The following is a 56,995-nucleotide window of genomic DNA, read 5'->3' on the forward strand; positions in this document are numbered from 1 at the left end:
TGCCACGGTCGGCCACCCGGACCTGAACGTGCCGGTCGCCGCGGTGGATCGCGACCTCGGCCCGGGTGGGGCCGGCGTGGCGCAGGACGTTGGTCAACGCCTCCTGCACCACCCGGTACACCGTGGCGCCCAGCTGCTCGGGCAGCTCGGCGGGACCGTCGGTGCTCACCTCCACCGGCAGGCCGCCGGCCCGGACCTGCTGGATGAGCCCGGCGAGGCCGGCGACGCCGGCCGGGTCGCCGGGCCCCGGCGAACGGGGGTGGAAGGTGTCCAGCATCCGGCGCAGGTCGGCGAGCGCGGCGATGCTGGTCTCCTGGATCGCCTCCAGCGAGAGCCGGGCCTGGTCCCGCTGCTCGTCGAACACGAGTAACGCGACTCCGGCCTGCATGGTGACCAGCGCGAAGCCGTGGCCGGCGATGTCGTGCACTTCGCCGGCGAGCCGCATCCGCTCCTCGAGGGCGGTGCGGGCGATCAGGTCCCGGCGGGCGCGCCGGCGAGCCGCGTCCCGCACGTGGAGCAGCGCGCCGAGCGACCACGGCAGCACGATCCAGCCGGTCCAGGCCAATGCCAGCAGCGCCGGGGAATGCCCGTCGCCGATCAGCCTGAGCAAGAGGGTTGCCGACGAGATCACCGCCGCCAGCCCGCCGGCCGCCGCCGACACGGCGAGCGGACGCTGCCGGGCCACCTCGAACACCGTGATCACCAGGCACAGCAACACCGGCCCGTAGGGATATCCGGCCAGCAGGTACGCGTTGACCAGCAGTACCGCGCCGGCCAACGCACCGAGCGGCATGGTCCGCCGCGGCACCGCCGTCACGGCCGCGGCCGCCACCAGCAGCACCAGCCCGACCGCGTCCACGGGGCGGGACCGGTCGGCCTGCCCGACCGAGGACGCCACCGTGCCGGCGACCACGGCCACCGCGAGCGCGGCGCCGAGCACCACGTCCGACCACGCCGGACGCGCCAGCCGATCGCCGAGCACCGCCACCATGCCGCCCAGCCTGCCCGCCCGCGTGTGGCCGCACATCAGCGTCGTGCCGACACCTGCCTACGTCAGTTGACGTAGTTCCCCGACGCGAACGCCGCTCTCCGTCCGACGCGGTCGCCGGCCCGCCGAGCCGACCATGGTTGTCGTTCGATCCGGCCCATCGAAGGAGGTCTGCCATGACAGCGCCAACCCGGGTGGCGTGGACGGCGATCGGCCGGGCCACCGGCCCGCACCGCTCGCTGCTGATCGCCACCTGCGCCGCACTGGCACTGGCCGCCATCGCCGATGAAGCCACCGGTTACGACGGGCCCGGCCCGTTCATCTACCTGGGGGTCGCCCTGGTCGTGGCGGTGGTCCGAGGGCGGTACACCCCGCTCCTGGCCGCCGTCATGAGTGCCTTCTTCCTCTACGGCGGGTTCGCGTCTTCCCAGTCCAGGTCCACCTTGACCCACCCGGCGGCGGTGTTCGGCTTCACCGCCGGCTGGGTGCAGGTGCTCAGTTTCGTCGCCGCCGGGGCCTTCGCGGTGGCCTCGGTCATCCGCGCCACCCGTTGATCCCACTTCTGAAGGAGTTCGCCATGTTCCGCCGTCTCGACCGAAACACCCTCATCTCGTTCGCCGGGCTGCTCGTCGGCATTCTCGGGCTGCTGATCCAGTGGGCCGCCGACCCGGCGAAGTTCGCGAACGGGGAGAAGTCCGTCGGCTTTTCCGCGTTCCCGCCGGGCATTCTGTTCATCCTCGGGGCCGGGCTGCTGATGCTGGCCACCGCCCGCTGGTGGTGGCATCCGGTCTTCGGCGTGCTCATCGCGTTCTGGATCGTCGTGGTCGGCGGGCTGTCCAATCAGCTGACGCCCAACCTGTTCTCGTCCAACCCGGGCACGGTCGCGGGCAACGTCGTCATGGTCGTCGGGCTCGCCACCGCCGGGATCGCCGGGGTGATCGGCATGGTCAAGACGCGGCGGGCGAAGCCGGTTGCGTCGGCCAGGTGAGAGCGAAGTGGGCAGAACCACGTCGCGTCCGCCGTTTATCGGCTTGACACCCTTTACACTTGAGGCGGCCTGACCACGTCTTCCTGGGAGCACCTCGGTGGTTTCCGACCCGTCCAGCACTGTTCAGCCCGACCCGGAACCCCGCGAGGAGTGTGGCGTCTTCGGCGTCTGGGCTCCCGGGGAAGAGGTCGCGAAGCTGACCTACTACGGCCTCTACGCCCTGCAGCACCGCGGGCAGGAGGCGGCGGGCATCTCGGTGTCCGACGGCTCGCAGATCGTGGTCTTCAAAGACCTCGGCCTGGTCAGCCAGGTGTTCGACGAACAGGTGCTGCAGTCGCTGCAGGGCCACATCGCCGTCGGGCACTGCCGCTACTCCACCACCGGCGCGACGATCTGGGAGAACGCGCAGCCGATCTTCCGGACCACCGCCACCGGCAGCGGGCTTTCCTTCGCGCACAACGGCAATCTGGTCAACACCTCGGAGCTGCGCGAGCGCACCATCGCCGCGGGCCTGAAGCCGCACGCCGGGCTCACCGGCTCGTCGAGCGACTCGGACCTGATCTGCGGGCTGCTCGCCGCGAACGCCGCCGACAAGGGCATCGAGGCCGCGGCGATGGAGCTGCTGCCGACCCTCGTCGGCGCGTTCTGCCTGGTCTTCTCCGACGAGAACACGCTGTACGCGGCGCGCGACCCGCACGGGGTGCACCCGCTGGTGCTCGGCCGGCTGGAGCGCGGCTGGGTCGTGGCGAGCGAGACGGCGGCGCTGGACATCTGCGGCGCCTCCTTCGTCCGCGAGGTCGAGCCCGGCGAGCTGATCGCGATCGACGCCTCGGGCCTGCGCTCCTCGCGGTTCGCCAACCCCGACCCCAAGGGCTGCGTCTTCGAGTACGTCTACCTGGCCCGCCCGGACACCTCGATCGCCGGCCGCAGCGTGCACGCCACCCGCGTGGAGATCGGGCGCCGGCTCGCCCTGGAGCACCCGGCCGACGGCGACCTGGTGATGCCGGTGCCGGAGTCCGGCACCCCCGCCGCGATCGGCTACGCGCAGGGCTCGGGCATCCCGTACGGCACCGGCCTGGTGAAGAACGCCTACGTCGGGCGCACGTTCATCCAGCCGTCGCAGACCATCCGCCAGCTGGGCATCCGGCTCAAGCTGAACCCGTTGCGCGACGTCATCCGCGGCAAGCGGCTGGTGGTGGTCGACGACTCCATCGTCCGCGGCAACACCCAGCGCGCGCTCGTGCGCATGCTGCGGGAGGCGGGCGCGCTGGAGGTGCACGTCCGGATCGCGTCGCCGCCCGTGCGGTGGCCGTGCTTCTACGGCATCGACTTCGCCTCGCGCGCCGAGCTGGTGGCCAACGGCGTCGACCTCGACGGCATCCGCCGCTCCATCGGGGCCGACTCGCTGGGCTACATCTCGCTCGACGGCCTCGTCGCGGCTTCGGAGCAGCCGAAAACGCGCCTGTGCACGGCCTGCTTCTCCGGCGAGTACCCGATCGCGCTGCCCGACGACGCCCTCATCGGCAAGCACCTGCTGGAGAGCATGAATTCTGCGGATGGCGCGACGGTGTCTCCGCTCCCGGTCAGCCCCGCGGGGTACGGTGCCGAAGACGCCGTCCGGCGTCCCTAGTCATCAGCTTGTCCAAGAGGGAGTCCGCTTCCGTGAGCGAGTCCACGAGCGCCACGTACGCCGCCGCCGGGGTCAGTATCGACGCCGGTGACCAAGCCGTCGAGCTGCTCAAGCCACACGCCGAGCGCGCCACGCGACCAGAGGTCCGCGGCGGGGTCGGCGGCTTCGCCGGGCTCTTCTCGCTCAAGCTCGACCGGTGGAAGGAGCCGGTGCTCGCCTCGTCCACCGACGGCGTCGGCACCAAGATCGCCGTCGCGCAGGCGCTGGACAAACACGACACCGTGGGCATCGACCTGGTCGCCATGGTGGTCGACGACCTGGTGGTCACCGGGGCCGAGCCGCTGTTCCTGCAGGACTACATCGCCGTCGGCAAGGTGGTGCCGGAGAAGATCGCGGCGCTGGTCGGCGGCATCGCGGAGGGCTGCGTGCAGGCCGGCTGCGCGCTGCTCGGCGGCGAGACGGCCGAGCACCCCGGCCTGATGGGCGAGCACGACTACGACATGTCGGCCACCGGCGTCGGCGTCGTCGAGGCGTCCGCGCTGCTCGGCCCGGAGCGGGTGCGCCCCGGCGACGTGGTGCTGGCCATGGGCGCGTCCGGCCTGCACTCGAACGGCTACTCGCTGGCCCGGCACGTGCTGCTCGACATCGCGCGCATGCCCCTGGACGGGCACGTCGAGGAGTTCGGCCACACGCTCGGCGAGGAACTGCTGGTGCCGACCCGGATCTACGCCAAGGACTGCCTGGCGCTGGCCGCCGAGACCGAGGTGCGCACGTTCGCGCACATCACCGGCGGTGGCCTGGAAGCCAACCTCGCGCGCGTGATGCCGCGTGGCCTCGTCGCCCGGCTCGAGCGCGGGAGCTGGACGCCGGCGCCGGTGTTCGCCGTGATCGGGCAACGCGGCAAGGTCGAGCGGGCGGAGCTGGAGAAGACGTTCAACATGGGCGTCGGCATGGTCGCGATCGTCTCGGCCGAGGACGTCGACCGGGCGCTGGCCGTGCTGACCGCTCGGCACGTGCCGGCCTGGATCCTCGGCGACGTGCAGCCGGCCGAGGACCCGGACGGCGCGCGCGCCGTGCTCTCGGGCGACCACCCGCGCTTCTAGAAACGCGGTTGCCGCAGCCTGACAGACTGGACGGGTGGCAGAGGACGTGGTGATCGGCTCCCGGTTCGTGGTACCCGGGGCCGAGTTGAGCGAGCGCTTCTCCCGGTCGTCCGGACCGGGCGGGCAGGGCGTGAACACCACGGACTCCCGGGTCGAGCTGTCGTTCGACGTGGCCGGCTCGGCGGTGATCCCGCCGCTGCTGAAGGAGCGCATCCTGGCGCGGCTCTCGGGACGGCTGGTCGACGGCGTGCTGACCATCGCCGCCAGCGAGCACCGCTCCCAGCTGATGAACCGGGACGCGGCACGGGAGCGGCTCGCTTCGATGCTGCTGGCAGCCTCCGCGCCGCCGCCGGCCAAACGGCGTCCCACCAAGCCTTCCCGTGGCTCGAAGGAACGCCGTCTGGCCGCGAAGAAGCGCCGTGGCGACGTGAAACGCGGCCGCGGCGGGCGCTTCGACGACTAGCTCAGCGAGAGGTGCACGCACTCGCCCGCCGGCTGGTAGCCGACGCGGCGGTACACCGTGGCGATGCCCTCGTCGCCCGGGGTGAGGAAGGCCGTGTGCCCGCCTCGCGCGTGCACGACGCGCGTGAGGCGCGCAGCGATGGCCGAAGCGATCCCGCGGTGCCGGTAAGCGGTGGCGACGGCGATGCCCGCGATCTCGGCGGTGCCGTCCTCGACCTCCAGCGCCACGCCGCCGCCGATGATCTCGCCGGTGGCCGTGTCCTCGGCGAGCACGGCCCGCCCGCCGTACGCCAGCGTGGCGGCCAGGTCGGCGTCGGACACGTCCGGGGATTCGCCGTACGCCACGTTCTGCGCCGAACGCAGGCCGCGCGCGTCGGCCTCGGTCGACGGCGAGCGCAACCCGATGCCGTCGGGCGCCGGGCGGTCGAGGAAGTCACCGGGCGTGCAGGTCATGAGCGGGATCCGCCGCTCCAGCGCGTAACCCTGCTTGACCAGGAGTTCTTCGAGGTCCGGGGCGGCCTCGGTGAAGAACTCGAACCGCGGCAGCAGGCCGCGGCGGCGGTAGGCCGCGGTCAGTTCGGCGATCTCGGCGGGTGACGCCGTGGCGCCGTCGTCGGGGATCGCGTAGTTGAGCATGGGGTGGTCGGTGTCCCGCGCGAAGGTGGCGAGGAACGGGCCGACGCGTTCGGTGTCACGGCCGCGGGGCGCGGTCGTGCGGACATAAGCCTGAAGAGCTGACGACATGACTGGGAGAACCCTTTCGGGGTCGAAGAAGGAGCGCGTGAAACACGCGCTGGGGGCGACGCTGAGGAGCTCGCGTCAGGCCTGACCTCGGCCGACGCGGGCGGCGGCGGCAAACATAGGCGTTCCTTCGTCCGAAACGGGTTTGACTCGAGTCTGGCACCTGGGGCAAGCGAGTTTTCAGCGCCGTTCGGGATGGCCGACGCCGGCGTAGCGCGTGTCCCAGACCGAGCGCGGCACCCGCAGCCGCAGCGTCGGCGCCTCGCAGACGGTCCGCCGCACCTGCCGCGGGATCGGCGGCGGCGCCGTCGGCAGATCGAACCGGCGCCAGCCGCGCCGGGTCAGCGCCGCGCCGATCGTGGCGCCGAGGGTGTTGAGCAGGACGTCGTCGGTGGAGCTGACGCGGCCGGAGTGGATCACGAACTGCATGGCCTCCACCAGCACGGACGCGGTCATCGCGGTGAGCGCGAGCCGGGCGAGCGAGCGCAGCCGCCGCACCCGGATCGGGAGCAGCGCGCCCAGTGGGCACAGCATCAGGAGGTTGCCGATGACCTGCCAGAGCGAGCCGTCGTCGGACAGCGCGTCGGACAGGTCGGCGCCGGGGATCAGGTCGAGGGTGCTCGTGTCGGCGTCGCCGACGGGCATCAGCACCAGGAAGCCCACCAGCACGCCGAGGGTCACGATGGAGACGTCGACGGCGGCGGTCTGGGAGGCGTGGCGGATGCCGGTTCTTCGCCGCCTCCTCGCCGTGAGCAGTGGCCAGCTGATCAGCGCGTAGGGCAGCGCGATGGCCGTCAACGGGATCATCCCCCAGAAAGCGCGCAGCAGAGCACCCATGCGCTTCCCTTCTCAGAGCCCCTCTGAACTGCTTCTTCCCGCCCTCCCAAGATCAACCTTCGCATCGCAAGATCCACTTGGCACTCCCAGTGGCCCGCACTATTCGGTGATCTTCCGGTGGCGCGAAACGGCTTCCCGTGGTTCGGTCGAGGCGCGGACCGTCCACAGTGGATGCTGTGGACAACCCTGTGGAAGGATTTCGGGTGCTTAGGCGAAAGCCTTATTTCACAACAGAAATTAGCAAAGGCGGCCTGTGTACTACTCGGCCAGCTCGCGGGCCCGTTCGATGATCGACGACAGGTGCAGGCCCCGCCGGACGTCGCACGGGTGAGTGGTGGTGCCGCTCGCGATCATCGCCGCGAAGTCGTCCAGTAGGGCGGTGTAGGACTCCCCGGCCGTGCCCGCTTTGCGTCCGAGCGTCCGGTATCCGTGCTCGCCGTACACGGCGATCTCGACCACGGTGGGCTGAACCGGCAGGTGCATTGAGAGCGTCGCGGTGCTCGTCGCGCCGCCCTCGTGGGCCAGCAGCAGCTGCCAGAGGCCGTCCTCGCCGCGGTGGGCCGCGAGCACGTCGGTGATCCGGCCGAGTGCGGCGTCGAGCAGGTCGAACGCGTGCGGGCCGATGTCCGCGAGCGCGCCGCCGGAGGCGTCCTGGCGCCAGGCCGAAGTCGCGTACCGGCCGCCGAGCAGCGCGCCCGAGAGCCAGCGGGCGCCGCCGCCGTGCCAGCCGCCGGCGCGGGTGATGCCTTCGAGCCACTCGCGGGTCTGCGTGGAGAACCGCAGGGTGAGCATGACCAGCGACGCGACGTCGTTCGCGGCGACGGCGTCGGCGAGCCGCTGCGCGCCGGCCAGGTCGGCGGCGATCGGCTTCTCCAGGATCAGGTGCTTGCCCGCTTCGGCCGCCTTGACCGCCAGCTCGGCCTGCACGGCCGGCGGGACGGCGAACGCCAGCGCGTCGACCTGCGAGAACAGCTCGTCGAGCTGATCGGTGCCGATCGCCCCGTGGGCGTCGGCCAGCTCCTTCGCGGCGTCGGCACGACGGGCCCAGACGGCGGCGAGCGTCGTCCCGGGATGGTCGGCCAGGCCGGGCGCGTGCACCGTGGTCGCCCACGGACCGGTTCCGACGAGCCCGACGCGCAGCTGTCCGTCTCCCACGCCCGGAAGTGTAGGTGTGTCCGGTCTCGCTTCCTGCGGGTCCCTCCCGTGGGTTAACGTCGGTGGCTTCTACACCACGAACGGGGGAAGCCGGTGCGAGTCCGGCGCTGACCCGCAACCGTGATCGGCCTGGTCAAGGCCGTGAGCCGGATCGCCCGCCGTGGTCCGACTCGATGCGAGGTTCATCAACCGATGTCTGTTCCTTCGCTCGCCTGGGGGCGAGTCCTCTCCGCGTGTGCGCTGCTCTTCACCGCCGGCCTGGCCGGGGCCGGTCCGGCCGCCGCGACCGTGCCCGGGAAGGGCACCGCGGGTTATTGCCCGGACGCCACCGGGGTCACCGTGATCGTCGACTACCAGGACCTCGGCGGTGACACGCTCATCCGCTGCGCGCCCGGACCGCAGGAGAACGGCGTCACGACCATGCAGAACGCGGGCCTGGACCTGGCCGGCGCCGGCAAGTACGGCCTGGCCCTGATCTGCAGGATCGAGGGCAAGCCGGCCGACCAGTCGTGCACCGGGATGCCGCCGGAGAGCGCGTCGTGGAGCTTCTGGACCGCCACGAACGGCGGCAAGTGGGAGTCGAGCCAGGTCGGCGTGCAGGGCTGGAAGCCGCCGGCGGGCAGTTTCGAGGGCTGGTCGTTCGCCCGCAACAAGGCCTTCGCGGACTACCCGCCGCCGCGGACCGCGCCCGTCCGGCAGGCGAACGCGCCGGCTCAGGCGCCGGCTGGTCAGTCCACCTCGGACAGTGGTTTCCCGTGGGGGCTGGTGATCGGCATCGTGGTGATCGTGCTGATCGCGGCCGCCGGGGTGGTGACGGGGCTGCGGCGCAGGCGTGGTGCGGACCGCTCGTGAGCCGCGCGGCCGGTCGCGAGCCCCGCTGACCGGTAGCCCCCGCGCGCTGCACCCCGGTGCGTGGTGGGTGTGGGCGCTCGCGCTCGCCGTCGCCGCGAGCCGCACCACGAACCCGTTGCTGCTCGGCCTGGTGATCGCGGTGGCCGGGTTCGTGGTCGCCCACCGCCGCACGGACGCGCCGTGGGCGCTGGCCTTCCGGCTGTACGCGTACATCGGCGCGGTGATCGTGGCTTCCCGCGTGCTGTTCCGGATCCTCATCGGCGGCGAGGACGGCGGGCACGTGCTGTTCACGCTGCCGACCATCCCGCTGCCCGCGGCCGCCGCGGGGATCACGCTGCTCGGGCCGACGTCGGCGGAGGAGCTGCTGGGCGGGTTCTACGACGGGCTGCGGCTGGCCGCGATCGTGCTCTGCGTCGGCGCCGCGAACGCGCTGGCGAACCCGAAACGCCTGCTCAAGGCCGTTCCCGGGGCGCTGTACGAGCTGGGCACGGCGGTCACGGTCGCGCTCTCGGTGGCCCCGCAGCTGGTGGAAAGCGTGCAGCGGGTGCGGCGCGCGCGGCGGTTGCGAGCGGGACACTCGCGCGGCTTCCGCTTCGTGAAGGGGATTTTCGTGCCGGTGCTCGCCGACGCGATGGACCGCTCGCTCCTGCTCGCCGCGGCGATGGACTCGCGGGGCTACGGGCGGCGGGGCTCCCTCGCGCCGCGGGTGCGCGTGCTGATCGCGGTGTGTGTGCTGGTCGGGATGATCGGTGTCGCCGTCGGGGTGTACGGCGTGCTCGACGGGACGTCGACCTGGCTCGGCCTGCCGATGCTGGCGGCCGGGCTGGTGGTGGCGGGGTCGGGGTTCGTGCTCGGCGGCCGTCGCGTCCGGCGCACGGCGTACCGGCCCGACCTGTGGCGGCTGCCCGAAACGCTGGTGGTCCTGTGCGGCGTCGGGGCGTGCGCGCTGCTGTTCGCGGCCGGGCCCGCCGGGCTGTACCCGACCGGGCTGGAGTGGCCGTCGTTGCCGGTCCTGCCGGTGTTGTCCGTGCTGATCGGGGCGCTGCCGGCCTGGCTGGCGCCGCGTCCCGTGTCGTTGCTGGAGGTCGCCCGGTGATCGAGTTCTCCCACGTCGGGGTCACTTACGATGGGGCCGCGCGGCCCGTTCTGTCCGATGTGGACCTCGTGGTGGAGGAGGGCGAGCTGTGCCTCGTCGCGGGGCGGACCGGTGTCGGCAAGTCGACTTTCCTCGGCGCGATCAACGGGCTCGTCCCGCACTTCACCGGCGGCCGGCTGACCGGCCGCGTGCGGGTGGCCGGGCTGGACACCGAGACGCACCCGCCGCGTGAGCTGGCGTCCGTGGTCGGGGTGGTCGGGCAGGACCCGCTGGCCGGGTTCGTCACGGACACCGTCGAGGAGGAGCTGGCGTACGGCATGGAGCAGCTGGCCGTGGCGCCGGACGTGATGCGCAAGCGCGTCGAGGAGACCCTGGACCTGCTGGGCGTCGCGGACCTGCGGCACCGTCCACTTCGGACGCTTTCCGGCGGGCAGCAGCAACGCGTGGCGATCGGCTCCGTGCTCACGGCGCACCCGCGGGTGCTGGTGCTGGACGAGCCGACGTCCGCGCTCGACCCGACGGCGGCCGAGGAGGTGCTGGCCGCGATCACGCGGCTGGTGCACGACCTGGGGACCACGGTGGTCGTCGCGGAGCACCGGATGGAGCGCGTCGCGCAGTACGCCGACCGCGTGCTGTACCTGCCCGGCGACGGCTCGGTGGTCTCCGGCCCGCCCGCGGAGGTGTTCGCCTTCGCGGACGTCGCGCCGCCGATCGTCGAGCTGGGCCGGCTGGCTGGCTGGTCGCCGCTGCCGCTCTCGGTGCGTGACGCACGGCGGACGGCGGGCCCGTTGCGTGCCCGGCTGGCTCCGTTTTCGCGTCCTTCCGACCCGGGCTCTGCTTCCGGGGAAACGGTGGTGCGGGCTTCGGCGGTGCAGGTCCGGTACGGCGACGTCCTGGCGGTGCGCGGAGTGGACCTGCGGCTCGGGCGGGGTGAGGTCGTGGCGCTGATGGGGCGCAACGGATCGGGGAAGTCCTCGCTGCTGTGGGCTTTGCAGGGCAGCGGCCCGCGGTCCGGCGGGACGGTCGACGTCCTGGGCGAGGACCCGGCCCGGCTGAAGCCGCGCGCGGCGCGGACGCGCGTCGGCCTCGTCCCGCAGAGCCCGGCGGACCTGCTGTACCTGGAGACGGTGGACGCCGAATGCGCCCAGGCGGACCAGGAATCGGGGACGGCGCCGGGCACGGCGCGGTCGCTGCTGGACCGGCTCGTCTCTGGCGTCGACGGCGCGCTGAACCCGCGTGACCTGTCCGAGGGCCAGCGGCTGGCGCTGGTGCTGGCGGTGCAGCTGGCGGCCGCGCCTCCGGCGTTGCTGCTCGACGAGCCCACGCGAGGCCTCGATTACCCGGCGAAGCGGCACTTCGCGTCGGTGCTCGCTTCGCTCGCTTCAGAGGGCCACGCCATTCTCCTGGCCACCCACGACGTGGAATTCGTCGCGACCGCCGCGCACCGCGTGGTGGTCATGGCCGAGGGCGAGGTCGTCGCGGACGGCCCGACCGCGGAGGTGGTCGTGTCCTCACCGGCGTTCGCGCCCCAGGTCGCGAAGATCCTGGCCCCGGCGGAATGGCTGACGGTGGACGAGGTCGCGAAGGCGCTGGGCACATGAGCGAGCCTGCGAGTGAATCATTCAGCACTGCGCCTTCGGCTCAGGCCGCACCGAGCGTCAGCGAGGTGGGCGCATGAGCGGGCGCGCGATCGAGGGCCGGGCGAGATGACCGATTTCCTGCGACCCGCCATCCGGGTCCGGTGGCGGAGCGCGTTGGTGCTCGGGGTGGCGGTGGTGCTGGGGCTGCTGATGTTCTGCTGGCCCCTGTTGGTCAACACCACTCCGGGGGCCGGACACGGGGTCGACGCGCCGTTTGTCTTCATGGCCACCCTGCCCGTGCTGATCCTGATCGTGCTGGCCGAGTTGTCGAGCGGCGGGCTGGATTCGAAGGCGCTGGCGCTGCTGGGCGTGCTGTCGGCCGTCGACGCGGCGTTGCGGCCGCTCGGCGCCGGGACGGGCGGGATCGAGCTGGTGTTCTTCCTGCTCGTGCTGGCCGGACGGGTGTTCGGGCCGGGGTTCGGGTTCGTGCTGGGGGCGACGTCGTTGTTCGCCTCGGCGCTGCTCACCGGCGGGGTCGGGCCCTGGCTGCCGTTCCAGATGCTGGCGTCGTCGATGGTGGGGATGGGGGCGGGGCTGCTGCCGTCGCGGGTGAAGGGCCGTTGGGAGATCGCCATGCTCGCGGGGTACGGCGTGCTCGCGGCGTACTTCTACGGGCTGGCAATGAGCATGTTCACCTGGCCGTTCTTGGCGGGTTCGTCCGCGCTGGACTTCGTGCCCGGCGCGCCGCTGGCGGACAACCTGCACCGGTTCCTGGTCTTCACCGTCCTGACCTCGACGATCGGCTGGGACACCGGCCGCGCGCTGACCAACCTCGCCGCCATCCTGCTGCTCGGGCCCGCCATCCTGCTGGTCCTGCGCCGCGCCGCCCGGCGGGCCGCGTTCGGCCCGGCCAGCTGAGGTGTCCACCAGCCGAAGAACTATCCGGCCGTGGCCATCAGGAGTACGAGTAGAACCCGCGGCCGGTCTTCTTGCCCAGCAGGCCAGCGTCCACCATGCGCAGCAGCAGCGGCGGCGACGAGTACAGCGGCTCCTTGAACTCCGCGTACATCGAGTCCGCGATGGCCTTGATGGTGTCCAGCCCGATCAGGTCGGACAGCCGCAGCGGGCCCATCGGGTGCGCGGTGCCCAGCTCCATGCCGCGGTCGATGTCCTCGGCGGAGGCGAAGCCGGATTCGATCATGCGGATCGCGGACAGCAGGTACGGCACCAGCAGCGAGTTCACGATGAACCCGGCGCGGTCCTGCGACCGGATCACGGTCTTGCTCAACGCCTTCGTGGCGTGCTCCTCGGCACGGCGCGTGGTTTCGTCGCTGGTCAGCAGCGACGGGACCAGCTCCACCAGCGGCAGCACGGGCACCGGGTTGAAGAAGTGGATGCCGACCACCTGCTGCGGGCGAGCCGTGGCCATGCCGAGCTTCATGATCGGGATCGACGAGGTGTTGGACGCGAACAGCGCGTCCTCCCGCTCCACGATCTTGTCCAGCTGGCGGAAGACCTCGACCTTGGCCTGCTCCTGCTCGAGGATCGCCTCGATCACCAGGTCACGGTCGGCGAACTCGCCGATCTCGGTGGTGAACCGCAGCCGGCCGCGCGCCGCTTCGGCGTCCTCGGTGGACAGCTTGCCGCTTTTCACCCCGCGCTGCAGCGACTTCTCGATGCGAGCCCGGCCGGCGTCCAGCGCGGGCTGGTTCACCTCGGTGACGATCACGTCGATGCCGGACCTGGCGTGCACCTCGGCGATGCCGGACCCCATCAGGCCCGCGCCGATCACTCCGACACGCTGTACGTCGCTCACCGGCTCGCTCCTTCACACCTTCGTGGGCACGAAAAATTGGGCAGCACGCGACGCGCGAGGGTGTGCCCGGGTTCGCACCCGGAACCACCCTCGCGCGTCACGCCTGCTCAACGACGGTATTCGTCGTACCCGTCGTCGTACGGGTCTTCGTACCCATTGTTGTCGTCCTCGGGGCTGTTTTCCGAGGAACTACTCGACAGCTCGCGCTGCAAAGCATCGAAATCGGTTTCGTGAGAGCTGTACTTGAGCTCGCGCGCCACCTTCGTCTGCTTGGCCTTAGCCCGGCCGCGCCCCATGGCTCGACCCCCTCGCACAGGGGCGGGGCGGCCGGGGGAATCGGCGGCCCCGCATCGTCTCGACAGTTCTTTCCTGGTCACACCGTACCGTGTCCAGGGGGGTGGATGCGACGTGGCACGGTGTGCCGGTCGCGACAGTGTCCGCCGGACGCCGGTTACCGGCCTGTCGGTGGGGATCGGCGCAGGTGGGCGTGCCACGATGCACTGGTGCTCCGTCCCTTCGCCGCCTATCTCCGGGTGTACGAACCCCTGCTCGCCTTGGGTGACCCGCCGGACGAGCGGCTGCGCGAAGCCGTGGCCGCGGCGAAGCTGCGCCGTGCCGCCATCGGCGAACGAGAGCAGTACATGTGGCTCAAGTCACAGGTTGCCGCGCCGTCCCGCTTGCTGCCCGCCGAGCTGTCCGACGGGCGTCCCTCACCCAGCCTGGTCAACGACGTGCTGGTGCTCGGCCCCGAGGAGCTGCCGTCCGGGCATCCGGTGGAGGGCCCGTTCGTCTGCCCGCTCGAGCTGCGGGCCCGCTCGGCCGCCGCGCTGGTGACGTTCCTCGGCGACGCGCACCCGGCGTTGAAGAACGCGGTGCTCGACGCCGGCGGGGTCTCCGCCGACCGCGCCCGGTCCCGCACGAAGGCCGCGATGGCCGACCTGACCACGATGGCGGCGCACACCCTGACCACGACCTGGACGGTGCCGTTGCCGTGGTTCGTCCTGGTCGACCCGGACGAGCGGCGGCTGGTACTCGGCTCCGGCCCGGACGACCCGACGCGCGAGCTGTCCTGGCGCGTGTCGATGTCCGACGCGCTGGAGCGCGCGGGCGAGGCGAGTGAGCTGATCGAGGCCGCGTTCGGCGAGTCCGGTCCCGCGCGGGTGCTTTCGCAGACCCGGCAGTGGCTGGAGAGCTTCAACCCGTCTTCGGTCGTCGAACTCGACTACGGCGGCCTCGTCCAGCTGTTCGCCGATTCGATCCTCGACTCCGACACCACGGCCGAAGAGGTGCACGACATCCTGGACGCCCTGCGCACCGGCAACGTCGAGGAGCTGGCCGAGCTGTTCTCGGAGCTGCGCGAGTTCTGGGGCGATCTGGCGGCTAGGGAGCACTCCAACTGACCCTGAGCCGGCCGACTTCCCGGCCGCCGCCCAGCACGGCGGGGGCCGCCAGGTCGGCCAGCTCGGAGACGTCCACACCGAGGTGACGCAGCACGGCCACGCCCAGCGGGGCGCAACCGCGTTTGGTGCCGTCGTCCAGTTTCAGGGCGAGCGCCGTGCCGTCCGGCAGCGACATGGCCCAGACCGCCTCCGCGCCGACCTTCGACAGCAGGCCGGGCACGGTCTTCATCACGCGGGTGTCTTCTCGGTCCGTGCCGGCGACCAGCCACGGGTGCGCGCGCATCGCGTCGGCCACCCGGCGCTCGTCCGAGCCCGGGGCGGCCTGCGTCAGGCGGCCGAACGAGCGGGCCAGGCCGGTCAGGGAGAAGGCGAACAGCGGGGCGCCGCAGCCGTCGACTCCGGTGGCCGCGATCGGCTCGCCGGTGAGCGACACGACGGCGTTCGCGATCGCCTTCTGCAGCGGGTGCGCGGGGTCCTCGTAGCCGTCCGTCGGCCAGCCCGCCGCGACGCAGGTGGCGAGCATCGCCGCGTGCTTGCCGGAGCAGTTCATCGTGACGCGCAGCGGGCCGGCCGCCGCGTGCATCGACGTTTCGTCCAGCGGGTACGCGGGCGGGCAGGCCAGCGCGGACTCGTCGAGGCCCGCAGCCGCCAGCATCGCCGCGACCCGCTCGGTGTGGCCGGGCTCGCCGGAGTGGGAGCCGCAGGCCAGCGCCAGGTCGGCTCCGTCGTAGGACAGTCCGGAGTGGAGCATCCCGACGGCCTGCAGCGGTTTGTTCGACGAGCGGGGGAACATCGGGCTGGTGACGTCGCCGGTGGCCAGCCGCACCGTGCCGTCCGGGGCGGTGACCACCACGGAGCCGCGGTGCGCGCTTTCGGTGAACCCGGAGCGGACGACCTCGACCAGTACCGGGTTGGTCACTTGCCGGAGCCCGCGCCACCGGCGGAACCGGTGTCGGACCGGCCGCGCTCGGAGTCCAGCAGCTCGTCGACCGACGCCGAGCCGCGCTGGTAGCGGGCGGCGATCTCGGCGTTGAGCGCGTCCATCACCTCCTGCACCTGGCGGCGGAACGTCGAAACGGACGTCTCCTCCGTGGCGTAGGTGTCCAATGCGGAGGCCAGCTTGCTCTCGGACAGCGAGCCGACGTCGGTCAGATCGGTGTCGCCGATCAGGGCCTCGGCGTGCCGGCGGTGCTCACCGGCGCGTGAGGGCTCCAGCCCCTGGTGCCGGCCGGAGCCCTTGGCCGGGCCGATCGCGTTGTCGGCGAGGATCGTGGCGAGCTGGTCGACGATGCTGCTCTCACCGCCGGACGAACGGCGCTGCTGCTCGGCGCGCACGATGTCGATCCGGGCGTGGAGCAGCCGCCGCAGGTAGGAGAGGTCGGTTTCTTCCTGCGCGGCCTCGTCCCTGCGTTCGCGCAGCACCGGAAGCGGCAGGTCGCCGAGGCCGGTGAGGTATCCCGGGGCGAGGACGCGGTCGATCCGCCTTCGCCCGCCGGGACGAACTTCGATCACGGGCACATCCTGCTCTACATTCCCCGACAACGCTACCGTCGAGTTCACTTCAGCCCCGAAGCCTCGACGCGGCCTCTCGACCAGGGGCGGCGTGCTCGCCGGGCACCGAGTCCGGGTCGACGGTGGCCTGCACCACCCGGTCCTCGGCCCCGGCCAGCAGCTCCGCGCCCGCCGGGGTGGACCGTTTGACCAGCGCCAGCGCGATCGGCCCCAGCTCATGGTGCTGGACAACACTGCCGACGCGTCCGACCACGCGTTCGCCCAGCCGCACCGGATCACCCGTCTCGGGGGTGATCTCCGGCGAGCCGTCGAGGTGCAGCAGCGCGAGGGACCGCGGCGGGCGGCCGACGTTGTGCACCTTCGAAACGGTCTCCTGGCCGCGGTAGCAGCCCTTCGCGACGTGCGCGGCGGAGTCGACCCAGCCCATCTCGTGCGGGATCGAGCGCTCGTCGGTGTCGGTGCCGAGCCGCGGGTGCAGCGATTCCACGCGCAGCGCGTCGAAGGCCCAGCTGCCGGCCGGGCGCGCGCCCGCGTCGGTGAGCCGCTGCCACCAGTCCGCCAGCTGCTCGCGCGGCACGGCGAGGTCCACACTGGACCGTGCCGGCCACGGCATCCGGCGCGCGAAACCCCCGCCGGGCAATGCGGTCACGGTGTACGGCGCGGGCCCGACCTCGGCGCCGACCGCGCTCAGCACCCGCTCGGCGTCCGGGCCGAGCACGGTGAGCAGCGCCAGTTCCGTTGTCGCGTCGCGGATTTCGACCTTCGACCAGAACTTCATCGCCTCGAAGTACTCGAGCAGCGTCTGCTTGCCGCCCTTGGGCAGCGCGCTGGTCGCGCTCGCGCCGGGGTCGCTGTCGATCCAGACGGTGCCGTCGAGGTGCGCCAGCACGAAGTGGGTGTCGATGTGGCCGTGGCTGTCGAGCACCAGCGCCTCGGTGCCGGTGCCCTCGGCCAGCTCCGTCACGTGCTGGGAGATCACCAGATGCAGCCACGACAGGCGTTCCTCACCGGTGACGGCCAGTACCTCGCGGTGCGAGCGGTCGATCACGACCACCCCGCGGGCGGCCGTGCGCTGCTCGGCGAACGGGTCACCCCAATGCCAGGGGACGCCCGATTCCGGGTGGCCTTCGGGCGGGGCGATCGCGCGGGGGGCTTCCAGCAACGGCGAGCGATACGGCATGAGGACAAGACTAGCTCCGCCTTCCTCCCCGCCACCGCCTCAGCGGAACCCGCGCTGGTACTACGGTGTGGGCATGCGCGTTCTCGCCTTCCTCGACGGAACCCTGGCCGACCCCGACGCCGCCCACATCCGGGTCGACGACCTCGGGCTGCTGCGGGGGGACGGGGTGTTCGAAACGATCCTCGTGGCGGACAAGAACCCGCGTGAGCTGCGTCCGCACCTCGACCGCCTCGCCCGCTCCGCCGCCATGCTGGAGCTGCCCGCGCCGGACCTCGAGGGGTTCGAGCGCGCGGCGCGAAAGGTCATCGACAGCTGGATCGGCGGCCGCGAGCTGGCCCTGAAACTGGTGTACACCAGGGGAATCGACGGCGATCCGGCCGGGGTGCCGACGGCGTTCGCGATGGGCCTGGAGATCGACGAGAAGGTCCAGCGCGCCCGCACCGAGGGTGTCGCCGCTGTGCTGTTGGAGCGCGGCTTCGGCCCGGACGTCGCCGAGCGCGCGCCGTGGCTGCTGCTGGGCGCGAAGACCGTGTCGTACGCCGTGAACATGGCGGCGCTGCGCGAGGCGGGCCGCCGCGGCGCCCAGGATGTGATCTTCACCGCTGCCGACGGCTCGGTGCTGGAGGGCCCGACGTCCACGGTGGTCGTCGCGAAGGGGCGCACGCTGTACACGCCGCCGTCGACCATCGGGATTCTCCCCGGCACCACGCAGTACGCGTTGTTCCGCGGCGCGGAAAAGGCCGGCTGGACGATCAAGGTCGAGCCGATCCCGGCCGCCGAGCTGACCACGGCGGACGCGGTGATCCTCGCGTCTTCGGTCCGGCTGGTCACCCGCGTGCACACGCTCGACGGCGTGGCGCTGCCGGACTCGGCCGCCCTGCACCGTGAGCTGGTGGCGGCCTACGAGTCGGAGTACTGAGCCGGGCTGATCCGCACGACCGAGGCCGTCACGCCCTCGGCGCGGTAGGCCGCGATCTTGTGGTGCCCGTCGACGATCAGGGCGCGGGCGCCGGTCAGCACCACGGCCACCGGGCGGTGGCCGGAGCGGATGGCGGTCCGGTAGTAGGCGACTCTGGCCTCGTCGGCGGGCGGCCAGCCCGCGGTGGCGACCAGGTCGTCGCCGGGGCGCCGCTCGGGGCCGCTGACCTGGTAACGGCCGTCCACCAGCAGGTCGAGCAGCTCACGCAGCGTTTCGGCGAGCGGTCGCCGCAGCTGCCCGGTGGCGAGCGCGATCCGGAGCGACTGTGACAGCTCCCCTCGTGGGTGTTCATGCCGGTCAGAACCGTTCTCAGCACTCACGAGGGCTGTGCCGGCATCCGGCGCCAGGAAGCCCTTACCGCCTGTGACCGTTACCTGTTCCACAGCTATCAGGACGGGTGGAGCCGCACCTGGGTTCCAGGACGGGCCTGCGCGAGCGCGTCGAGTGATGCTCGTCTCACCACCGCGACCACGGGATAACCGCCAGTGGTCGGGTGATCGGCGAGGAACACGACCGGCAGGCCGTTCGGCGGCACCTGGACGGCACCGGTCAGGACGCCCTCGCTGGGCAGTTCCCCCGTGCGCTCGCGGCGCAGCGGCGGCCCGTCGAGCCGGAGTCCGACGCGGTTGGACTCCGCCGTCACCGTCCACCACACATCGAGGCCGGCGGCGTCGGCGAGCCAGTCTTCGCGCGGGCCGAGCGTGACCGGGACGATCAGCCGGTCCGGCGACGGCGGCGCGACGACCACGTCGGCTCCCGCCGGCACGCCGGTCACCGGGCCGAGCGGGACTTTCGTGCCGGGCGCGAGTGGCTCCGGGCCGATCCCGGACAGCACGTCACGCGACCGGCTGCCCAGCTCGGGCGGGATGTCGATGCCGCCGGAAACCGCCAGGTAGCAACGCAGTCCGCGGGCCGGGGTGCCGATCGTGAGCGTCTGCCCGGCGCGCAGGGCGACGGCGGCGTGGGACCCGGCGTCGCGCCCGTCCACGGTCACCGCGACCACCGGCCCGGTCACCGCGACGGTGCACGACGCGGTGGCGCGCACCGAGAGCCCGCCCAGCACCGTCTCGATCCCGGCGGCTCCCTCGGGGTTTCCGGCGAGCCGGTTCGCCAGCCGCAGCGCGCCGGCGTCCAGCGCGCCCGACGGTGGCACGCCGAGGTGCGCGTAGCCCGGCCGGCCGAGGTCCTGGACCAGGGCGAGCGCGCCCGTCGTGAGCACTTCCAGCGCCCGCATCACACGCTCCGGAACCGGACGCGGTCACCGGGTGCGAACAGCGCCGGCGGGTCCGCGGCCGGGTCGAACAGCGTTGCCGACGTGTGCCCCAGCAGCCGCCAGCCGCCGGGCGACTCGCGCGGGTACACGCCGGTGAACTCCCCGGCCACGCCCACCGCGCCGGCCGGCACGCGCGTGCGCGGCGATTCCAGGCGTGGCTGCCGCAGTGCGGCGGGAAGCCCGGTCAGGTAACCGAATCCGGGCGCGAAACCGGTGAACGCGACCGTGTAGACGGCGCCGGTGTGGAGTCCGACAACGTCCTTTTCGGACAGTCCAGCGTCGCGAGCGACCATGGTGAGGTCTTCGCCGTCGTACTGGACGTCAAGGGTCACCTCGCGCGGCGAGCCGAGCGGCGGGTGGGCCAGATCGGCTCCGTCGAGCAGCGCGCGGACGCGGTCGAGCACCGGCGGCTCGGCGACCACCAGCAGACTGCGCGCACCGGGCACCAGCTCGATGACACCCGGTATCGCGGCAGCCTCGACCGTGGCGCGCGCCGCGCTCATCTGGTCGAGCGAGTCGCAGTCGAGCAGGGCGGCCTGCTCGCCGTACCGCCGCCAGCGCACGGCGTCGCCGACCTCAGCCGGCGACGCGGTGCAGCAGCGCGGAAGCGTGCGGCTGCATTTCCTGGCCGACCATCGCGCGCTCCTCGACGTAGCCGAGGTCGCCGTTGATCAGGCCGTACAGCCGCTTCGCGCCGGTGACGTCCTTCGCGGTGGCGGTGCGGATGACCGCGTCCGTGCCCAGCTCCCAGGACGTCTGGTTCAGCGGCTTGCCGTAGTACAGCTCGACGATCCCGGAGCTGTGCGTGAGCAGCAGCTCGAGGGTGTCGTCCGCCTGCGGGCGCCAGAAACCGGTCTCGCGCGCGGCCGGGCGGAGGATCGAGCCGTCCTCGTTCAGCAGCCAGGAGCGCGCCTCGTGGTAGAGGAACGGCCGGCCGTCGTGCGCGACGGTGAGCTGCTGGGCGAACTTGCGGGGGCCGTCGATCGTCGGGTAGTCGATCTCGCCCTCGCCTCGCCACACGCCGACGAGCGGCAGCAGGGCGAGGCAGGCCTCGTTCAGGTCCGGGCCCTCACGCAGGTTCGCCGTGTCGTTCGGGATCGGCAGGTCGTCCCAGGCCGGCAGATTGCGCGTGCGGGTGCTCGCGGCCCGCTCTTCGGCGGCCGCGATGACCTCGTCGCCACTGGCAGTCATAAGTCAGCGCTGGTCGGCGTACAGCCGGTAGACGACGTAGCAGGCGAACCACACGATGGCGACGGCCGCCAAGGCCAGCAGGATCGTAAACAGGGTCTCCACGCGAAGCAGAATAGTCCCGGTCCGCTCATCCGGCCCTGCGCAGGGTCACCGCGGTGAGGACGGTCACCACCAGCAGCGTCGCGCCCGCCACGCCCATCGCGGCGTGGAGCCCGTCGCCGAGGCGATGCCCACGCGGTCGCCCGGCAGGCCCGCGAGACCGACGATGTTGGTGGGCGTCACGGAAAGCCCGACCCCGAGACCGGCCACGGCGAAGACCGGCGCGAGCAGCCAGTACGGGCTCGCCGCGTCCAGCATCAGGAACGCGAACCCGCCGAGCGCGGCGACGAAGCGGCCCACCGGCAGCACCCGGGCCGCGCCGAAGCGGGCGGCGAGGCGGCCGGAGCAGAACGCCGCGAAGACGTTGGCCAGCACGTACGGCAGCATCCGCACCCCGGCGACGGTCGCCGAGACGAACGCGGCCAGCGCCACCACCGCGACCAGCCCGGCCACGAGGTCGCCGGCGATCACCGCGTACACCAGGAAGATCGCGGACCAGCCGAACGCGTCGGTGAGCGGCCCGCCCGCCAGCGGTCCGAGCCCCAGCGCGGAGCCGACGGCCAGGCCCCACCAGCCCAGCATTCATCTTCGCGCGCTCGCGCGGGTCCGGGAACGCGTGCGCGAGCAGGGCGATCGAGAGCGGGATGACCGTCGCGGCCGCCGCGCCCTGGACCACGCGGGCGGTGACGAGCAGGCCGAGCGTCGGCGCCAGCCCGCAGGCCGCCGAGGCGAGCGTGAACACGGTCAGGTAGACGAGCTTGCGGCCGTATCGGTCGCCGAGCGTGCCGCCGGTGAGGATCGCCGCGGCGATCGCGACGGTGTAGCCGTCGACGATCCACTGGAGGTCCGTGAACCCGGTGCGCAGATCCCGCTGGATGGCGGGCAGCGCCACGCTGACCACGCTCACGTCCAGCATCGCCATGAAGCTGCCGAGGAACACCGCGACGATCAGCATGGGTCTTCCGGCAACGGTTTTCGTCGGGATCACCCGGGCAGCTTCGCTCCTCAACTCGGCTTGAGGTCAACTCCCGGGCACGGCGAAGCCCCCGTCCGGAACTGGACGGGGGCTTCGCCGGGAAAGCGTCAGGCGACCGAGATCGCCAGCTGGTGCAGGCCGGGGCCCTCCGCCGTGACGGTGGCCTCGCCGTTGCCGGTGCGGTGGAGGGCGCGGATGGTCCAGTCGCCCGGCGCCGCGTAGAAGCGGAAGTCGCCCTCGGCCGAGGAAACGACCTCGCCCGTGAAGTCGCCGCCGCCGTCGAGCAGGCGCACGAAGGCACCGCCGACCGGGCCCGCGCTGCCGGTCACCTTGCCGGCGAGCACGACCTGTCCCTTGGTGTCGAAGTCGGCGGGGGTGGCCTCCTGGGCGGGGGCGCCGCAGCCGTCGTCCGGAGTGGCTCCCATTACTTCGCTCCCAACTCGACCGGCACGCCGACCAGCGAGCCGTATTCGGTCCACGAACCGTCGTAGTTCTTGACGTCGCTGTAGCCCAGCAGCTCGTGCAGCGCGAACCACGCGATGGACGAGCGCTCGCCGATGCGGCAGTACGCGATGGTGGCCTTCGACTCGTCGATGCCCGCGTCGGCGTACAGCTCCTTGATCTCGTCCTCGGACTTGAAGGTGCCGTCCTCGTTGGCGACCTTGGCCCACGGCACGTTCAGCGCGCCCGGGATGTGGCCCGGCACCTGGGACTGCTCCTGCGGCAGGTGCGCCGGGGCGAGCAGTTTGCCGGCGAACTCGTCCGGCGACCGCACGTCGACGAAGTTCTTCGCGCCGATCGACTGGACGACCTCGTCGCGGAACGCCCGCAGCGAGTGGTCCTGGTCCTTCGCCTGGTACTCGGCGGCGTCGCGCTTGACCTCGTCGGAGTTCAGCTCGCGCCCGTCCAGCTCCCACTTCTTGCGGCCGCCGTCGAGCAGCTGCACGTTCTCGTGGCCGTAGAGCTTGAAGTACCAGTACGCGTACGCGGCGAACCAGTTGTTGTTGCCGCCGTAGAGGATCACGCGGTCGTTGCTCGAGATTCCCTTCTCCGAAAGGAGTTTCTCGAAGTCGGCCTTGCCGACGAAGTCACGGCGGACCTTGTCCTGCAGGTCGTTGCGCCAGTCGAGCTTCACCGCGCCGCGGATGTGCCCGGCGTCGTAGGCGGTGGTGTCCTCGTCGACCTCGGCGAACACCACACCGGGGGTGTCCAGGTTCTCCTCGGCCCACTGGGTGGTGACCAGGACGTCTTCACGGCTCATGGAGCGAACTCTCTTTCTGGGGTGGGTGGGTCAGGACGCGCGCGGGCTGGGGCTGAAACGCTTGATGAGCAAGAACATCTCGCAACCGAGGCAGAAGTTGAACGCGGCGTTGAGGAAGGCGGCGAACAGCGCGAACGCCGTCGCCACGATGCCGAGGGTGGTCGCGCCGGTGACGAAGCCGATCGTGCCGACGAGCGCGAACACGAACCCGACGGCCTGCGCGAACCGCAGCGGCGCCGCGTCCTCACGCTCGCTCGTCGGGCCGAGTCGCGGCGCCACCAGCGTGCGGTACAGGATCGAGTACGGCGCCGGCTTGAGCCCGACGAACGCGCCGATCGCGAACACCACCGTCTGCACGGCGAGCAGCGGCCACCACTGGGTCAGCAGCACCACGGCGAGCACCACCGTGGTCACGATCGCGGCGAAGCGCGGTCCACGCGGGTCGACAGCGGGTCCGGCGGCCATGGTTCCTCCTGCTGGGGCTGGGCGAAGGCGTGCGAACGACACGCTGCGGAGGCATTTTCCTCGGGCTGCGGCCCCGGCGCGAGACGTGCTTCAGCGCCGGGCGGGAGAACCCGGACACAAGCTGCTGCGCACGCGGCACAGGTCCACTGCGCGCCGCTGCGTCAGAAGGGTGATGGGCAGCTTGTCCACGCCGCCGAGAGTACCCACGCTCCCTCGGGGTGGGAACAACGTTCATTCCTTGGGACGCGTCTCGGAACTTGGGAATCAAGCCGTTGAACAGGGGTGGGTTCGCTGAACAGGCTGCGTCAGCGGGCGTCGATCCCGGTGAGGTGGGGCTGGAGGGCGGCCAGCAGCTCGGGGCCCTTCGGCACGCCGCCGACGCGCAGCAGCTCACGGCCGTCCGCGGCGAGTGCCAGCGTGGTCGGCGTGCGGAGCACGGAAAGGGCCTGCGCGACCTCGGGCTGCTCGGTGACGTCGAGGTCCACGTGGTGCAGCCCGTCGGTCTTCTCGGCCAGCGCGGACAGGATCACGCGCGTGTGCCGGCAGGGCGCGCAGAACGTGGTCGAGATCTGGACCAGCGTCACGGCGGACGCCGGGTCGAGCGCTTCGGCGACCGGAGCCGGGAGCGGGCGGGCGGTGGCGGCCGGTTTCGCGGCCCGGACCCGGCCGTTGCGCGCCTTCAGCAACAGGCCTGCGGCGACCGCGACCACCAGCGTCCCCAGCAGTACCCAGACTCCGGTCACCGGGTGCTCACCCCTTGTTCGTCGTCAGGTCCGCGAAGCTCACGTTGTCGGCTTCGCCCTTGATGGTCACCGAGCCGCTGTCCACGCGCACCGCGGTCGGCGTCACCGACAGCGGCAGCTGCGAGGTGTCGATCGAGGCGCGGAAGTTCGGCAGCAGGGCCTTCTGCACTGCGGCTGGAACGACGGTGGTGTCGTGGTCATTCCCGAACTGCAGCCGGTTGGGCACGATCGAGATCGTCTTGCCCTTCAGCTCGATCAGCGCGAAGCAGAACAGCTCCACCTTCTGGCCGGCGATCTGGACGTTGGCGGACAGCCGGATCCCGGCCGTGTCGCCGTCCTGCTGCTCGCCGTTCGCGTTGGTCGTCGTCGGGTCGGGCTGCTTGCCCTGGTCGGTGTCGCCGTACTTGACGTAGTTCAGGGTGGACTGGTCGATCTTGAGGTTCTGCACCTTGTCCAGCGGCGAGATGTGCGCGATGTCGGACGCCTTGATGGTCACGGCGCCGGTGAGCTTGCCGATCTTGACCGCGCTCATGTTGCCGGCGGTGAGGTCGGACAGCGGCGCGGTGACGTCCTCGAGCTCCGCGCTCACGCCGAGGTCGCGCAGCTCGTTCCCGACCGGCACCCCGTCGGCCGAGACGCTGATGTGACTGTAGTCACCGGCCAGCGCCTGGGTCAGGAACGGGAACCCGTGGATGTTCACCGACGGGTCGTCGGTCAGGCCGAGCTGGTCGCGGGCCTTCTGGGAGATCGTGTGCTCGGCGAACGCGGCCGCACCGAAATCCGCTCCGACCAGCACGATCACGATGACGCCGAGCACGATCACCCAGCGGCGGACGCGCCGTCCACGACGCCGGTTGTCCGGCCGCTGAGCCGGTCGGTCGTCCCGCGTCACGGGCCTGCTCACCATCGCGTCGGTTCTCCTGTCGGTCGGGGGTCGGGACGCACCCCGGTTGTTTGCCCAGGTGTGATCGATCCAGCACGGGCTAGGTGCCGGGGTGTTCACCCGCTATTCTCACTTAGCACCGACCGAAGCCACGTTCGAGGCGACGACTTTGTGAAGGCGGTGCGGCTCATGAGCCTGGACCTTCTCGTACTGACTGCGGAAGCCGACCCCACCTCGGTACTGCCCGCGCTGGACTTGCTTCCCCACACCGTACGCGTCCGCGCACCCGAGGTGACCGCCTTGCTGGACGCCGGGCACCGGGACGTCATCCTGCTCGACGCGCGCACCGACCTGGCGTCCGCGAAGAGCCTTTGCCGGCTGCTCAAGGGCGCGGGCGAGGACGAGGCGACCACCCCGATCATCGCCGTGGTGGGCGAGGGCGGGCTGGTCGCGGTGAGCGCGGAATGGCGCACCGACGACATCCTGCTGCCGACCGCGGGCCCGGCCGAGGTGGACGCGCGGCTGCGCCTGGTCACCACTCGCGACGGCAGCTCCGCGCAGGTGGACGCCGAGCTGCGGGTCGGCGAGCTGGTGATCGACGAGGCCACGTACACCGCGCGCCTGCGCCGTCGCACGCTGGAACTCACGTACAAGGAGTTCGAGCTGCTCAAGTACCTCGCGCAGCACGCGGGCCGCGTCTTCACCCGCGCCCAGCTGCTGCAGGAGGTCTGGGGCTACGACTTCTTCGGCGGCACGCGCACGGTGGACGTCCACGTGCGGCGGCTGCGCGCGAAGCTCGGCCCCGAGCACGAGCAGATGATCGGCACCGTGCGCAACGTCGGCTACAAGTTCGAGCGCCCGGCGAAGTCCGGCGGCCCGGCCGTCAAGCCGCCGCCGGCCATGGTCGAGCAGCCGTCGGCACCGGTTGAGACGCCGGAGCTTTCGGCCCGCTGACAACTAGGCTGGCTCTCATGGAGCCGGCTGACTGGACGAACGAACCCGACCTCGAAGCGATCCGCGCGATCCTGCTCGCCGCGAAGGCGGCGGACGGGCGTCCCGAGGTCGCCGAGTCCGGGCCGCTGCCGCGCGAGTTCGAGGGCGGGCTGCACCTGCTCGAGCGCGAAGCGGCTTCGCAGCGAGCGGTCGGGTACGTCCACCTGGATACCGAAGGCGATTCCTACGGCCGTCAGATCGCCGAGCTTGTCGTGCACCCGGAACACCGGCGTCACGGTGTCGGCACGGCGTTGGCACGCGCGCTGGACGAACGGGCCGCGGAGGGCTACCGCGCCTGGTCCCACGGCGACCATCCCGGCGCGGCTGCCGTCGCGGCGAAGCTGGGGTTGGAGCGACGGCGTGAGCTGTTGATCCTGCACGTCGACGTCGAGGGCGCCGATTGGCCGGAGCCCGTGCTGCGCGAGGGCGTCAAGCTGCGCACTTTCGTGCCGGGGCAGGACGAGCAGGCGATGATCGACGTCAACGCGCGCGCGTTCGACTGGCATCCCGAGCAGGGCGCGCTGACGGTCGAGGATCTGCTCGACGAGGAGCGGCAGGACTGGTTCGACCCCGCGGGCTTCTTCCTCGCGGAGAACGCCGACGGCGAAGTGGTCGGCTTCCACTGGACGAAGGTGCACGAGCCGGTGCCTGGACGCTTCGGCGGCGAACCCGTCGGCGAGGTCTACGTCGTCGGGGTTAACCCGGCTACGCAGGGTGGCGGCCTGGGCAAGGCACTGACCCTCGCCGGGCTCCGTTACCTGCGCGGCCGGGGACTACGCCAGGTGATCCTGTACGTCGAGGGTGACAACGCTCCGGCCCTGGCGGTGTACGGCAAGCTGGGGTTCACGCGTTTCGAGACCGACGTTCAGTACGGTAAGTAGTCACAGTGGACCGCCGGGCACACCCTCTGTTACGTTTTGTGTACTTGCAGGTCACAACGGGGACACGACCCCCGTTCGGAGTAGTCACCCTGCTCACAACCGGGGCCTTGTTCACCTCGCGTTCAACTGGACAAGGGGGACCGTCCACCGAGGCTGCCTAATGTCCGGATCCGGCACGGCGCGAAAGCGTGCCATCCGGCGAAGTCTCTCAGCGAGACAAGGCAGTGGAGGAAATGCAGTGAAGATCATGCGGCCCTTGGGCGCCGTGGGCATCGCGGCGAGTGCGTTCCTGCTCGCCGCCTGTGGCTCCGACCCCGCGGCGAGCAACAGCAGCGCCAGCTCGCCCGCTGCGCCTGCCGCGTCCGGCACTGCGCAGATCGACTGTGGCGGCAAGAGCCCGCTCTCGGGTGAAGGTTCGACGGCGCAGAAGAACGCCATCGACGTCTTCACCCTCGCGTATGGCAAGCAGTGCAGCGGCCAGCAGGTGAACTACACCGCCAGCGGCTCCGGCGCGGGTGTCAAGCAGTTCAACGGCAACCAGGTCGACTTCGGCGGTTCGGACTCGCCGGCCACCGGCGCCGACCTCGAGGGCGCGACCAAGCGCTGCGCCTCCCCGGCGTGGAACATCCCGATGGTGGTCGGCCCGGTCGCGGTCGCCTACAAGCTCCAGGGCGTCGACAAGCTGACCCTGACCCCGACCGTGATCGCGAAGATCTTCAACGGCGGCATCAAGAACTGGAACGACCCGGCCATCAAGGCGGTCAAGGGCAACGAGGCCAGCACCTTCCCGAACAAGCCGATCCAGGTCATCTCGCGCTCGGACGAGTCCGGCACCACCGACAACTTCCAGAAGTACCTCGGCGCGGCCGCCAAGGGCGTCTGGACCCAGGGCGCGGGCAAGAAGTTCAACGGCGGGGTCGGCAACGGCGCGTCGGGCTCCAACGGGGTCGCGACCGCGGTCAAGGCCGCCGACGGCGCCATCACCTACGTCGAGGGCGCGTTCGCCAAGGACGGCATCACGCCGGCCATGATCGACAGCGGCTCCGGCGGCGTCGAGATGACCGCGCAGAACGTGGCGAAGTCCCTCGACTCGGCCAAGTTCCTGCACGACGGCACCAACGACCTCGCGCTGGACCTCAACGGCATCTACGCCAGCAACGTCCCGGGTGCGTACCCGCTGCTGCTGACCACGTACGAGATCGTCTGCTCGAAGTACTCGAACCCGGACGTCGCGAAGGCGCTGAAGGCGTTCCTGAACACCGCGGCGACCACGGGCCAGCAGCAGCTCTCGAGCAAGGGCTACGTGCCGATCCCGCAGAGCCTGCAGGACAAGGTGCTGACCGCCATCAAGGCGATTTCCTGACCTGCGCGCACTGAAGAAGAGTCAAGACAAGACTGGACAAGAAACTCCTCGATGAGCGAGTCATCCTCGAAGCGAACGCCCACCGGTGACCCCGGTGGGCGTTCGGCGTCCGCCCGAGCGTTACCGGAGGATCCGATTTCGGACACACCAGCCGCGCCGGCGCCCGAGTCGCCGCCCGCGAGCACCAAGTCGAAGAAGGTGCGGCCCGGTGACCGCATCTTCCAGAACCTGACCACCGGGGCCGGACTGTTCATCGTCGCCCTGATCGCCCTGATCGGGATCTTCCTGATCGTGCAGGCCATTCCGGCGCTGCGGGCCGACAAGGCGAACTTCCTGTTCAACCACGGGTGGTCCACCAACGACCCGACGAACATGTCGTTCGGCATCCTCGACCTGCTCGAGGTCACCGTGGCGACCTCGCTGGTCGCGCTGGTGATCGCGATGCCCGTCTCGCTCGGCATCGCGCTGTTCCTCACGCAGTACGCACCGAAGCGGCTGGCCCGCCCGTTCGCCTACATCATCGACCTGCTCGCGGCGGTCCCGTCGATCATCTTCGGGCTGTGGGGCATCCTGGTGTTCGCGCCCGCGATCGAGCCGTTCTCGTCGTGGGTGAACAGCACGTTCTCGTGGATCCCGATCTTCGCGCCCGGCAACGTCGCGCCCAGCGTGCGCGGCACGATCTTCACCGCGGGCATCGTGCTCGCCGTGATGATCCTGCCGATCATCACCTCGCTCTCGCGCGAGGTCTTCGAGCGCACGCCGACCACGCACATCGAGGGCGCGCTGGCGCTCGGCGCTACGCGCTGGGAAGTCATCCGCACCACGGTGCTGCCGTTCGGCAAGGCGGGCTACATCGGCGCGTCGATGCTCGGCCTCGGCCGCGCGCTCGGCGAGACGATCGCCCTCGCCGTGATCCTGCTGATCCCCGTCGGGCGCAACTTCGACTGGAGCGTGTTCGACGGCGGCGCGACCTTCGCCTCGAAGATCGCCGCCAACTACAGCGAATTCAACAACGCGACCTCGGCCGGCGCGTACATCGCGGCCGGCCTGGTGCTGTTCGTGCTGACCTTCCTGGTCAACTTCGCCGCCCGGTCCATCATCGGCAAGAAGGGGGACTGAGCATGTCGACCACGCTCGAACGCCCCGCCACCGCACCCGCCTTCCAGCAGGTGAGCGCGGCTCGGAAGCTGAAGAACGGCGTCGCCACCACGTTGGTCTGGCTGTCGTTCCTGATCGCCGTGATCCCGCTGGTTTGGGTGCTCTACACGGTGATCGCCAACGGCGTCAAGCGCCTGCCCTACTCGAACTGGTGGACGCAGGACTTCGGCTCCGTGCTGAGCGACGAGGTCGGCGGCGGCGTGCTGCACGCCATCATCGGCACCCTGCTGCAAGGCCTGGTGTGCGCGGTCATCGCCGTGCCGATCGGCATGCTGGTGGCGATCTACCTGGTCGAGTACGGCCGCGGGAAGCTCGCCACGGCTACCACGTTCATGGTGGACATCCTGTCCGGCGTTCCGTCCATTGTGGCCGCGCTGTTCATCTACGCGCTGTGGATCACCACGCTCGGCCTGCCGCGCAGCGGTTTCGCCGTTTCGCTCGCGCTGGTGCTGCTGATGATCCCGGTGGTCGTCCGCTCGTCGGAGGAGATGCTCCGGATCGTGCCGGACGACCTGCGCGAGGCCTCCTACGCGCTGGGCGTGCCGAAGTGGAAGACGATCATGAAGATCGTGCTGCCGACGGCGATGTCCGGCATCATCGGCGGCATCATGATGGCGCTCGCCCGGGTGATGGGCGAGACCGCGCCGCTGCTGGTGCTCGTGGGCTACTCGTCCTTCGTGCACTGGAACATCTTCAGCGGTGAGCAGGCCGCGCTGCCGCTGGTGATGAACAACGAGCGCGTCACGAACTCGATGGACCCCGGCAGCGTCGGCTTCGACCGGATCTGGGGCGCGGCACTGACCCTGGTGCTGATCATCGCCGTGATCAACCTGCTCGCCACCCTGATCTCCCGCATCGTCGCCCCGAAGAAGAAGTGAGTCATGGCCAAGCGAATCGACGTCAAGGACGTAGACATCTACTACGGCAAGTTCCATGCCGTGGACGGCGTCACCCTCCAGGTGCCGCCGCGCAACGTCACCGCGTTCATCGGGCCGTCCGGCTGCGGCAAGTCGACCGTGCTGCGCACGCTGAACCGGATGCACGAGGTCATCCCGGGCGCCCGGGTCGAGGGTGAGGTGCTGCTCGACGGCGAGGACATCTACTCGTCCGCGGTGGACCCGGTCTCGGTGCGCCGCACGATCGGCATGGTGTTCCAGCGCCCGAACCCGTTCCCCACGATGTCCATCAAGGACAACGTGGTGGCCGGGCTTCGCCTGGGCGGCACCAGCAACCGCAAGCAGCTCGACGAGATCGCCGAGCGCGCGCTGCGCGGGGCCAACCTGTGGAACGAGGTCAAGGACCGCCTGAACAAGCCGGGCGGCGGCCTCTCCGGCGGCCAGCAGCAGCGGCTCTGCATCGCGCGCGCCATCGCCGTGCAGCCCGACGTGCTCCTGATGGACGAGCCGTGCTCCGCGCTCGACCCCATCTCCACGCTCGCGATCGAGGACCTGATCGGTGAGCTGAAGAAGGAGTACACGATCGTCATCGTGACGCACAACATGCAGCAGGCCGCGCGGGTCTCGGATCAGACGGCGTTCTTCAACCTCGCCGGTGTCGGCCAGCCCGGCCGGCTCGTCGAGCTGAACGACACGGAGAAGATCTTCTCCAACCCGGACGAGAAGGCGACCGAGGACTACATCTCGGGCCGCTTCGGCTGAGCGCTCCTGGTGCCCGACGGCTCCTCTGTCCTTTGTGGATGGAGGAGCCGTTTTTCGTCGTCCGGCGGCAGTTTTCCGGTTAAACGCCAGAGGCCGCCAGGAGGGCTGGTGCCCTCGTGGCGGCCTCTCGGTCGCGGACGTCTCAGAGGTTGAGGTCCTCGTCCGTCCCGTAGCCCGGCATGCGGCCGGTGACCACGAAGATCATCCGCTTGGCCACGGAAACCGCGTGGTCGGCGTAACGCTCGTAGAAGCGGCCCAGCAGGGTGACGTCCACGGCGGCGGCGACGCCGTGCGGCCACTCGCGGTCCATCAGGACCGTGAACAGGTGCCGGTGGATGTCGTCGACCTGGTCGTCCTCGGCCTCGAGATCCTTGGCGGCGCTGACGTCCTTGGTCTTGATGACCACCTCGGCCTGGCGCGCCAGCTTGACCGCGGCGCGGCCCATCTCGGCGAAGTCCGCCTTGACCGAGTCCGGCAGGACCGGCTCCGGGTGGCGGCGCCGCGCGGCCTTGGCGACGTGCAGGGCCAGGTCGCCCATCCGCTCCAGGCTCTCCGCGGCGTGGATCGCAGCCAGCACGGTCCGCAGGTCGGTGGCGACCGGGGCCTGGAGCGCGAGCAGCGCGTACGCCTGCTCCTCGCACTCGGCGCGCGCGTCGTCGACCTTCTGGTCGTCGCTGATCACCTGCTCCGCGAGCCCGAGGTCGACCTCGAGCAACGCCTGGGTCGCACGCTCCATCGCATCGGCGACCTGCACCGACATGGCCGCCAGATTGACGGCGAGCTGGTCGAGTTCGACATGGTAGGCCTCACGCATGGGCCCAACCCTACGGTGCGCACTGTCCGAATACCGCATCGCCGGGTGAACCCGAAGTGAACCCGGCCTAACGAATCCCGCTGGTCAGCCCGAGTTGCTGGCCTTCTTGTCGTTGCCGGCCGAAGAGCCGTTCGACGGGGTCTGGGAGGAGCTGCTGTTGCCGGCTTCCGCGGCCGTCTGCGAGGGCCCGACCGGCTTGTCGCCGGGCAGCGGGGTGTTGTCGCGCAGGGCGGTGAACAGGTCGTCGGTCTTGGACTTGACCAGGACCTCGTTGCCGCGCTTGTTGGCGGTGCCGGTGGTGGGCACGGTCATGAAGTTGATCTTCGACGGGTCCAGGCCGCGCATCGACTGCGCGAGCGTCATCATCTGCTGCACGCCGAGGTTGTCGCCGAAGGTGGCGCCGGCGAAGGCCGTGATGAAGCTCGACAGCTTGCTCGGGTCCAGTACGACGTCCGAGGACATGACCTTCTTGAGCAGCGCGCCGATGAACTCCTGCTGCCGCTTGATCCGGCCGTAGTCGGAGGTCGGGTCGCCCTTGACGTGCCGGGCGCGCACGAAGCTCAGCGCCTGGTCGCCGGAGATGGTGACGTTGCCGGTCTCCAGCAGGACCTTGCCGAGCACCGTGTCGTCGATGGGCGCCGGGTTGTTGATGGTGACGCCGTGCACCGCGTCGACCATGGCCTTGAAGCCGTTGAAGTCGATGCCGACGAAGTGGTTGATCCGCAGGCCGGTGAGCTTCTGGATCACCTTGGTCATGCACTGCGGCCCGCCCACGCCGAACGCGGTGTTCAGCTTCGCGATCGGTTGCCCTTTCACCACTTCGTCGGTGGTGGCGGACTTGGCCGGGTCCCAGCGGTTGCAGTCCGGGCGGTTGATCTCGAGGTCGCGCGGGAAGGAGACGACGACCACGCGTTTCCGGTCGGCGGGCACGTGCGCGACCATCACGGTGTCGGACCGCGCGCCGGGGACGTTGTCGGCGCTGCCGACGTTCTCCTCGGCGGACGCGCCGTCGCGGCTGTCGGAGCCGACCATCAGGAAGTTCTCGTCATTGGCCTGCGCGGCGGCATTCTGGATGTCGGACGAGTTCTCGTCGAGCGCGGCGACCTGAGTGAACTTGGCGTCGAACCAGTTGACCGCGCCCCAGGCGGCGCCAGTGGCGAGGAAAACTAGCGAGGCCAGCACGATCAGCGTGATCCGGCCGATGCGCACGGTCCGGTCGGTGTGCCGCTGCTTCTTCTCCTGCAACCGTGTCTGCGGCGCCTTCTCGGCTTCGTTCGCAGCGTCGGCCTCAGCGCTCTCGGCCTTGTCGCCGGGCATGACGACGCGTTGCAGCGCGGTTCGCGTCTGCTCCAACAACGCCACCGGCCGCGCAGTCAGCCACTCCCGCCGCTCACGGCGTTTCGCCTCTTCCGCCTGCATCTCATCGTGGGCCGCGGAGAACCGGGCGAGCGTGTGGTCGATCTTCCGCCGTGACTGCGTCGCCTCGTCAATGGCCTCCATCTCGTCCGTCATGGTGAGCGGATCGAGCTCCGACCGGGGCGGCGCACCGTTCTTGGGCCGCATGGGGGTACGCCGGGAACGCGGCCGCCCGTTGACATCCCCGGCGGCTTCGGCTGGGTTGACGGCGGGGGTGAGCTGGGTGCGGTCGGCTGGGTTGCCGTTGTTGTTGGCGTTGGGGCCGGTGCGGTCGGCTGGGTTGACGGCGGAGGTCAGCTGGGTGCGGTCGGCGGGTTTGCCGTTCGGACCGGGGCGGTCGGCGGGTTTGCCGTTCGGACCGGGGCGATCGGCGGGTTTGCCGTTCAGGCCGCGCTCGGCGGGATTGCCGTTGAGGCCGCGTTCGGCGGGGCTGCCGTTGGGGCCGGGGCGGTCGGATGGGTTGCCGTTCGGGCCGCGCTCGATGGGGCTGCCGTTGAGGCCGCGCTCGGCGGGATTGCCGTTGGGGCCGGGCCGGTCGGCGGGTTTGCCGTTCTTGCCGTTGAGGCTGGGGTTCAGCTGGGTGCGTTCGCCGTTCGGGCCGGTGGTGGGGCGTTCGGATCCGGGCAGGCCGTTCGGCAGGTCCAGACCGCCGACCGCCGGTGCGAGCGTGGTCCGCTCACCCGTTTTGCCCTTCCCACGATCCATCGCCGGCGGCATCCCGCGGTCGCCCAGCCCCTTGCGCGGACGCTCGTTCCCACCGGGACCGCCGATGGGAATACCGCGCTCGTCGGCCGCCGGACCATCGGGACCGGGCATACCCCGCTGGGCGAGCGGTTTGCCATTGGCGCCGGGAAACCCGCGTCCAGGAGTGGACGGCCCGCCGGGGCCAGACCCGCGTTCGCCGGAGGGCGCGCCGTTCGGACCCGGCATGCCGCGGTCGCCGGGGGGTGTGCCGTTGGGGCCGGGCATGCCGCGGTCGCCGGATGGCGCGCCGTTGGGACCCGGCATTCCGCGGTCGGTGGGCGGTTTGCCGTTGGGGCCGGGGAAACCGCGTTCGTCGGGGACGGTGCCGTCGGGGCCGGGCAGGCCGCGGTCGAAGGGGGGTGCGCCGTTCGGGCTGCGGTCGGGGGTGCCGTTGCGGGGTGGTCGGGAGCGGTCGGCTGGGGGGAGCCCGTTCGGGAGTGGGACGGCGCCGGTTCGCGGGCGGCCTGGCTGTGCCGCGGGCGGGCCGTGGTTGGGCTGGGGGGCAGAGCCGTTGAGCCCGAAGCCGGGCTGGTCCGGGGAGTTGCGCCCGTAACCGGGTTGGTCCGAGGAGTTGTCGCGGTCCGGCGGAGTCGCGTGCGATCCCGTGGGCTGGGCCGTGTCCGGCTGAGCGCGGCGGCGGCCCGGACGCGAGCCGGTGCCACCCGGGGCGTGACGTTGCGACGGAGGTTCCGGCAAAGCCGACGTCGAGCGGCGCGGGCGCGGAGGACGCGGCGCAGCTTCGTCCGGCGACGACGGGCCGGGCTCCGGACGGGCCCGCCGGCCAGGCTCGTCCGCACGGCCGGAGGAGTACGACTGCTCTTCCGCGTGACCGGACTGGTACCCCGGCTCCTCTGCGTGACTGGAACGACGCCCCGACGGCTCCGGCTGACCGGACCGCCGCCCGCCCGGCTCGCCCGCAACCGACTGATACGCGGCGGAGTCCGCCTGACCGCTCCGCCCAGACGGCTCATCCGCCGGGTAAGCAGCCGAACCCGCACGGCCACGACGGCCCGACGGCTCGCCCGACAGGCGCGCGGCGGGGTCGGCCTTGCTGCGGCGGCCGGACGGCTCGCCCATCAGGGGTGCCGCCGGGTCTGCGAGGCCGCGGCGTCCAGACGGCACATCCGACCGGTCGGTCTCGTTGGAGCGGCGGCCTTGTGACTCGCCCATCAGATCTGCGGCTGGGCCGGTCTGGCTGCGCCGTCCGGATGGCTCGCCCATCAGATTTGCGGCCGGGTCGGTCTGGCTGCGCCGTCCGGAAGGCTCGCCTATCAGATTTGCGGCCGGGTCCGAGTTGCTGCGGCTTCCGGATGGCTCACCTGGCAGGTGTGCGGGCAGATCGGTCGGGCTGGAGCGCCGCCCGGAAGGCTCGCCCGGTGGGTAACTGCCCGAATCCCCTGACGGGCGGGAGGCGCGTCTGCGGGGTTCCGCTTCGGGTTCTGGCTCCGGGCGGTGCGGGGTGGGCTCGGCGTCGGTCTCGAAGATGGGGCGTTCGCCGGTGTGGCGGGCCACGACGTCGGAGACGCTGATGCCGCCGTGGGTGTCCATGGAGCGGCGCCTGCCGGTGCGGGCTCCGGTACCGCCGTCCGAGTGGCGACCGGTGCCGGAGGGGTAGCGCTCGTCGGGCACTCGGTCTCCTTTCGCACTTCAGGTACTGGTCAGGCACTTCTCGAGCCGGCGGCGTCGCCTTCCGTACGGCCTCTCCCAGGACATGTCGCACCCTGGCGGGTTTTCGTTATCGTACGGATACCCGGCGTTCGTGACGACACCCTCCCGCGAATTTCTTCACCATGCGTCTAACTGACACGGCCTGAAGCGGGCGAACAGGTGAAAGTCAGGTTGTGCGAAATGGAGTAATCCCGCGTTTACGTTACTCAGAGTGGGTAATTACCCTGGCCGTTTCACGGTCGTGATAGGCGACTCTGTTACGTCCGGCGCGCTTCGCGGCGTACAGCAAGTTGTCCGCGCGGAGCAACTGCCGCTGGGCAGCCTCCGTGTCGGCGGACGCATACGCCAGGCCCACACTGATGGTGACTCTCAGTCCAGGCTGGAGTTCTGACCAGGGGTGACGCGCGACGCGCACTCGCGTCGCGTCGGCGAGGCGGATCGCGCCGGCCGCGTCGAGGCCCGGGAGCACGAGCACGAACTCCTCGCCGCCGTAGCGCGCGCAGAAGCCGTCCGCCGGCAGATCCTCCTGGAGGAGGTCCGCGACGCGGCAGAGGACCCGGTCGCCCAGCAGATGACCGTACGTGTCGTTCACGTGCTTGAACCGGTCCAGGTCGATCAGCGCGAGGGCGAGGCCGCGGCCGGACGGCAGGCTCGGCAGCCGCTGGTCGAGGTACCGCCGGTTGTAGCTCGACGTCAAGGTGTCACGGAGGCTGCCGGCCCGCGCGATGTCGAGCGCGGAGCGCAGGTGCTGGTACGCGCGCTGCCAATCACCCTGGGTGGCGAACATCCCGGCGATGGACTCGTGCAGTGTCAACAGGTCCGGCGCGCCCACCGTGAGCCTCGCCCCGCGCTCGTCCTCGGCCGCCACACCCACCTCCGCCACCTCATGGTTGTCGACCTATAGGAGCGGTCGCTTGAGGTATCGGTACGGGCTGACGCGAATATCGCTCAAGTGGACGACGCCGGAGTGCGGTTGTCACGCACCGAAGTTCTGTTGCCCCAGCAACGAGAACGGCTCTTCGGTCTTGAGCTGGGCGTACTGGTCCTTGGCCCAGTAACTCACACCAGCACCAGGATCCTGGAGCAACTGTGCGTAATCAGCCCAGGAAACCCACCGCCAGCCGCCGACTTCCGCCGGGTTCGGCTCCGGGTCACGGTCGGCCCAGGCGACGAACACCGGGCAGAACTCGTTCTCGACGATGCCCTCGAACGGCGGCGTCCGGTAGCGGTAAGACGGCAGCACGCACCTCAGGTCCGCCAGCTCGGGCAGCCCGATCTCGTACGCCGCCCGCCGGCGCACGGCGTCTTCCAGCGCCTCGCCCGGCGCCGGGTGGCCGCACACGCTGTTGGTCCAGACGCCCGGCCACACCTTCTTGTCCTGCGCCCGTTGTGTGATCAACAGGGCTTGGTCGGACCGGCGCAGCACGTAGCAGGAGAACGCGAGGTGAAGCCTGGTCTCGGCGTGGTGGCTCGCGAGCTTCGGCCCGGTCTCGCCGGTGGGCACGCCGTCCTCGGTGACGAAGACGACGTGTTCGGACTCGGTTTCGGTCATGGTGTCCACTCCGACACTGAACACCAGCGCGGGCCGCTCGCGGTACCGCGATGCGGGTGGCCGCAGGGGTTTCCCCTCTTCGAGTGACGGACGGGGACTGTCCGTGACTGTCCAATTAGGACGTCCACAGTGGACCTTACGAAAACCACAGTGGACTCAGTGCGCCGAGAGGTGTTCGACGAGCAGCGAGGTGAGTGCCTCCGGCGCCTCCTCCGCCACCCAGTGCGAAACGTCCTCCAGCATCTCGAAGCGGTACGGCCCGGTCACCCAGTTCTCCGTCTCGAATGCCGCCACGGAGCCAAAAGCCACGTCCTCGGTGGTCCAGACGTACATCGTCGGGACGGTGATCTTGCCGATCTTCCCACCCGGCCGGCCGGCGCGGTACCAGTTGAGCGCGGCGGTGAGCGCGCCCGGCTCGGACAGCCGCTGCACGTACTCGTCGATCTTGCTCGGCGGGACGCGGCGGTCGAAGATGTCGCGCAACGCCCGGGCCCCGTCGGCCAGCATCCGCTGCTCGGTGACCCGGGTCTGCCGCCATTCGGTCATGTAGCCCGAGCGCAGGTGCTGGTCCTCGTCCGTTTTCATCGCCGCCGCCAGCGCGGCCGGGTGCGGGGTCGAGACGACGGCGAGGCTGCGCAGCCGCTCCGGGTGCGCATCGGCCGCCCACCACGCCACGGCGCCGCCCCAGTCGTGGCCGATGAGGTCGAATTCGCGCCACCCGAGCTGGTCCGCGATGGCGAAGGCGTCTTCGACGAGGGTGGTGATGCCGTACTCGGCCGGCTGCTCCGGGCGCACCGACGGCGAGTAGCCCCGCTGGTCCGGCGCCACCGCGCGGTAGCCGAGCACGCCGAGGGTCGCCACCTGGTGCTCCCACTCGACGGCGGCCTCGGGGAAGCCGTGCAGGAGCAGGACGGGGCGGCCGCCTTCGGGCCCGGCGGCGATCGCGTCGAACGCGCCGGCTTCGGTCGGGATGCTGAGCTGGTCGATCACCACTCGCACTCTACGGCCCGGCACCGACACTTTCAGCCGAGTCCGGGCAGGCAGACCTCGGCGGACAAAGGGGCACCGACAGTGGCCGTAAGGCCCTGTGCATCGTTCCTGTGCTGGGAGATGTCCGTTTTTGTCCGTGGTTGCCCGTGCGGCCGCGAGGGTGTGTGCAGAAGGGAACAGGGTGGCGACAACGAGCCGAGGGCTCACTTACCGTCACGTCGTCGTCTCCGACCGGTTCTCGCGAGGCTGTACCCGGGGTCACGACGACGTAATGAACCGCCCTGGCGGACTGGTTCCGTGTGGACGGTGAACGTTTCGACGACAAGTCGATAAATCTGGATCAGATCGAACCGAGGAGACAAACATGGCTTCGCAGAACGGCGCAAAGGTCGACTCTGGCGTAATGCGCCAGGGTGCGTCCGTCATCACCAGCACCGGTGACGGCATCACGAGGGTCAACGGTCAGGTCGACTCCACCATGCACAGCCTCCGCGCGACCTGGCAGTCGGACGCCGCGCTGGTGTTCGACCAGGCGATGGCCTCCTTCGACCAGACCGTGAAGACGATCGTGCAGCGGCTCACCACGCTGTCCGAGCACGTCACCCAGGGCGCGGCCGAGTACGACTCCCGCGACGAGGACAACACCTCGCAGGCCAAGGCCCAGGCTGCCGTCATCGGCGGCGGCGGCCTCGCCGGCTTCTGATCGTCCGCCAACTCCGTTCGCAGGAAAGGAAAATCCCCATGGCTCTGGGCCAGTTCACCATCAGCTTCACCGAAATGCAGAGCACCGTCGAGCAGGCGAAGCAGCAGTCGAACCAGATCACCGAGCTGCTCGACCAGATGCGCACCACCATCATGGCTCAGCGCGAGCACTGGACCGGTGCGGCGGCCGACGAGTTCCAGTCGACCTACGACTGGTGCCACCAGCAGGCGCTGACCCTGCCGCAGGCACTCGACGCCGCGGGCCGGACGCTCGCCACGATCAACGAGGGCACGTCCACGACCGAGGGCAGCAACGCGCAGCGGTTCGCCCAGCGCTGATGCCGGCGGCGCGGGCTCCCGGGGGCGCGGCGGCCGCGCCCCCGGGTGTCCGGCCCGAGACCCGAAAGGACAGTGATCAGCAGCCATGACGTACGGCACTCTGGACGGGACGCTTCCGCCCCCGGCCGACGACAAGCCCAAGGGCCCGTTCACCAGCCCGGGTGACCAGACTCCCCCGGACCCGGGCAAGCAGTGGATCCCGACCGGCGACGTCGGCTCCCCGCCCGCGGTCCCGGGCGGCTCCGAGCACCCCGGCAAGGGCGTGACCACGGTCAACACCAAGGCGATGCGCACGTTCGCCGACAACATGCGGACGCTGGCCGAGGGCCCGCTGGCCAACATCCCCGCCGACCTCGACGGCGTGAACATCAAGCCGGGGGTCTTCGCCACGGCGCACGACAAGCTGATCCAGCCGATCGTCGGCGAGGGCGGCCTGCGGGACACCACCCGTACCACGGTGCAGGACCTGGTGACCGCGCTGAACGACGCCGCGGACGCGGTGACCAAGGCGGCGAACGCGTACGACAGCGCGGACGAGGCCAACAAGATGACCACCGATGAGTACAACCAGTACTTCGGTCAGCTCAGCTCGGAGATCACCGGGGCGGGGCAGAAGCGCAGCTGACCGCTCCAAGTGGGCGGTGGGTTTCCAGGTTGTTTTCGAGGCTGACGAGGGACGATGGCAGACGACAACAACGGCAAAGGGTTCACGAGCGACGACAACGGTGTCTGGCCTGACTCCAGCACCACGCCGACGAACTCCACCGGTGATCCGAGCAAGGACTTCGCCGGCATGACCTGGAAACAGATCGAGGCGGCAATCCTCGGCGGCGGCTCGATGGCGCCGGGCCAGGCCCAGGCGGACCAGGCCTACTCCAACGTGAACTGGCAGTCTTTGCAGGCCGCCGCCGGGGTTTTCCAGACCACCCAGCTCAACCTCGCCATGGTCTCGCAGGCGATCAAGGACCAGACCGCGGCGCTGGCCGGCGGCGACGGCGCGTGGAAGGGCACCGCGGCCACCAACTTCAAGTCCATGATGGACAACATGGCCGCGAAGTTCGACGGCCTGGTGCACCAGATCACCGACGGCGGCAGCGGCGGGCGCAACGTCCCGAACCAGCTCGTCAACTCCGCCGCCTACCTCCAGTGGGCGCAGAACACCCTGCGCTACATCGACAGTTACTACGCCCAGCAGGTCATCGAGCGCGGCAAGGTCCTCAACGACGGGCGCGCGTACATCTCGCAGTTCCCCGACGCCGTCGAGATGATGACCAACGACATGCGCAAGGTCGGCGACCAGCTGTCCGGCAAGTACCACTCGTTCAGCACGGCCGGCAACACTTCTTCCACGCCGCCGCCTCCCGGCGGTGGTGGTGGCGACATGCCGCCGCCACCGGTGCCGCCCCCGCCGCCGCCCGTCCCGCCGCCGCCGACCCCGCCGCCGCCCCCGGCCGTCCCGCCGCCCACGCCGCCGCCCGTCGCGCCGCCGCCCCCGAACGTCCCGCCGCCCGGCAGTGGCAACGTGCCGCCGCCGAACGTGCCGCCGCCCCCCGGCGACACCGGTGGCGGCCCCGGCCCGGGTGGCAACACCACCCCGCCGCCGTTGAACAGCGCCAACGTCCCGCCCCCGCCCGGTGACACGGGTGGCGGCCCGGGCGGTGGCGGTGGCACGCCGCCTCCGTTCAAGAACCTCGCCGTCAGCCCGCCGCCGGGCTCCGGTCCCGGCAGCGACCCCGGCACCAACCCGCCGTCGATCCCGCCGCCGCCCGGCGACACCGGTGGCGGCCCCGGGAGCGGGCCCGGCGCGATCCCGCCGCTGACGTCGCCGAACATCCCGGCCCCGCCCGGCAGCGGGCCGGGCAGTGGTCCTGGAGGGAAGGACAACACCAAGGGCCTCGGCGACATCAAGCCGCCCGCGCTCGGCGGTCCCCCCGGTGACACCGGGGGCGCCAACGGTCTCGGCAACATCAAGTCGCCGTCGCTCGGCGGTCCGCCGGGTGACACCGGGGGCGCCAACGGTCTCGGCAACATCAAGTCGCCGTCGCTCGGCGGTCCGCCGGGTGCCAACAGCAATGGGCTCGGTGGCGCGAACGGCCTCGGCGACACCAACGGCCTCACGAACAACGCGCTCAACCCGGCCCAGCTCCCGCCGAGCCTGCAGAACCCGCCCGGCGACACCAAGGGCGGCAGCATGCCGATGATGCCGCCGGGCGGCATGGGCGCGGGTGGCGCCGGCGGCAACGGCTCCGGTTCCGAGCGGCCCGACTCCTCGGGTCTGCTGGGCGGCATCGACAAGCCGTGGATCCCCAGCCCGCCGAACGGCATCGGCGACCCGAACGCGCTCGGGCAGACGCCGCCGCTGAACCCGGCGTCCTGGGCCCCGCCGCCCGGGGACGTCGGCACGGGCGGCAGTGGCACCGGCGGTCCCGGCAGCAGCGGGATCGGTGGTCCTGGCACGAGCGGGATCGGCGGTCCCGGCAGCACCGGCTCCGGGCCGTCGGGCCTCGGGGGCATCAAGGGTCTTGACCCGAGTCAGTTCGTGCCGCCGCCGGGGTTGAACGAACAGCTCCCGAACGGGCAGCAGCTCCCGAACGGCCAGCAGGGCCCCGGTGCCAGCTCGCCGATGATGCCGCCGGGCGGTATGGGTGCGGGTGGCGCGGGTGCGAACGGCTCCGGTGCCGAGCGTCCCGACTCGGCCGGTCTGCTGGGTGGGGTGAACGAGCCGTGGAACTCGAGCATGCCGGACGGTATTGGTGACCCGAATTCGTTCGGTGAGACGCCGCCGTTGAACCCGGCTTCGTGGGCTCCGCCGCCGGGTGACACCGCCGGCACGGGCCTGACCGGTGCTGGCACCGGTCTGGGCGGCGCCAACGGCTCCGGCCCCTCGGGCCTTGGTGACATCAAGGGTCTTGACCCGAGCCAGTTCGTCGCTCCGCCGGGGTTGAATGAGCAGAACCCGAACGGACAGCAGGTTCCGAACGGCCAGCAGGGTGCGAGTTCGCCGATGATGCCGCCGGGCGGTATGGGTGCGGGTGGCGCTGGTGCGAATGGTTCTGGTGCGGAGCGTCCCGATTCCGCGGGTCTGTTGGGTGGGGTGAACGAGCCGTGGAACGCGAGTACGCCGGGCGGCGTCGGTGATCCGAGTTCGTTCGGTGAGACGCCGTCGTTGAACCCGGCTTCGTGGGCTCCGCCGCCGGGGTTGAGCGAGCAGGTTCCGACTGGCCAGCAGGGTGCGAGTTCGCCGATGATGCCGCCGGGCGGTATGGGTGCGGGCGGCGCTGGTGCGAATGGTTCGGGTGCGGAGCGTCCCGACTCGGCGGGTCTGTTGGGTGGCGTGAACGAGCCGTGGAACGCGAGTACGCCGGGCGGTGTCGGTGATCCGAGTTCGTTCGGTGAGACGCCGCCGTTGCAGGCCGCGTCGTGGGCGTCGGGGGACTCCGGGGCCACGGACCTGGCCGCGGCGACGAATCCGGGCGACTTCACCAGTCCCAGTGATCTCACCGCCGTGCCGCCCACGGGCAGCGCGGGAGTTCCGGCGCCCGCCCCGGGTTTGCCCATGAGCCCGCCTCCGGGTGGGATGGGCGCCAACGGTTCCGCGGCCGAGCGGCCCGATTCCGCGGGGCTGCTGAACGGTGTTTCCGAGCCGTGGTCGAGCGGGCCGGCTCCGGCCGGGGTCGGTGACCCGGCCGCGACGTCCGAGACGCCGCCCGGCGCCGGCTGGTCCACCCAGCCGCCCGTCGCGGGTTCGGGCTGGGGTACGCGGCCGGACGAGCATCAGTCCACTTCGGACGTTCCCGAGACGCCGTTCGTCCAGCCCGGCTGGGGCGTCGCGGACCCGGGTGAGCCGTCGCGCGACCGCCGTGACAAGGCCGTGCCCGGAGACACGTTCGGTGGCGGCGACCCGTCCGACGGCATCGTGCGCATCGCCGTGGTCCAGCCCGCGGAGGCCGACGACACCTCGGCGTGGGACGTCGGGACGGCGGAGTTCCTCCCCGGCCTGCTGCCCGCGACGATGCCCGTCCAGCCCGCGGAGCGCGAAGAGGACTTCACGACCGATCTGGTGGAGCGCACGGACGAGCCGTGGCGCCCCGCCGAGGACGCCGAGGCGCCGCGCGCGACTTACCAGCGGTTGCGGTCGGGCCAGGGCGAGTTCATCCCGGACGAGCTGCCCACCTGCGGCGACGGACCGCCGCCCGAGCCGGAGCCGGCTGTGTCCGAAAAGGACGCTCCCGCGGACGGCGAGGAAGAGGAAGAGGAACGCACCATGGCCGACCTGCTGAGCCAGGAGGGCAACGCGTGGGGCGGCCCGGCGAGCAAGCCTTCCGGCGTCTTGGAGTGAAGGACCGAGCAATGAAGGAGGTGCACTGGTGAGCACGGAGACCGTCAAGCGCGGGCCTCGGGCGGCGGGTCCCGAGCTGCCCGAGGGGCAGGAAGACCTGCAGGAGCCGCCGGTGCTCGCCGAGCCGGCGGCGCGGGACTTTAACTCGCTGCTGATGATGCTGCCGATGGGCATCGGGTCGATGGTGATGGTGCTGTCGTTCTCCGGGGTCGGCGGCAGTTCGCCGATGACCTACGTGCTCGGCGGCGGCATGGGCGTCTCGATGATGGCGATGAGCCTCGGCCAGCTGACGCGGTCGGCGGGTGAGCGCAAGCGCAAGATGCGCGCCGAGCGCCGGGACTACCTCCGCTACATCACGCAGGTGCGCGGCCGAGCCCGTTCGACGGCGGAGCAGCAGCGCCGGGCGGTGGCGTGGAACAACCCGTCGCCGGATTCGCTGTGGTCGCTGGCGATGGGCCCGCGGCTGTGGGAGCGACGGGTCAGCCACGAGGACTTCGGCCGGGTGCGGATCGGGCTCGGCTCGCAGCAGTCGGCGCTGGAGCTGGTCCCGCCGGTGACGAAGCCGATCGAGGACCTGGAGCCGTTGTCGGCGATTTCGCTGCGCCGGTTCACCGAGACCTACCGGACGTTGTCGGGCATCCCGACGGCGGTGGGCCTGCGCAGCTTCACCAGCGTCGAGTTCGACGGCGACCCCGAGGCCGCCGTCGGGCTCGTCCGGGCGATGCTGGCGCAGCTGGTCACCTTCCAGTCGCCGGACGAGCTGCGCGTCGCGGTGCTCACCACCGAGGCCGCGCAGTCCCAGTGGGACTGGGTGAAGTGGTTGCCGCACAACAACCACCCGACCCTGCGTGACGCGGCGGGCCCGTTGCGGCTGCTGGCGTCGGACCACGACGAGCTGATGGACATCCTCGGCGAGGACGTCGCGGACCGCGATGACCACGACAAGTCCGTCGGCCCCACCACCACTGAGCCGATGGTGGTGATCGTGGCGCACATGGCGTCACTGCCGGAGTCTTCACGGCTGCTCGGCGCGGGCCTGCGCAATGTGGTGCTGCTCGACGTCACCGGCGCGCTGCCTGGTGGGCCAAAGGTGCTGCGGCTCTCGACCAAGGGCGACCGCGTCGAGTTCCCGGCGGGCACCGGCGTCGGCTCCGCGGTGCGCGACGAGCTGTCGGTGATCCAGGCCGAGGGCCTCGCCCGGCTGCTCGCGCCGAAGCGCACGAGCGGCACGCTGGAGATCGCGGACCAGCCGTTGGAGAGCGACTTCGGCCTCACCGCGCTGCTCAACATCCGCGACGTGCACTCGTTCGACGTCGCCGCGCAGTGGCGGCCCCGCGCCGTGCAGCGCGCGCGGATGTCGGTGCCCATCGGCGTGACCGAAGAGGGCGAGATCGTCGAGCTGGACCTGAAGGAGTCGGCGCAGGGCGGCATGGGCCCGCACGGCATGCTGATCGGCGCCACCGGCTCGGGCAAGTCCGAGCTGCTGCGGACGCTGGTGCTGGGGCTGGCGGCCACGCACTCGTCGGAGATCCTCAACTTCGTGCTCGTCGACTTCAAGGGCGGCGCGACCTTCCTCGGCATGGACAAGCTGCCGCACACCTCGGCGATGATCACCAACCTGGCCGACGAGCTGCCGCTGGTCGACCGCATGCAGGACTCGCTGAACGGCGAAATGGTGCGGCGCCAGGAACAGCTGCGCGCGAGCGGCCACCCGTCGTTGTTCGAGTACGAGAAGGCCCGCGCGGCCGGCGAGCAGCTGGCGCCGATGCCGACGCTGTTCCTGGTCGTGGACGAGTTCTCCGAGCTGTTGAGCGCGAAGCCGGAGTTCATGGAGCTGTTCGTCTCGGTCGGACGGCTGGGCCGAAGCCTCGGCGTGCACCTGCTGCTCGCTTCGCAGCGGCTCGACGAGGGCCGCATCCACCGCGTCGAGGGCCACCTTTCGTACCGGATCGCGTTGCGCACGTTCTCCTCGATGGAGTCCCGCAGCGTGATCGGCGCCGGCAGCGCGTACGAGCTGCCGTCCGAGCCCGGCAACGGCTACCTCAAGATCGACACCACGAACCTGGTCCGCTTCAAGGCGGCCTACGTCTCCGGCCCCGTCCCGGCGGGCAGCGGCGAGGGCGCGGCTGTGGACGCCGCGCGCGTCAGCCGCGAGGTCGTGCCGTTCTTCACCCAGGCCCGCCCGGTCCGGCTGATCATCCGCGACGACGAGATCGACGAAACCGCCGAGAAGTCCGAAGAGGACACTCACGAGAACACCGCGCCCACCGGCCCGACGCTCGCGGACGTGTTCGTCGAGCGACTCACCGGCGCCGGCCCGGCCGCGCGGCAGGTGTGGCTGCCGCCGCTGGCGGAGTCGCCGAGCCTCGACTCGCTGCTGCCGAGCGTGCTGCCGGACCCGGTGCGCGGCATGACCGTGCAGGACCCGGCGCACCACGGCCGGCTGCGCGTGCCGATGGGCATGATCGACCGGCCGTTCGAGCAGGTGCGCGAGCTGCTGCTGGCGGACCTCTCGGGCGCGGCCGGGCACGTGGCCGTCGTCGGCGGGCCGCAGACCGGCAAGTCGACGCTGGTGCGCACCCTGGTGCTGGCGCTGGCGATGACCCACACCCCCGACGAGGTCCAGTTCTACGGCCTGGACTTCGGCGGTGGCGGCATCATGTCGATCAGCGGCCTGCCGCACGTCGGCTCCGTCGCCACCCGGCTCGAGCGCGACCGCGTGGTGCGGACCATCGAAGAGATCTCGCAGATCATGGAGTACCGCGAGAACGTCTTCTCCGAGCGGGGCATCGAGTCCATGGAGGTCTACCGCCAGCTGCGCCGCCGCGGCCAGCTGGAGGACGCGTTCGGCGACGTCTTCCTGGTCATCGACGGCTGGTTCTCGCTGAAGAACGACTACAACGAGCTGGAGGCCAAGATCGGCGAGCTGGCCTCGCGCGGCCTGTCGTTCGGCATCCACGTGGTGATCGCGTCGACGCGCTGGTCGGAGATCCGGCCGTACCTGCGCGACCTGCTGCAGACCCGGTTCGAGCTGCGCCTCGGCGACCCGATGGAGTCGGAGATCGGCTCCCGCAAAGCGAAAACGGTGCCGAACCAGCCGGGCCGCGGCATGACGCCGGACGGGCTGCACTTCCTGGCCGGCCTGCCGCGGATGGACGGCAGCTCGGCGACGGACGACCTCGCCGCCGCGACCAAGGCCGTCGCCGAGGAGGTGCACACCTTCTGGCCCGGCCGCAAGGCGCCGTCCGTGCGGATGCTGCCCTCGACGCTGCCGATCACCGAGCTGCCCCGGCCCGACGGCGACCTGCGGATCGCGCTGGGCCAGGACGAGCAGCGGCTGCTGCCGGTGTGGCAGAACTTCGAGGCCACCCCGCACCTGCTGGTGTTCGGCGACAACGAGACCGGCAAGACCAACCTGCTGCGGCTGTCGCTGCGCTCGATCCTCTCGCGGTACTCCCCGGCCGAGGCGAAGATCGTGCTGGCCGACCCGAGCCGCATGCTCGACGCCGAGGTCCCGGAGGCCTACCGCGTCGGCTACGCGACCACCTCGGAAGCGTTGCAGGAGCTGGCGAAGCAGGCCAGCGTTTCGCTCTCGCCGCGGGTGCCCGACCAGAGCATCACGGCCGACCGGCTCAAGCGCCGCGACTGGTGGACCGGCCCCCGGCTGTTCTTCGTGGTCGACGACTACCAGCTGCTCACCACGGGCATGGGCTCGCCGCTGGAGCCGTTGCTCTCGCTGCTGGCGCAGGGCGCGTACATCGGCTTCCACCTGATCGTCGCCCGCAGCACCTCGGGCGCGATGCGGGCGCTGAGCGACCCGGTGATCCGCCGGATCTGGGAGCTGGGCAGCCCCGGGATCGTGTTCTCCTACCCCAAGGAGGAGGGCAAGTTCCTCGGTGAGGCGACGCCGCGCAAGCTGCCCCCCGGCCGCGCCCAGCTGGTCACCCGCCGCGGCGTGAAGCTCATGCAGACCGGTTACGTGCCAACGAGTGCCGACGCCGGCCAGCCGTTGGCGGGAGGCCTGCGATGAAGGCCGTTTCGAACGACGCACGTGAAGGAAGGAGCGGACGTTGAGCACCATGCAACAGGGCGAACTGTGCCGGATCACCGTGTACGGCCCCCAGGGCCGCGCCGACCTGGCCGTGCCGATGGCGGTGCCGATCACCAGCCTGCTGCCGGTGCTGCTGCGGCACACCGGCGGCCGGGAGGAGCTGCGGGACTCGTGGGTCCTGCAGCGCCTCGGCGACGCGCCGCTCGACCCGGCGGGCACGCCGGAGTCGCTGGACTGGAAGGAGGGCGAGGAGTTCCACCTCCGCCCCCGCCAGGACCCGTTGCCGGAGCTGGACTTCGACGACATCGCCGACGGCATGGCCACGGCCGTGAGCCGTCAGCCGGGCCGTTGGAAGCCGGAGTTCAACCGCTGGCTGTTCCTCGGGTTCGCGATCTTCTCGCTGGTCGTGCTGGCCCGGGTGCTGCTGTACCCGGACCTGTCGGTCTTCCCGGCGGCCAGTACGGGTGTGGTGGCGCTCGGGCTGCTGGTGGCCGCGGTTTCCACGGGCGTGCAATCCGAGGACCGGGCGCTGCTCGTGCTGCTGGGCCTCGGCGGCTGCGGGTTCGCGGCCGTGGCCGGCGCGGTCAGCGTGGCCGGTATCGGGCCGGCGTTCGACCTGCAGGGCGCGCCGGTTCTGGTGGGCTGCCTGACTTTCGCGCTGGCCGGCGGGCTGGTGATCGGCGGACGGGCCGCGTGGTCGCCGTCGATCCCGTTCGTGCCGTTCGGCGCGGTCGTCGCGACCGGGGCGCTGGGCGCGGTGACGATTTGGCTGCACCTGGGCCCGGAGTTCTCCACGGTGCAGTCGGCCGGGCTGGTCTCGACCGTCCTCATCGGACTGCTCGTGTTCGCCCCGCGCATCGGCATCCGGTTCGCCCGCATCCGCGGCCCGCAGCTGCCGCGCACGGCCGACGAGCTCCAGTACGACATCGAGCCGGCGCCGGCCGAGCAGATGGTGCGCCAGACCGCGTACGCCGACGGTTACCTCACGATCGCCTCGATCGCGACCGCCGTGGTGTTCACGGCGTGCTTCCCGTTCCTGATCGGCGAGGGCCTGTTCCCGGGCCTGCTCGCGTTGCTGGTCTCGGCGGCGGTGCTGATGCGCTCACGCGCGCTGCTCGGCTCCTGGCAGCGGGTGCCGCTGGCGGTGGCGGGCTCGGTCGGGCTGGTGCTCGTCGCGTTGTCGCTGATCGAACCGCTCGCGACGAACTGGCGCGGGGCCAGCGCGTTCGGCCTGGCGCTGGTCTTCTTCCTGCTGGTGCTGGCGATGCTGCGGCCGCCGCCGCGGCGCCTGCTGCCGATCTGGGGCCATCTGGCCAACTGGCTGGAGACCCTCAGCGCGGTCGCGGTGATCCCGATCCTGCTGGAGCTGTTCGGGGTCTACTCCTGGGCCGTCGGGCTCACCGCATGAACGCCGGAGAGGTGCGCTGACCATGGTGCAGACGCAGAAGGACCACGTCGAGGCCTACTCGTTCCTGATCGGACGGATGACCTCGGCCCTCGTGCTCGGCGACGCGAGCCACCTCGACGTGCCGGCCAAGCGGGCGTGGACCGGGCTGCTCATCGGCGTGGCCCTCGGCCTGCTGATCGCGGTCGGGTTTTTCGTCTATGGGCTGATCGTGCATCACACGGGCGGCTCCGCGCCGTCTGCACCAGTGGGCGGGACCGGCGGGCCTTCCCACACGATCCGTCAGGCCACCTGAGCTTCGAACACCGCGGCAGGAAGGACGAAGGTGATCATGGACCTCTCGCTGATGCGTCGCGGGAACGGTGCCTCCGGCGCCCCCCTCGACAAGCAGACGATCGGCAACGCGCTGGTCGTGCACCCTGCCGCCGGGATGACCGAGGAGGCCCAGGCGCTCGCGCTGGGCGTCGCGGCCGACACCGAGCACGATCTGGTGGTCGTCGACCTGCCGGTGGACTCGCCGATCTCGATGTGGGAGTCGGTGGCCAAGGTGCTGCCGCGGCGCCGTCGCGGGGTCCGGCTGGTGATCGGCGGGCGCTCGCGCGAGACGACGGCGCTGGCCGGGCAGTGGCTGGCCGAGCGGATCAACCGCACGGTGCTGGCGCCGGACGGCTCGGTGATCCCGAACGCCGGCGGCACCCTGTTCGTCCACTCCGGACGCGGCAGTGGCTGGGTCAAGTTCCAGCCGGGCCGTCCGCCGAAGTGGGAGGCCAAGCGTTTCCCCCGCCCGTCTTGGGATTCCGGCCTGACCGCGGAGCTGACGTCCACCAGCTCGCGCGGCGTCGCGGAGCCGTTGCCGGGCGGGCTCTGGGTGCGTCCGGTGGGCTTCGACCAGCAGCAGCGCGAGCACCGCGGCGCGCTGGCCCGCGGCCTGCCCGCGCAGCGCGACACCATGACGATCGTGCTGGGCTGCCCCGGCTGCCCGCCGCTCACCCTCGACGACGTCGCCCGCCTGTGGGCCCGGCTGCCGGAGAACGTCCGCGCCAACACCCGTTTCGTGCAGTACGGCCCGATGTCGATGCCCGGCGGCAGCACCCTCGGCCAGGCGCTCGCGGACCTGCTGGGCCGGGACATCACGTTCTACCCTGGCCTGCCCGTCGTCGCCGCGCAGGCCATCGACGTGCGCACGGTCCTGTTCGACGGCCGCCTCGGCTGGACGACGTTCGTCCGCGAGGTCGGTTACCAGCCGCGCACCCCGCAGGGCTCGCCCGCGCCGCGCCTGCTCGACCACCGCTCCCCGATCAACGGCCTGGACGAGATTTCCCCGGCCGTGTACTGGTACGCGCCCGACGCCGTGATCGAGGTCGTCCAGTCGGGGCTGCTGGTGCGCCCGCCGCAGGACGGCCCCGACACCCCGGCGGTCCGGACGATCACGTTGGACAACTCCGTCAACAACCTCACGTTCGACGCCCCGAGCGAAGACGCCGTCGACCGCATGCGCCTGCTGGCCGAGGACGTCCTGGCCCGCCTGGACGAGCACACCCGCGCGATGAGCCGTGTGCTGCCGGCGGGCACGCTGATCGCCGAACGCTCCCGCGGGCAGATCCGCACCAAGGCCCTCGGCGAGATCGAAGCGGGTGCCCCCGTTGCTCCCGCCTCCGTCGAGTCCAGCTCGACGGAGGCGGTGACCACCTCGCCTTACCGCCCGGCCGACGCCGCGGACCTGGGCCTGGACGCCACCTCGGAACCCTCCTTCCTCCGCGCCGAGCCGACGATCACCCAACGGCTGGACCCGGATTTGGGGGCTTCGCTTTCGGCTTCGGCTTCTGCGCCGATCTCGATCACCTCTGCGCGGCTGCCAATGGCGACGGTCGAGGGGACGACTGCCGAGGAGACGGCTGACGGGGAGCCCTCGGCTCCGGCCACGGGGTCGGTTCCGGCCCCGACTCCTGCTGCGGCTCTGGAGGCAGCTCCGGTTTCCTCCGCGGCTTCGGCCTTGGACGCAGCCCCGGTTCCCACTGCTGGTCCGGCCCTGGACGCAGCCCCGGCTCCGGCTCCGACCTCGGCTCCAGCCCCGGCTGCGGCCCCGGCTCCGACCTCGACCTCAGCTCTGGCTGCGGCCCCGGCTGTGGCTCTGACCTCGACCTTGGCTGCTCCGGCTCCGACTCCGGCAACTCCGGCTCCCTCGTGGTCGACCTCGGCTGCCGCACCTTCCTCGATGCCGGCCCCGACCACCTGGTCAGGTCCGACTGGTCCGGTTCCCTCGACTCCGGCCCCACAACGACTCCCGGCGTCGAACTTCACCCCGCCCAACTTCACGCCGCCGAACTTCTCCACACCCCCGGCGTCGAGCTTGCGGCCGTCGTCCTCGCCGGTTTTCCCGCTGACACCGCCCGCGCCGATTCCCCCGGCCATGCCGCCCGCCGGGATGCCGATGGCGTCGGCCCCTCCCGCGACTCCGGCCGCGGGGATGCCGATGACCGCGGCTCCGCCTGCCACCCCGCCAGCGGGGATGCCGCCGGTGGCCGCGGGCCCGGCCGCGATCCCGGCCGCGGGGATGCCGATGGCCTCGGCTCCGCCTGCCACCCCGCCAGCGGGGATGCCGCCGGTGGCCGCGGCCCCGGCCGTTCCGCCCGCGGTCGCACCGGCGTCCTTGCCGGTCGCCGAACTGCCCGGACTCGCTGCCGAGCCGAAAACCACCGCCCCCGAACCGATCGCGGCTCCCACCCCGGCTGCCCCCACCCCTACGACCGCCACCCCAGCGACTCCCGCGACCCCCGCGGCCGGCCTGGTGACTTCCGGCCCGCTGACCTCCGCCGCGGGCCCAGTCACCACCGCCGTCGGCTCGCCCGCCGCCCCCAGCGCGCCCGCCTCGAGCGGCACTCCCGGCCAGCCCGCAACCCCGAGGCCGACAACGAGCCCGACCACGAGCCCGACCACGGGCCCGACCACGGGCCCGACCACTTCCCCCAACACCCAGCGCCAAACCACCCTCCAGCCCACCCCCGGCCCCGAGTCCACCGCGCTCCTGCCCAAGCGCGGCGTCGACAAGGAACGTGAGTGGTTGCGCAAGTCGCTCGGCGCGGAGTACGGACTGATGTCCAACTCGGTCGCGCGCATCCTGTCCGAGCACCCCGGGTTCCAGGGCGCCCTGTCGACCTCGTCGGTGGAAGTGCTCACCGATGCGGTCGCCGTGCAGCTTTACCTGTCGGCCAAGGGCACCGCGATCGACGCCGGGTTGCGCAGCGGCGTCAATGGGCCGCACGTGCCCATCGCGCGCTGTGTGGTCGCCGGGCTGAGCCGGTTGCCCTCGCACCGGGGGCCCGCGACGTTCGCGACCTCGCTGTCCGACGCAGCGACCACCCTGTACCGGACGCAGAAAGTCCTCACCGAGTGGGGTTTCCTGAACACGCTGACCCAGCCTTCGTCCACACTGGACGGTGACACCGACGTGCTGGTCTGGTCCATCACCGCCCGGCGCACGAAGCTGCTGGAGCCCGCCGAGGCCGGGGTGGACAACCGGGTGCTGTTCGTGCCCGGCACCAGTTTCAAGGTGCTGGAGCTGCGCGAACCCGGCGACGGCGCGCGCGGCCTGGTGCTGCTGCGGGAGCTGACCACGAGCGAGGTCGACGAGACGGGCAAGGTCGCGTCCGACCGGATCTCGCTGGACGAGCTGGCGCTGGTCTCCCTGCGCCGCGAACTCGAGGCGTGGGCCGAGGCCGAGGGGCGCCGGCCGATGGACAAGAAGGCGGCGCAGCGGTTCACCGCGCTTCCGGGGCTGGTGTGACTGTGGTGTTGAGGCGGGAGAGGCGGATTCGATGAACCGACAGTTGCTCGTGGTCGCCGGCGACCGGCAGGGCGCGTTCCCGACGATCGGCGCGGCGCTGGCGCAGGCCCAGCCCGGCGCGACGATCAGCGTGTACCCGGGCCGTTACGAGGAGAACCTCGTGGTGGACCGCATGGTTTCGCTGGTCGCCGAGGAGGGGGCGGGCACCGTCGAGGTGGTCGCGCGTGAGGGCAGTGTGCTCGTCGCGAACTCCGAAGCCGTGCAGTTGCGCGGATTCACCCTGATCAGCGAGGACGACAAGCTGGTGGCCGTGGACGTCGTCCGCGGTGAGGCGGCGCTCGACGGCTGCCGTCTCGTCGGCGCGTCCTGGGCGACGCTGCTCGCCCGTCTCCAAGGCTCGCTCGCGGTGCGCGGTTGCAGCGTCACCAGCAGCGCCGGCGCGGGCATCGTGATCGCCTCGCCGCAGCAGAGCACGATCGAGGACACCGAGATCGCGGACGCCGCTTCGTCCGGCGTCGTGGTGGCCGAGGTCGGTTCGGTGGTGCTGCGCCGGTGCACCGTTTCCCGCCCGCAGGGCAACGGCATCTGCGTGAACGGCGAGGCCGTCGCCGTGATCGAGCAGTGCGAGATCTCCGGTGCGCAGAAGCCCGCCATGGTCGTGGAGCAGCAGGGACAGGCGACCGTCACCGGGCTGACCGTGCGCGAGAGCGCGAACGTCGACCTGTACCTGACCAGCCAGGGCCGCATTTCCGTCGCCGGCTCGCAGTTCCTTTCCGCGCCGATGCAGGCCGCGCACGTGGCGGCGACGTCGGCGCCGTTGCTGCGCGAGTGCGTCTTCTCCGGTGCCGAACGCAACGCGGTGCAGGCGACCGGCAACGCCGCCCCGCAGTTCGTGGACTGCACTTTCGAAGGTTCGCCGGTCGCGATCATGGTCGACGGCGAGGCGGCGCCGCGGTTCGAGCGCGCGACCGTCCGCGGCTCGTCGCAGACGGCCGTGCTGGTCACGGCCGAGTCGGCGGTCAAGATCAGCGGCCTGCGCCTGACCACGGATTCCGGCCCCGGCATTGTCCTTTCAGGACAGTCGCGATTGGACCTGGCTGACGCCTCGATCGAGACCGGACGCGAGGTCGCCGTCAGCGTCACGGACTCGGCGCGCATCACCGTCACCGACATCCGGGTGGGCTCCACCGCCGAGCACGCCGTGCAGCTCGGCGGGAGCACACCGTCTTCGCTGAAGTCCGTGCTGGTGCGCGGCGGTGGCGTCCAGGTGGCCGGGGAGGCCGAGAACTCCTTGCAGGACAGTGAAATCACCGATGCGAAGGCGGACGGCATCACCGTCGCGCCGGGCGCGGTGCTCACCGCTTCACGCTGCCGAGTGCGCAACGCGGGCCGTAACGGTGTCGCGGTCGAGGAGCGCGCGCGGGTGTCGCTGGTCGAGTGCGAGGTGCTGGGCGCCGGCGAGGACGGCTTCCGGCTCGACACGCGCGAGGCCGTCACGATCCGGGACTGCGTGGTCAACGACGCGGCCGGCGAGCCCGTGCACCGCTTCGGCGAGGACCAGGTGACGGTGGACAACCTGAGCACCGACCAGGCGCACGCCACGCCGGAGCCGATGATGCCGGCCGGCTCCTTCCCCGAGCCCGGCGAGGCGCCCGCCGCGACGACCGTGAGCGAAGCGGCCGGCGAGGTGCTCGACGGCCCGCTGGGCGACCTGGAGTCGCTGGTCGGCCTGGCCGGGGTGAAGAAGGAGGTCACCGGCCTGATCAACCTGATCAAGATGTCCCAGATGCGCGAGCGCATGGGCCTGCCGATGCCCCCGATGAGCCGCCACCTCGTGTTCGCGGGCCCGCCCGGCACCGGTAAGACCACCGTGGCACGGCTCTACGGCACGGTGCTGGCGGAGCTGGGCATCCTGTCCAAGGGGCACATGGTCGAGGTCGCGCGCGCGGACCTGGTCGGACAGTACATCGGCTCGACGGCGATCAAGACCACCGAGGTGGTCGAGAAGGCCATCGGCGGCGTGCTGTTCATCGACGAGGCGTACACGCTGGCGGCGGGCTCCGGCGGCTCCGGCCCGGACTTCGGCCAGGAGGCCATCGACGCGCTGATGAAGATCATGGAGGACCAGCGCGATTCGCTGGTGGTCATCGTCGCCGGCTACTCCGAGCAGATGGTGCAGTTCCTCGACTCCAACCCCGGTCTCGCCTCGCGCTTCACGCGCACCATCGAGTTCCCGAACTACAGCGTCGACGAGCTGGTCACCATCACCACCGGGCTGACCCGCAAGCACTACTACGAGCTGACCGACGACGCGATGACCACGCTGCGCGAGTACTTCGAGCGGGTGCCGAAGAACTCGACGTTCGGCAACGGCCGCGTGGCGCGCAAGCTGTTCGAGGCCATGGTGAACAACCAGGCGTCGCGGCTGGCGCTGCAGCCGCCGTCCAAGGACTCGGAGCTGAACCGGCTCACGGCCGAGGACCTGCGGGCGGAGCTGGCGCTGCTGCCGTCGGCCGCGCAGGCGGCGGTTTCGGTCGGCTCGGACCCGGCCGCGGCCGTCGGCGCGAGCACGGGCTGGAACCGGCTGCGGAACCTCGTCGGCCAGAACACCGTGCGCCAGCACGCGCAGAACCAGCTGGTGCGGCTCGGCGGGCTCAAGCAGACCCGTCAGCCGCTCGGCCAGCTCGCGAACGTCGTGATCGGCGGCCCGCGCGGGTCCGGCCGCGCCGAGTTCGCGAAGCTCTACGCGTTGACGCTGGCCGAGCTGGGGCTGGTCAGCGTCGGGCAGCTCGTGCGGTGCTCCGTCGCCGAGGACCTGTTCCCGCGCTGGCCCGGGCAGGCCGAGCACCTCGTGCGCACCGCCATGGACGACGCGAGCGGCGGCGTGCTGGTCCTCGACCTCGACGGCGACTGGGAGGCCTCGACGCACACCCCGGGCGTCGAGGTGATCGAGGCCGTCGCCGAAGCCGTGTCACGCCGCCCGGCGGACCCCGTGGTCGTGCTCACCGGCGAGGCCCGGCGCGTGTCGGCCCTGCTGGGCTTGGTGCCCACGCTGCGCAACCAGTTCACCGTCGGCTGGGAGCTCGGCGAGTACACAGTGGACGAACTGACCGAGGTCGCGGTGCGCCAGCTGGCCCGGCGCGGCCACGACGTGCCCGAGGAAGTCCGAGACGCGCTGGCCCACGAGCTGGCGGCGGCGTCCGAGCACACGGTGCACGCGGCGCACGAGCTGGCGCGGACGCTCTCGGCCACCGCCGCTTCACGCACGCTCGCGGCGGCGGACCTGCGCGGCATCCGGCCGCCGGAGACCGGTGCGCTGGCGCTCGGCCAGGGATTGGCGTCGGTGGGATGACGGACCAGGGAGGTTTCTGATGGCTTCGCAGTACGAGAAGATGCTCGAAGACGCGCTCGGCGCGTACCAGCGTCAGCGCGAGCGTCTCACGGACGCCAAAGAGCGGATGGACTCGCTCACCAGCACCGCCACCTCCGCCCGGCGCGAGGTGACGGCCACCGTCGGGCGCACTGGTGAGCTGACCGAGCTGTCGTTCCCGACCAGCGCGTACAAGCGGATGGCGCCGGCCGAACTGGCTTCGGTGATCGTGCGGACCATCTCGGAAGCGCGGCAGGCCTCGATCGCCGCGTCGGCCGAAGAGCTGGCGCCGATGCTGCCGCCCGGCTTCTCGGCGGAGGACATGATGAGCGGCAAGGTGGACGTGCGGGCGCTGATCGCCGCACGGGTGCCGGGCCTCGAGGAAGGGAACCGGTCATGAGCGAGTTCTTCGTCGACGCGGACGGCCTCGACACCGGCCGCAACGGGTTCGGGGAGAAGGCGTCCGAAATCGAGAGCCTGGCGCAGCGCATCGCCGCGCTGGGCGACCCCGGCCGGGTCGCCGCCGCGGCGGGAAACGACAAGAACGGCACCAACTTC

The 56,995-nt window shown here is 71.3% G+C and carries 53 protein-coding genes, 1 pseudogene and 1 riboswitch (2 of these 55 cut by a window edge); of the genes and pseudogenes, 29 read left to right on the forward strand and 25 right to left on the reverse strand.

The annotated features are described in order from the left end of the window. Positions 1–1,027, reverse strand: partial view of a sensor histidine kinase gene (locus tag BMY97_RS34185; RefSeq protein WP_245787635.1) — the 5' portion only. The gene continues 152 nt to the left of window position 1, outside the view; only the first 1,027 of its 1,179 coding nucleotides appear in the window; the start codon lies at positions 1,025–1,027; its stop codon lies off the left edge, out of view. Positions 1,028–1,164: 137 nt separating this feature from the next. On the opposite strand from BMY97_RS34185, the gene BMY97_RS34190 reads away from it, so the two are divergent. From BMY97_RS34190 to arfB, 5 genes are all read left to right on the forward strand, one after another. Next, a complete protein-coding gene (locus BMY97_RS34190; RefSeq protein WP_218156936.1) occupies positions 1,165–1,542 on the forward strand; it encodes a hypothetical protein in 378 nt (125 codons plus the stop codon). A 23-nt stretch (positions 1,543–1,565) separates the two neighbouring features. Beyond that, complete coding sequence (locus BMY97_RS34195) at positions 1,566–1,976, forward strand: hypothetical protein (RefSeq protein ID WP_091625268.1); 411 nt, start codon at positions 1,566–1,568, stop codon at positions 1,974–1,976. A gap of 97 nt (positions 1,977–2,073) precedes the next feature. Continuing rightward, positions 2,074–3,606 carry an amidophosphoribosyltransferase gene (gene purF, locus BMY97_RS34200; protein WP_091625270.1) on the forward strand — a complete coding sequence of 511 codons (1,533 nt, stop codon included), beginning with the start codon at positions 2,074–2,076 and terminating at the stop codon, positions 3,604–3,606. Positions 3,607–3,638: 32 nt separating this feature from the next. Beyond that, on the forward strand, positions 3,639–4,709 hold the full coding sequence (gene purM / locus BMY97_RS34205; protein ID WP_091625273.1) for a phosphoribosylformylglycinamidine cyclo-ligase: 1,071 nt from the start codon (positions 3,639–3,641) through the stop codon (positions 4,707–4,709). Positions 4,710–4,743: 34 nt separating this feature from the next. Continuing rightward, entirely contained in the window at positions 4,744–5,172 is a 429-nt protein-coding gene (arfB, locus tag BMY97_RS34210; RefSeq protein WP_245787636.1) for an alternative ribosome rescue aminoacyl-tRNA hydrolase ArfB, read from the forward strand. Here the strand turns inward: arfB and BMY97_RS34215 are convergent. The 3 genes from BMY97_RS34215 to BMY97_RS34225 form a co-directional block, all read right to left on the reverse strand. Beyond that, positions 5,169–5,915 carry a GNAT family N-acetyltransferase gene (locus tag BMY97_RS34215; protein ID WP_091625278.1) on the reverse strand — a complete coding sequence of 249 codons (747 nt, stop codon included), beginning with the start codon at positions 5,913–5,915 and terminating at the stop codon, positions 5,169–5,171. The two genes, arfB and BMY97_RS34215, sit on opposite strands and share 4 nt — an antisense overlap. Positions 5,916–6,092: 177 nt before the next feature. Next, the gene (locus BMY97_RS34220; protein ID WP_091625281.1) at positions 6,093–6,749 is read right to left on the reverse strand and encodes a VanZ family protein; all 657 of its coding nucleotides are present in this window, start codon (positions 6,747–6,749) and stop codon (positions 6,093–6,095) included. Between the two features lie 258 nt (positions 6,750–7,007). Continuing rightward, a complete protein-coding gene (locus tag BMY97_RS34225; RefSeq protein WP_091625283.1) occupies positions 7,008–7,904 on the reverse strand; it encodes a Gfo/Idh/MocA family protein in 897 nt (298 codons plus the stop codon). A 43-nt stretch (positions 7,905–7,947) separates the two neighbouring features. Then, a riboswitch (cobalamin riboswitch) is annotated at positions 7,948–8,081 on the forward strand. A 15-nt stretch (positions 8,082–8,096) separates the two neighbouring features. On the opposite strand from BMY97_RS34225, the gene BMY97_RS34230 reads away from it, so the two are divergent. The 4 genes from BMY97_RS34230 to BMY97_RS34245 all read left to right on the forward strand — a co-directional run bounded on the left by BMY97_RS34230 (position 8,097) and on the right by BMY97_RS34245 (position 12,350). Then, a complete protein-coding gene (locus BMY97_RS34230) occupies positions 8,097–8,756 on the forward strand; it encodes a hypothetical protein (protein ID WP_091625286.1) in 660 nt (219 codons plus the stop codon). A 46-nt stretch (positions 8,757–8,802) separates the two neighbouring features. Further along, the gene (locus BMY97_RS34235) at positions 8,803–9,852 is read left to right on the forward strand and encodes a CbiQ family ECF transporter T component (protein WP_091625454.1); all 1,050 of its coding nucleotides are present in this window, start codon (positions 8,803–8,805) and stop codon (positions 9,850–9,852) included. After that, positions 9,849–11,453: an ABC transporter ATP-binding protein gene (locus BMY97_RS34240; protein ID WP_091625288.1), complete on the forward strand. Its 1,605-nt coding sequence runs from the start codon at positions 9,849–9,851 to the stop codon at positions 11,451–11,453. The genes BMY97_RS34235 and BMY97_RS34240 overlap by 4 nt, the downstream gene beginning before the upstream one ends. Positions 11,454–11,558: 105 nt before the next feature. Next, entirely contained in the window at positions 11,559–12,350 is a 792-nt protein-coding gene (locus BMY97_RS34245) for an ECF transporter S component (RefSeq protein ID WP_091625289.1), read from the forward strand. Positions 12,351–12,387: 37 nt separating this feature from the next. Here the strand turns inward: BMY97_RS34245 and BMY97_RS34250 are convergent, their stop codons facing one another. Next, positions 12,388–13,248, reverse strand: coding sequence for a 3-hydroxybutyryl-CoA dehydrogenase (locus BMY97_RS34250; RefSeq protein WP_091625292.1), 861 nt, complete (start codon positions 13,246–13,248; stop codon positions 12,388–12,390). A 107-nt stretch (positions 13,249–13,355) separates the two neighbouring features. Next, positions 13,356–13,544: a DUF3073 domain-containing protein gene (locus BMY97_RS34255; RefSeq protein WP_091625294.1), complete on the reverse strand. Its 189-nt coding sequence runs from the start codon at positions 13,542–13,544 to the stop codon at positions 13,356–13,358. Positions 13,545–13,751: 207 nt separating this feature from the next. Between BMY97_RS34255 and BMY97_RS34260 the strand changes: the two genes are divergently transcribed. After that, positions 13,752–14,648 (forward strand): DUF8083 family protein, encoded by an 897-nt coding sequence (locus BMY97_RS34260; RefSeq protein WP_091625297.1) that lies wholly within the window; start codon positions 13,752–13,754, stop codon positions 14,646–14,648. Here BMY97_RS34260 and BMY97_RS34265 read toward each other — a convergent pair. From BMY97_RS34265 to ygfZ, 3 genes are read right to left on the reverse strand one after another with little or no spacing between them, the layout of a single operon-like run. Further along, the gene (locus BMY97_RS34265) at positions 14,629–15,567 is read right to left on the reverse strand and encodes an asparaginase (RefSeq protein ID WP_091625299.1); all 939 of its coding nucleotides are present in this window, start codon (positions 15,565–15,567) and stop codon (positions 14,629–14,631) included. The genes BMY97_RS34260 and BMY97_RS34265 overlap by 20 nt on opposite strands. Next, positions 15,564–16,160 (reverse strand): RsiG family protein, encoded by a 597-nt coding sequence (locus tag BMY97_RS34270; protein ID WP_091625302.1) that lies wholly within the window; start codon positions 16,158–16,160, stop codon positions 15,564–15,566. The genes BMY97_RS34265 and BMY97_RS34270 overlap by 4 nt, the downstream gene beginning before the upstream one ends. A 49-nt stretch (positions 16,161–16,209) precedes the next feature. Beyond that, the gene (gene ygfZ, locus BMY97_RS34275) at positions 16,210–17,340 is read right to left on the reverse strand and encodes a CAF17-like 4Fe-4S cluster assembly/insertion protein YgfZ (RefSeq protein WP_091625305.1); all 1,131 of its coding nucleotides are present in this window, start codon (positions 17,338–17,340) and stop codon (positions 16,210–16,212) included. 73 nt (positions 17,341–17,413) lie between these two features. On the opposite strand from ygfZ, the gene BMY97_RS34280 reads away from it, so the two are divergent. Then, positions 17,414–18,259 carry an aminodeoxychorismate lyase gene (locus tag BMY97_RS34280; RefSeq protein WP_091625307.1) on the forward strand — a complete coding sequence of 282 codons (846 nt, stop codon included), beginning with the start codon at positions 17,414–17,416 and terminating at the stop codon, positions 18,257–18,259. Here BMY97_RS34280 and BMY97_RS34285 read toward each other — a convergent pair. The 6 genes and pseudogenes from BMY97_RS34285 to BMY97_RS49680 form a co-directional block, all read right to left on the reverse strand. Beyond that, positions 18,241–18,702: a hypothetical protein gene (locus BMY97_RS34285; protein WP_425425367.1), complete on the reverse strand. Its 462-nt coding sequence runs from the start codon at positions 18,700–18,702 to the stop codon at positions 18,241–18,243. The genes BMY97_RS34280 and BMY97_RS34285 overlap by 19 nt on opposite strands. A gap of 5 nt (positions 18,703–18,707) precedes the next feature. After that, positions 18,708–19,553 (reverse strand): 5-oxoprolinase subunit C family protein, encoded by an 846-nt coding sequence (locus tag BMY97_RS34290; protein WP_177231674.1) that lies wholly within the window; start codon positions 19,551–19,553, stop codon positions 18,708–18,710. Then, positions 19,553–20,155: a 5-oxoprolinase subunit PxpB gene (gene pxpB / locus BMY97_RS34295; protein WP_091625315.1), complete on the reverse strand. Its 603-nt coding sequence runs from the start codon at positions 20,153–20,155 to the stop codon at positions 19,553–19,555. Before pxpB ends, BMY97_RS34290 begins: the two co-directional genes overlap by 1 nt. 13 nt (positions 20,156–20,168) lie before the next feature. Beyond that, a complete protein-coding gene (locus tag BMY97_RS34300) occupies positions 20,169–20,783 on the reverse strand; it encodes a heme-binding beta-barrel domain-containing protein (protein WP_091625318.1) in 615 nt (204 codons plus the stop codon). Between the two features lie 165 nt (positions 20,784–20,948). Continuing rightward, positions 20,949–21,464 carry an MFS transporter gene (locus BMY97_RS48765; RefSeq protein WP_245787637.1) on the reverse strand — a complete coding sequence of 172 codons (516 nt, stop codon included), beginning with the start codon at positions 21,462–21,464 and terminating at the stop codon, positions 20,949–20,951. Between the two features lie 52 nt (positions 21,465–21,516). Beyond that, positions 21,517–21,804, reverse strand: a pseudogene (locus tag BMY97_RS49680) (MFS transporter); the annotation flags it as partial. Between BMY97_RS49680 and BMY97_RS48770 the strand changes: the two are divergent. Next, complete coding sequence (locus BMY97_RS48770; RefSeq protein WP_245787638.1) at positions 21,731–21,901, forward strand: hypothetical protein; 171 nt, start codon at positions 21,731–21,733, stop codon at positions 21,899–21,901. The pseudogene BMY97_RS49680 and the gene BMY97_RS48770 overlap by 74 nt on opposite strands. 64 nt (positions 21,902–21,965) lie before the next feature. Here BMY97_RS48770 and BMY97_RS34310 read toward each other — a convergent pair whose 3' ends face one another. The 5 genes from BMY97_RS34310 to BMY97_RS34330 all read right to left on the reverse strand — a co-directional run bounded on the left by BMY97_RS34310 (position 21,966) and on the right by BMY97_RS34330 (position 25,234). Further along, positions 21,966–22,283, reverse strand: a complete 318-nt coding sequence (locus BMY97_RS34310) for a DUF1416 domain-containing protein (protein WP_091625323.1) — start codon at positions 22,281–22,283, stop codon at positions 21,966–21,968. Further along, complete coding sequence (locus BMY97_RS34315; RefSeq protein WP_091625326.1) at positions 22,283–23,119, reverse strand: sulfurtransferase; 837 nt, start codon at positions 23,117–23,119, stop codon at positions 22,283–22,285. The genes BMY97_RS34310 and BMY97_RS34315 overlap by 1 nt, the downstream gene beginning before the upstream one ends. 30 nt (positions 23,120–23,149) lie before the next feature. Beyond that, complete coding sequence (locus BMY97_RS34320) at positions 23,150–23,584, reverse strand: DUF4395 domain-containing protein (RefSeq protein ID WP_091625329.1); 435 nt, start codon at positions 23,582–23,584, stop codon at positions 23,150–23,152. A gap of 305 nt (positions 23,585–23,889) precedes the next feature. Further along, positions 23,890–24,327 (reverse strand): TlpA family protein disulfide reductase, encoded by a 438-nt coding sequence (locus tag BMY97_RS34325; protein ID WP_091625332.1) that lies wholly within the window; start codon positions 24,325–24,327, stop codon positions 23,890–23,892. A 7-nt stretch (positions 24,328–24,334) separates the two neighbouring features. Then, positions 24,335–25,234: an LmeA family phospholipid-binding protein gene (locus tag BMY97_RS34330; RefSeq protein ID WP_091625335.1), complete on the reverse strand. Its 900-nt coding sequence runs from the start codon at positions 25,232–25,234 to the stop codon at positions 24,335–24,337. A 165-nt stretch (positions 25,235–25,399) separates the two neighbouring features. Between BMY97_RS34330 and BMY97_RS34335 the strand changes: the two genes are divergently transcribed. From BMY97_RS34335 to pstB, 6 genes are all read left to right on the forward strand, one after another. Further along, positions 25,400–26,164, forward strand: a complete 765-nt coding sequence (locus BMY97_RS34335) for a winged helix-turn-helix transcriptional regulator (RefSeq protein WP_245787639.1) — start codon at positions 25,400–25,402, stop codon at positions 26,162–26,164. A gap of 17 nt (positions 26,165–26,181) precedes the next feature. Next, positions 26,182–27,084 carry a mycothiol synthase gene (gene mshD, locus BMY97_RS34340; protein WP_091625337.1) on the forward strand — a complete coding sequence of 301 codons (903 nt, stop codon included), beginning with the start codon at positions 26,182–26,184 and terminating at the stop codon, positions 27,082–27,084. A 238-nt stretch (positions 27,085–27,322) separates the two neighbouring features. Further along, entirely contained in the window at positions 27,323–28,447 is a 1,125-nt protein-coding gene (gene pstS, locus BMY97_RS34345; RefSeq protein ID WP_091625340.1) for a phosphate ABC transporter substrate-binding protein PstS, read from the forward strand. A gap of 198 nt (positions 28,448–28,645) precedes the next feature. Next, complete coding sequence (gene pstC / locus BMY97_RS34350; protein ID WP_091625341.1) at positions 28,646–29,566, forward strand: phosphate ABC transporter permease subunit PstC; 921 nt, start codon at positions 28,646–28,648, stop codon at positions 29,564–29,566. A gap of 2 nt (positions 29,567–29,568) precedes the next feature. Next, a complete protein-coding gene (pstA, locus tag BMY97_RS34355; protein ID WP_091625344.1) occupies positions 29,569–30,483 on the forward strand; it encodes a phosphate ABC transporter permease PstA in 915 nt (304 codons plus the stop codon). A gap of 3 nt (positions 30,484–30,486) precedes the next feature. After that, complete coding sequence (gene pstB / locus BMY97_RS34360) at positions 30,487–31,263, forward strand: phosphate ABC transporter ATP-binding protein PstB (protein WP_091625347.1); 777 nt, start codon at positions 30,487–30,489, stop codon at positions 31,261–31,263. A gap of 142 nt (positions 31,264–31,405) precedes the next feature. Here pstB and phoU read toward each other — a convergent pair whose 3' ends face one another. The 5 genes from phoU to BMY97_RS34385 all read right to left on the reverse strand — a co-directional run bounded on the left by phoU (position 31,406) and on the right by BMY97_RS34385 (position 38,447). Continuing rightward, positions 31,406–32,077, reverse strand: a complete 672-nt coding sequence (gene phoU, locus BMY97_RS34365) for a phosphate signaling complex protein PhoU (protein WP_091625350.1) — start codon at positions 32,075–32,077, stop codon at positions 31,406–31,408. An 84-nt stretch (positions 32,078–32,161) separates the two neighbouring features. Next, positions 32,162–34,198: an LCP family glycopolymer transferase gene (locus tag BMY97_RS34370; protein ID WP_245787640.1), complete on the reverse strand. Its 2,037-nt coding sequence runs from the start codon at positions 34,196–34,198 to the stop codon at positions 32,162–32,164. 1,909 nt (positions 34,199–36,107) lie between these two features. Next, complete coding sequence (locus BMY97_RS34375; RefSeq protein WP_177231675.1) at positions 36,108–36,788, reverse strand: GGDEF domain-containing protein; 681 nt, start codon at positions 36,786–36,788, stop codon at positions 36,108–36,110. Between the two features lie 93 nt (positions 36,789–36,881). Further along, a complete protein-coding gene (gene idi, locus BMY97_RS34380) occupies positions 36,882–37,466 on the reverse strand; it encodes an isopentenyl-diphosphate Delta-isomerase (protein ID WP_091625463.1) in 585 nt (194 codons plus the stop codon). Positions 37,467–37,613: 147 nt separating this feature from the next. Further along, entirely contained in the window at positions 37,614–38,447 is an 834-nt protein-coding gene (locus BMY97_RS34385) for an alpha/beta fold hydrolase (RefSeq protein WP_091625465.1), read from the reverse strand. A gap of 364 nt (positions 38,448–38,811) precedes the next feature. Here BMY97_RS34385 and BMY97_RS34390 point away from each other — a divergent pair, with 364 nt between their 5' ends. The 11 genes from BMY97_RS34390 to BMY97_RS34440 form a co-directional block, all read left to right on the forward strand. Further along, the gene (locus tag BMY97_RS34390) at positions 38,812–39,150 is read left to right on the forward strand and encodes a WXG100 family type VII secretion target (RefSeq protein ID WP_091625353.1); all 339 of its coding nucleotides are present in this window, start codon (positions 38,812–38,814) and stop codon (positions 39,148–39,150) included. Between the two features lie 38 nt (positions 39,151–39,188). Further along, a complete protein-coding gene (locus BMY97_RS34395; protein ID WP_091625356.1) occupies positions 39,189–39,488 on the forward strand; it encodes a WXG100 family type VII secretion target in 300 nt (99 codons plus the stop codon). Between the two features lie 85 nt (positions 39,489–39,573). Then, on the forward strand, positions 39,574–40,113 hold the full coding sequence (locus BMY97_RS34400; protein WP_091625359.1) for a WXG100 family type VII secretion target: 540 nt from the start codon (positions 39,574–39,576) through the stop codon (positions 40,111–40,113). A 54-nt stretch (positions 40,114–40,167) separates the two neighbouring features. Further along, a complete protein-coding gene (locus BMY97_RS34405; protein WP_091625362.1) occupies positions 40,168–43,827 on the forward strand; it encodes a WXG100 family type VII secretion target in 3,660 nt (1,219 codons plus the stop codon). A gap of 28 nt (positions 43,828–43,855) precedes the next feature. Beyond that, complete coding sequence (gene eccCa / locus BMY97_RS34410; protein WP_091625365.1) at positions 43,856–47,857, forward strand: type VII secretion protein EccCa; 4,002 nt, start codon at positions 43,856–43,858, stop codon at positions 47,855–47,857. A gap of 49 nt (positions 47,858–47,906) precedes the next feature. After that, positions 47,907–49,286 (forward strand): type VII secretion integral membrane protein EccD, encoded by a 1,380-nt coding sequence (gene eccD, locus BMY97_RS34415; RefSeq protein WP_091625368.1) that lies wholly within the window; start codon positions 47,907–47,909, stop codon positions 49,284–49,286. A gap of 22 nt (positions 49,287–49,308) precedes the next feature. After that, on the forward strand, positions 49,309–49,578 hold the full coding sequence (locus tag BMY97_RS34420) for a type VII secretion protein EccB (RefSeq protein WP_091625370.1): 270 nt from the start codon (positions 49,309–49,311) through the stop codon (positions 49,576–49,578). 36 nt (positions 49,579–49,614) lie between these two features. Further along, entirely contained in the window at positions 49,615–53,067 is a 3,453-nt protein-coding gene (locus BMY97_RS34425; RefSeq protein WP_143086360.1) for a hypothetical protein, read from the forward strand. A gap of 31 nt (positions 53,068–53,098) precedes the next feature. Further along, complete coding sequence (locus tag BMY97_RS34430) at positions 53,099–56,419, forward strand: right-handed parallel beta-helix repeat-containing protein (protein ID WP_091625375.1); 3,321 nt, start codon at positions 53,099–53,101, stop codon at positions 56,417–56,419. A 19-nt stretch (positions 56,420–56,438) separates the two neighbouring features. Then, positions 56,439–56,837, forward strand: a complete 399-nt coding sequence (locus tag BMY97_RS34435; protein WP_091625378.1) for a YbaB/EbfC family nucleoid-associated protein — start codon at positions 56,439–56,441, stop codon at positions 56,835–56,837. Further along, positions 56,834–56,995 carry the beginning of a hypothetical protein gene (locus BMY97_RS34440; RefSeq protein ID WP_091625380.1) on the forward strand. The gene runs 525 nt beyond the window's last position, so the window shows 162 of its 687 coding nt (coding positions 1–162); the start codon lies at positions 56,834–56,836; its stop codon lies beyond the right edge, outside the window. Before BMY97_RS34435 ends, BMY97_RS34440 begins: the two co-directional genes overlap by 4 nt.

Origin of the sequence: Amycolatopsis saalfeldensis (assembly GCF_900110575.1) — a bacterium.
Lineage (GTDB): Bacteria > Actinomycetota > Actinomycetes > Mycobacteriales > Pseudonocardiaceae > Amycolatopsis > Amycolatopsis saalfeldensis.

Bases quoted from the DNA above. Each gene is read 5' to 3' on its own strand.
- BMY97_RS34190 (WP_218156936.1), top strand. From the start codon at position 1,165: ATGACAGCGCCAACCCGGGTGGCGTGGACGGCGATCGGCCGGGCCACC.
- BMY97_RS34195 (WP_091625268.1), top strand. From the start codon at position 1,566: ATGTTCCGCCGTCTCGACCGAAACACCCTCATCTCGTTCGCCGGGCTG.
- BMY97_RS34215 (WP_091625278.1), bottom strand. From the start codon at position 5,915: ATGTCGTCAGCTCTTCAGGCTTATGTCCGCACGACCGCGCCCCGCGGC.
- BMY97_RS34220 (WP_091625281.1), bottom strand. From the start codon at position 6,749: ATGGGTGCTCTGCTGCGCGCTTTCTGGGGGATGATCCCGTTGACGGCC.
- BMY97_RS34230 (WP_091625286.1), top strand. From the start codon at position 8,097: ATGTCTGTTCCTTCGCTCGCCTGGGGGCGAGTCCTCTCCGCGTGTGCG.
- BMY97_RS34245 (WP_091625289.1), top strand. From the start codon at position 11,559: ATGACCGATTTCCTGCGACCCGCCATCCGGGTCCGGTGGCGGAGCGCG.
- BMY97_RS34255 (WP_091625294.1), bottom strand. From the start codon at position 13,544: ATGGGGCGCGGCCGGGCTAAGGCCAAGCAGACGAAGGTGGCGCGCGAG.
- ygfZ (WP_091625305.1), bottom strand. From the start codon at position 17,340: ATGCCGTATCGCTCGCCGTTGCTGGAAGCCCCCCGCGCGATCGCCCCG.
- BMY97_RS34280 (WP_091625307.1), top strand. From the start codon at position 17,414: ATGCGCGTTCTCGCCTTCCTCGACGGAACCCTGGCCGACCCCGACGCC.
- BMY97_RS34290 (WP_177231674.1), bottom strand. From the start codon at position 19,553: ATGCGGGCGCTGGAAGTGCTCACGACGGGCGCGCTCGCCCTGGTCCAG.
- BMY97_RS34300 (WP_091625318.1), bottom strand. From the start codon at position 20,783: ATGACTGCCAGTGGCGACGAGGTCATCGCGGCCGCCGAAGAGCGGGCC.
- BMY97_RS48765 (WP_245787637.1), bottom strand. From the start codon at position 21,464: ATGCTGGGCTGGTGGGGCCTGGCCGTCGGCTCCGCGCTGGGGCTCGGA.
- BMY97_RS34310 (WP_091625323.1), bottom strand. From the start codon at position 22,283: ATGGGAGCCACTCCGGACGACGGCTGCGGCGCCCCCGCCCAGGAGGCC.
- BMY97_RS34315 (WP_091625326.1), bottom strand. From the start codon at position 23,119: ATGAGCCGTGAAGACGTCCTGGTCACCACCCAGTGGGCCGAGGAGAAC.
- BMY97_RS34320 (WP_091625329.1), bottom strand. From the start codon at position 23,584: ATGGCCGCCGGACCCGCTGTCGACCCGCGTGGACCGCGCTTCGCCGCG.
- BMY97_RS34330 (WP_091625335.1), bottom strand. From the start codon at position 25,234: ATGGTGAGCAGGCCCGTGACGCGGGACGACCGACCGGCTCAGCGGCCG.
- BMY97_RS34335 (WP_245787639.1), top strand. From the start codon at position 25,400: ATGAGCCTGGACCTTCTCGTACTGACTGCGGAAGCCGACCCCACCTCG.
- mshD (WP_091625337.1), top strand. From the start codon at position 26,182: ATGGAGCCGGCTGACTGGACGAACGAACCCGACCTCGAAGCGATCCGC.
- pstA (WP_091625344.1), top strand. From the start codon at position 29,569: ATGTCGACCACGCTCGAACGCCCCGCCACCGCACCCGCCTTCCAGCAG.
- pstB (WP_091625347.1), top strand. From the start codon at position 30,487: ATGGCCAAGCGAATCGACGTCAAGGACGTAGACATCTACTACGGCAAG.
- phoU (WP_091625350.1), bottom strand. From the start codon at position 32,077: ATGCGTGAGGCCTACCATGTCGAACTCGACCAGCTCGCCGTCAATCTG.
- BMY97_RS34370 (WP_245787640.1), bottom strand. From the start codon at position 34,198: ATGGATCGTGGGAAGGGCAAAACGGGTGAGCGGACCACGCTCGCACCG.
- BMY97_RS34390 (WP_091625353.1), top strand. From the start codon at position 38,812: ATGGCTTCGCAGAACGGCGCAAAGGTCGACTCTGGCGTAATGCGCCAG.
- BMY97_RS34395 (WP_091625356.1), top strand. From the start codon at position 39,189: ATGGCTCTGGGCCAGTTCACCATCAGCTTCACCGAAATGCAGAGCACC.
- BMY97_RS34400 (WP_091625359.1), top strand. From the start codon at position 39,574: ATGACGTACGGCACTCTGGACGGGACGCTTCCGCCCCCGGCCGACGAC.
- BMY97_RS34405 (WP_091625362.1), top strand. From the start codon at position 40,168: ATGGCAGACGACAACAACGGCAAAGGGTTCACGAGCGACGACAACGGT.
- eccD (WP_091625368.1), top strand. From the start codon at position 47,907: ATGCAACAGGGCGAACTGTGCCGGATCACCGTGTACGGCCCCCAGGGC.
- BMY97_RS34420 (WP_091625370.1), top strand. From the start codon at position 49,309: ATGGTGCAGACGCAGAAGGACCACGTCGAGGCCTACTCGTTCCTGATC.
- BMY97_RS34425 (WP_143086360.1), top strand. From the start codon at position 49,615: ATGGACCTCTCGCTGATGCGTCGCGGGAACGGTGCCTCCGGCGCCCCC.
- BMY97_RS34430 (WP_091625375.1), top strand. From the start codon at position 53,099: ATGAACCGACAGTTGCTCGTGGTCGCCGGCGACCGGCAGGGCGCGTTC.
- BMY97_RS34435 (WP_091625378.1), top strand. From the start codon at position 56,439: ATGGCTTCGCAGTACGAGAAGATGCTCGAAGACGCGCTCGGCGCGTAC.